General features: G+C 62.6%; 39 protein-coding genes and 1 tRNA gene. 11 read left to right on the plus strand and 29 right to left on the minus strand.

Annotation, left to right across the window (positions count from 1 at the left end):
- The coding region (locus QZ307_RS03335; protein WP_295995836.1) for a C45 family autoproteolytic acyltransferase/hydolase at window positions 1-749 on the minus strand (749 nt) is incomplete at its 3' end.
- Window positions 750-1,100: 351 nt separating this feature from the next.
- On the opposite strand from QZ307_RS03335, the gene QZ307_RS03340 reads away from it, so the two are divergent.
- Window positions 1,101-2,675, plus strand: coding sequence for a helix-turn-helix transcriptional regulator (locus QZ307_RS03340; protein ID WP_295995839.1), 1,575 nt, complete (start codon window positions 1,101-1,103; stop codon window positions 2,673-2,675).
- 247 nt (window positions 2,676-2,922) lie between these two features.
- Window positions 2,923-3,087, plus strand: a complete 165-nt coding sequence (gene rd, locus QZ307_RS03345) for a rubredoxin (RefSeq protein ID WP_016309958.1) — start codon at window positions 2,923-2,925, stop codon at window positions 3,085-3,087.
- Window positions 3,088-3,372: 285 nt separating this feature from the next.
- On the opposite strand, the gene QZ307_RS03350 is transcribed toward rd, so the two are convergent.
- Window positions 3,373-4,845 (minus strand): LuxR C-terminal-related transcriptional regulator, encoded by a 1,473-nt coding sequence (locus tag QZ307_RS03350; RefSeq protein WP_295995845.1) that lies wholly within the window; start codon window positions 4,843-4,845, stop codon window positions 3,373-3,375.
- A 307-nt stretch (window positions 4,846-5,152) separates the two neighbouring features.
- On the opposite strand from QZ307_RS03350, the gene QZ307_RS03355 reads away from it, so the two are divergent.
- Complete coding sequence (locus QZ307_RS03355; protein WP_295995848.1) at window positions 5,153-6,769, plus strand: FAD-binding protein; 1,617 nt, start codon at window positions 5,153-5,155, stop codon at window positions 6,767-6,769.
- A 179-nt stretch (window positions 6,770-6,948) separates the two neighbouring features.
- On the opposite strand, the gene nrdD is transcribed toward QZ307_RS03355, so the two are convergent.
- Entirely contained in the window at window positions 6,949-7,254 is a 306-nt protein-coding gene (nrdD, locus tag QZ307_RS03360) for an anaerobic ribonucleoside-triphosphate reductase (protein WP_275205961.1), read from the minus strand.
- A gap of 298 nt (window positions 7,255-7,552) precedes the next feature.
- Between nrdD and QZ307_RS03365 the strand changes: the two genes are divergently transcribed.
- Entirely contained in the window at window positions 7,553-8,230 is a 678-nt protein-coding gene (locus QZ307_RS03365) for a methyltransferase domain-containing protein (RefSeq protein WP_295995854.1), read from the plus strand.
- A 117-nt stretch (window positions 8,231-8,347) separates the two neighbouring features.
- Here the strand turns inward: QZ307_RS03365 and QZ307_RS03370 are convergent, their stop codons facing one another.
- The 3 genes from QZ307_RS03370 to QZ307_RS03380 form a co-directional block, all read right to left on the minus strand.
- Window positions 8,348-8,884 carry a hypothetical protein gene (locus QZ307_RS03370; protein WP_295995857.1) on the minus strand — a complete coding sequence of 179 codons (537 nt, stop codon included), beginning with the start codon at window positions 8,882-8,884 and terminating at the stop codon, window positions 8,348-8,350.
- Between the two features lie 164 nt (window positions 8,885-9,048).
- Complete coding sequence (locus QZ307_RS03375; protein WP_295995859.1) at window positions 9,049-9,774, minus strand: hypothetical protein; 726 nt, start codon at window positions 9,772-9,774, stop codon at window positions 9,049-9,051.
- Between the two features lie 49 nt (window positions 9,775-9,823).
- Window positions 9,824-10,681 carry a DUF364 domain-containing protein gene (locus QZ307_RS03380; RefSeq protein WP_295995863.1) on the minus strand — a complete coding sequence of 286 codons (858 nt, stop codon included), beginning with the start codon at window positions 10,679-10,681 and terminating at the stop codon, window positions 9,824-9,826.
- Window positions 10,682-10,823: 142 nt separating this feature from the next.
- Between QZ307_RS03380 and QZ307_RS03385 the strand changes: the two genes are divergently transcribed.
- The 3 genes from QZ307_RS03385 to QZ307_RS03395 are packed head-to-tail and all read left to right on the plus strand — an operon-like array spanning window position 10,824 to window position 13,857.
- Complete coding sequence (locus tag QZ307_RS03385; protein WP_295995866.1) at window positions 10,824-11,873, plus strand: iron ABC transporter permease; 1,050 nt, start codon at window positions 10,824-10,826, stop codon at window positions 11,871-11,873.
- Window positions 11,870-12,652, plus strand: a complete 783-nt coding sequence (locus tag QZ307_RS03390; protein ID WP_295995869.1) for an ABC transporter ATP-binding protein — start codon at window positions 11,870-11,872, stop codon at window positions 12,650-12,652. Before QZ307_RS03385 ends, QZ307_RS03390 begins: the two co-directional genes overlap by 4 nt.
- Before the next feature lie 29 nt (window positions 12,653-12,681).
- Window positions 12,682-13,857 carry an ABC transporter substrate-binding protein gene (locus QZ307_RS03395; RefSeq protein WP_295995871.1) on the plus strand — a complete coding sequence of 392 codons (1,176 nt, stop codon included), beginning with the start codon at window positions 12,682-12,684 and terminating at the stop codon, window positions 13,855-13,857.
- A 183-nt stretch (window positions 13,858-14,040) separates the two neighbouring features.
- Here the strand turns inward: QZ307_RS03395 and QZ307_RS03400 are convergent, their stop codons facing one another.
- Window positions 14,041-14,898, minus strand: a complete 858-nt coding sequence (locus tag QZ307_RS03400) for a pyridoxamine kinase (RefSeq protein ID WP_295995874.1) — start codon at window positions 14,896-14,898, stop codon at window positions 14,041-14,043.
- 487 nt (window positions 14,899-15,385) lie between these two features.
- Between QZ307_RS03400 and QZ307_RS03405 the strand changes: the two genes are divergently transcribed.
- Complete coding sequence (locus QZ307_RS03405) at window positions 15,386-16,345, plus strand: hypothetical protein (RefSeq protein WP_295995877.1); 960 nt, start codon at window positions 15,386-15,388, stop codon at window positions 16,343-16,345.
- Between the two features lie 256 nt (window positions 16,346-16,601).
- On the opposite strand, the gene QZ307_RS03410 is transcribed toward QZ307_RS03405, so the two are convergent.
- The 3 genes from QZ307_RS03410 to QZ307_RS03420 all read right to left on the minus strand — a co-directional run bounded on the left by QZ307_RS03410 (window position 16,602) and on the right by QZ307_RS03420 (window position 20,280).
- Window positions 16,602-17,663, minus strand: coding sequence for a nucleoid-associated protein (locus QZ307_RS03410; RefSeq protein WP_295995878.1), 1,062 nt, complete (start codon window positions 17,661-17,663; stop codon window positions 16,602-16,604).
- A 76-nt stretch (window positions 17,664-17,739) separates the two neighbouring features.
- Complete coding sequence (locus tag QZ307_RS03415; RefSeq protein ID WP_295995880.1) at window positions 17,740-18,579, minus strand: GH25 family lysozyme; 840 nt, start codon at window positions 18,577-18,579, stop codon at window positions 17,740-17,742.
- 159 nt (window positions 18,580-18,738) lie between these two features.
- The gene (locus tag QZ307_RS03420; RefSeq protein WP_295995883.1) at window positions 18,739-20,280 is read right to left on the minus strand and encodes a helix-turn-helix transcriptional regulator; all 1,542 of its coding nucleotides are present in this window, start codon (window positions 20,278-20,280) and stop codon (window positions 18,739-18,741) included.
- Between the two features lie 346 nt (window positions 20,281-20,626).
- On the opposite strand from QZ307_RS03420, the gene QZ307_RS03425 reads away from it, so the two are divergent.
- Window positions 20,627-22,369 carry an FAD-binding protein gene (locus tag QZ307_RS03425; RefSeq protein WP_295995886.1) on the plus strand — a complete coding sequence of 581 codons (1,743 nt, stop codon included), beginning with the start codon at window positions 20,627-20,629 and terminating at the stop codon, window positions 22,367-22,369.
- A gap of 217 nt (window positions 22,370-22,586) precedes the next feature.
- Here the strand turns inward: QZ307_RS03425 and QZ307_RS03430 are convergent, their stop codons facing one another.
- Window positions 22,587-24,158 (minus strand): helicase HerA-like domain-containing protein, encoded by a 1,572-nt coding sequence (locus QZ307_RS03430; protein WP_295995889.1) that lies wholly within the window; start codon window positions 24,156-24,158, stop codon window positions 22,587-22,589.
- 159 nt (window positions 24,159-24,317) lie between these two features.
- Here QZ307_RS03430 and QZ307_RS03435 point away from each other — a divergent pair, with 159 nt between their 5' ends.
- Window positions 24,318-24,842, plus strand: coding sequence for a DUF2148 domain-containing protein (locus QZ307_RS03435; RefSeq protein ID WP_295995893.1), 525 nt, complete (start codon window positions 24,318-24,320; stop codon window positions 24,840-24,842).
- A gap of 86 nt (window positions 24,843-24,928) precedes the next feature.
- Here QZ307_RS03435 and QZ307_RS03440 read toward each other — a convergent pair whose 3' ends face one another.
- From QZ307_RS03440 to QZ307_RS03455, 4 genes are all read right to left on the minus strand, one after another.
- A complete protein-coding gene (locus QZ307_RS03440; RefSeq protein ID WP_295995896.1) occupies window positions 24,929-25,141 on the minus strand; it encodes a DUF3791 domain-containing protein in 213 nt (70 codons plus the stop codon).
- Entirely contained in the window at window positions 25,138-25,377 is a 240-nt protein-coding gene (locus QZ307_RS03445) for a hypothetical protein (protein ID WP_295995899.1), read from the minus strand. Before QZ307_RS03445 ends, QZ307_RS03440 begins: the two co-directional genes overlap by 4 nt.
- A 4-nt stretch (window positions 25,378-25,381) precedes the next feature.
- Window positions 25,382-25,876 (minus strand): DUF3990 domain-containing protein, encoded by a 495-nt coding sequence (locus QZ307_RS03450; RefSeq protein ID WP_295995902.1) that lies wholly within the window; start codon window positions 25,874-25,876, stop codon window positions 25,382-25,384.
- Window positions 25,877-25,981: 105 nt separating this feature from the next.
- A tRNA-Met gene (locus tag QZ307_RS03455) sits at window positions 25,982-26,059 on the minus strand.
- Between the two features lie 154 nt (window positions 26,060-26,213).
- Here QZ307_RS03455 and QZ307_RS03460 point away from each other — a divergent pair.
- Window positions 26,214-27,188 carry a DMT family transporter gene (locus QZ307_RS03460; RefSeq protein ID WP_295995904.1) on the plus strand — a complete coding sequence of 325 codons (975 nt, stop codon included), beginning with the start codon at window positions 26,214-26,216 and terminating at the stop codon, window positions 27,186-27,188.
- A 67-nt stretch (window positions 27,189-27,255) separates the two neighbouring features.
- Here the strand turns inward: QZ307_RS03460 and QZ307_RS03465 are convergent, their stop codons facing one another.
- The 14 genes from QZ307_RS03465 to QZ307_RS03530 form a co-directional block, all read right to left on the minus strand.
- Window positions 27,256-28,680: an amidophosphoribosyltransferase gene (locus QZ307_RS03465; protein WP_295995907.1), complete on the minus strand. Its 1,425-nt coding sequence runs from the start codon at window positions 28,678-28,680 to the stop codon at window positions 27,256-27,258.
- 107 nt (window positions 28,681-28,787) lie between these two features.
- Window positions 28,788-31,538, minus strand: a complete 2,751-nt coding sequence (locus QZ307_RS03470) for an AMP-binding protein (protein ID WP_295995910.1) — start codon at window positions 31,536-31,538, stop codon at window positions 28,788-28,790.
- An 83-nt stretch (window positions 31,539-31,621) separates the two neighbouring features.
- A complete protein-coding gene (menB, locus tag QZ307_RS03475; RefSeq protein WP_295995913.1) occupies window positions 31,622-32,461 on the minus strand; it encodes a 1,4-dihydroxy-2-naphthoyl-CoA synthase in 840 nt (279 codons plus the stop codon).
- Window positions 32,462-32,528: 67 nt separating this feature from the next.
- Entirely contained in the window at window positions 32,529-33,602 is a 1,074-nt protein-coding gene (locus QZ307_RS03480) for a PilT/PilU family type 4a pilus ATPase (protein WP_295995916.1), read from the minus strand.
- A 19-nt stretch (window positions 33,603-33,621) separates the two neighbouring features.
- Window positions 33,622-34,191, minus strand: coding sequence for a S4A5 electrogenic sodium bicarbonate cotransporter 4 (locus QZ307_RS03485; RefSeq protein ID WP_295995919.1), 570 nt, complete (start codon window positions 34,189-34,191; stop codon window positions 33,622-33,624).
- Window positions 34,192-34,851 carry a hypothetical protein gene (locus QZ307_RS03490; protein WP_295995921.1) on the minus strand — a complete coding sequence of 220 codons (660 nt, stop codon included), beginning with the start codon at window positions 34,849-34,851 and terminating at the stop codon, window positions 34,192-34,194.
- Window positions 34,851-35,474, minus strand: coding sequence for a DUF4860 domain-containing protein (locus QZ307_RS03495; RefSeq protein WP_295995923.1), 624 nt, complete (start codon window positions 35,472-35,474; stop codon window positions 34,851-34,853). The genes QZ307_RS03490 and QZ307_RS03495 overlap by 1 nt, the downstream gene beginning before the upstream one ends.
- Window positions 35,471-35,794 (minus strand): hypothetical protein, encoded by a 324-nt coding sequence (locus QZ307_RS03500; protein ID WP_295995926.1) that lies wholly within the window; start codon window positions 35,792-35,794, stop codon window positions 35,471-35,473. The genes QZ307_RS03495 and QZ307_RS03500 overlap by 4 nt, the downstream gene beginning before the upstream one ends.
- 4 nt (window positions 35,795-35,798) lie before the next feature.
- A complete protein-coding gene (locus QZ307_RS03505; protein ID WP_295995929.1) occupies window positions 35,799-36,851 on the minus strand; it encodes a type II secretion system F family protein in 1,053 nt (350 codons plus the stop codon).
- A 14-nt stretch (window positions 36,852-36,865) separates the two neighbouring features.
- Complete coding sequence (locus QZ307_RS03510) at window positions 36,866-37,834, minus strand: transglutaminase-like domain-containing protein (RefSeq protein WP_295995932.1); 969 nt, start codon at window positions 37,832-37,834, stop codon at window positions 36,866-36,868.
- 4 nt (window positions 37,835-37,838) lie between these two features.
- Window positions 37,839-40,835 carry a hybrid sensor histidine kinase/response regulator gene (locus QZ307_RS03515; protein ID WP_295995936.1) on the minus strand — a complete coding sequence of 999 codons (2,997 nt, stop codon included), beginning with the start codon at window positions 40,833-40,835 and terminating at the stop codon, window positions 37,839-37,841.
- A gap of 62 nt (window positions 40,836-40,897) precedes the next feature.
- Window positions 40,898-41,260: an Hpt domain-containing protein gene (locus tag QZ307_RS03520; protein WP_295995939.1), complete on the minus strand. Its 363-nt coding sequence runs from the start codon at window positions 41,258-41,260 to the stop codon at window positions 40,898-40,900.
- Window positions 41,261-41,290: 30 nt separating this feature from the next.
- Complete coding sequence (locus tag QZ307_RS03525) at window positions 41,291-43,405, minus strand: diguanylate cyclase (protein ID WP_295995945.1); 2,115 nt, start codon at window positions 43,403-43,405, stop codon at window positions 41,291-41,293.
- A gap of 162 nt (window positions 43,406-43,567) precedes the next feature.
- Window positions 43,568-44,803 carry a phenylacetate--CoA ligase family protein gene (locus QZ307_RS03530; protein ID WP_295995948.1) on the minus strand — a complete coding sequence of 412 codons (1,236 nt, stop codon included), beginning with the start codon at window positions 44,801-44,803 and terminating at the stop codon, window positions 43,568-43,570.
- Window positions 44,804-45,742 lie beyond the last annotated feature (939 nt).

Raw genomic sequence — 45,742 nt, forward strand, 5'->3', positions numbered from 1 at the left:
AGGCGCTCGACGAACTCGTCGATGGTGCTGGCGAACTGCACGGCGTCGCGGATGCGCACCCACTCGGGCACGCCTTCCTCGCTGTACTTGTCAAAGCCGGCCAGCGTAGTCTCGGTGACGGACAGGCCCGAGGAGATAACGTAGAAGTCGGTCATGGAAGCCAGCATGCACGGGCCCGAGGCCTGCATCACGAAGTCGTAGCCCTCGTCAGGCTTCACGTGCTTGCATACGTTGAAGTACTGGCCGCTCCAGAACTCGTCGAAGCTCTGGTGGGCGATAACCGGCTTGCCGTCCGGGGTCGCGTCGCCCGTGGCGCAGATGGCGGAGCAGTGCTCCTTGCGGTGCGTCTTCATCTGGGGACGGTTCATGATCTTCGGGGCGTTCACCGGCCACCAGTAGCCGGTCATTTCCATGTAGTCGTTCCAAGCGATAACATCATCGACGGATGCCTCGACGCCCGCGGCGGTTAAGCCGTCGGCCATGCCCTGCAACTCCTGCAGGTAGCGCTCGGGAATAACATCCTTGTGCAAGCGGATGGACTGCTCGGCGAACCAGGAATATTCCTTACCGTAGGTCTCGTAGGTCATATAGGCGAACACGCGCTGGGCATCGGCCCATTGGTCGGCCAGCAGATAGCCTTCCTGGAAACCGCACTCGTAGGGCGAGCCCTTCACCTTGATGTGGTTCCAGCCGTTGATCTTCTGTAGCTGGGCATGATCGACCATCTTTTGCTGCGTTTCGGTGAGCATATGATGGCTCCTTTCCTTTCTTTTCAACCAGCGCGCCGCCACTGATTTAGGACGAATAGGATGGGAAGACGAAGCGGCAACTTCACCGAAGATTACAGCGCGTCAACGGCAAAACACGAGGTAGCAGGCTTGTTCTTCCTGGCTCGGATTGTGAACACCTGAGGGGTTGAGGCATCAACTCTTTCAGGTGATTAGGGGTTTTCGTTTCTCCTCCGTTACGGATCGGCGATCTGAAGGTCATCGCGGAACTCAACCTTTATGCTGAGAGTCACCAACCTGCGAAGCGAAGCCCATTCGGCCGCGTTCGCCCTACGGCAGCATCAACAATCTCTTGGTAGAAAGGCGGTCCCCATGAGCAACTCGCGCAGCCTTCGGGAGCTCTTCCCCTGCGTGCTCGGGCTCGCCTTCGGACGCCTCAGCTTCACGTTGGGAAGCTTCGGCAGCTACCAAAGCCTCCATGAGGGCTTCGGCAACCTCGAGGCCGTGGGGGTCTTTGCCCTCCTCATTGCCATCGCTGTCATTTTCTTCTTCATATATAAAGCCCGACTCACCGACGCCCAAGCTTTGCTGGGCGCCCGCATTGGCATTATCAGCGCGGCGCTGGTCATTGCCACGGGCGTGGTTATCCAAGGCAGCGAGGCGCTGCGCGGCAGCTTCACGTTTTTCCTCAGTCTGCTGCTCTCGGTTCTTGCCGCCGGCGTTCTGTTTTATTGGCTCCGCTTGGCTAAGGGCGCTCGCAGTTCGGTGGCCGTCGCCTATGTCTTCAGCGCCCTGGGGCTCAGCGAGCTTATCCTTTTCGTGCTGAATATGCTCCCCTCTTCGGCGGCTGCCATGCTCACCATAGTACTCACACTCGGACAGTTGCCGTGTCTGGCGGCAAGCCGCCAGAGCCCTCCGCTTCGCGATTTGGTCTTCGCCAAGGGAACCATCGGGTTCTACGATTTCGCCCCCCGCTTTACCATGAGCCCCCTCTTTCTTGCCTGCAGCGCCATAGCCGTGGGCCTGCTCTCTCTGGCTGTCGGCGCCTTGCGCGGCTTCCCCGACGGCTTTCCCATTACCTTGAGCCTGGCACCCCTGGCTGTTCAAACGATCACGCTCGTCAGCCTCAGCATCCTCATCGTCGCCTTGGCCTCTCGGGGTAACCGCGATATCATCAGCTGGGGTCTTTGGGCCTTGGTAGAGCTTGCCGCCGTACTCGCCCTCGTGCTGTACGCTCTTTTCCCTGAGCATCTGCTTGTCGGAGGCGCACTCACCGCCGTAGCCAACGCTCTGCTGGGGGCTATCGTTTGCTATGTCGCCATATCGTTCGAAACCATCGGCAAGCGCGATCCCTACTATTACGCCCTCGCTGCCTGGCTCACATGGACCGCAGGCAAAGTCGTCGGACGCGTGGCCCTGCTCCTTGCAGCGCAACCGAGTCCCTTGGTTATCTTCACGGTGCTCAGCGCGTGTCTCATGGTGTCGGCCCTAGCCATCTTCATGGGATACCAGAAGGGGGCCCTCCAGCAAACCGTGGTATTTCCCGCTCCTGCACCCTTCTCAACGAAGGTTGCGGCTCCGAAGCTGGCAGTCACCGCACCCCTTGGGTCAACCGATGCGGCAAGCCGAACCGCCCAGACCCCGTCACCGAGCGCAGTTGTTGTGGGGGGCGAAGCTTTTCCCGCAACGCCCGCGCCCGCAACGGCGCCCGATGCGGCAACGGCTTGGGAAGAGGGACTTGCCACCCTGAGCGAAACGTACATGCTGTCCGATCGCGAGCAGCAAGTGCTCGAGTTGTACGCCGGCGGCTATACGCAGAAGCGCGTGGCCCAAGAGTTGGGAACCTCACTGGACACCGTGCACACCCATGTCATGCATATCTATGCGAAAACGGGGCTCCATTCCCGTCAGGATATCATCGACTACCTGCGCGGACACGAGGCTTAAGCGGACGCAGGAGGGACCCACTCGCGCTTCTCGACCGCCTTTGGAAGACCATGTCCCCTCGCCCTCCCCTACCGAAGCCCTGCCGAACCCGGAGGACCCCGCACCCTTTGACGGGTCGTTACAGAACGGAGTCGGTTTCCCCGCTGCCGGGGCCACTGCTCGGCAGTCATGCCATCATAGGCCCATATCAGCCAGACCGAGCAATGGCGCAGAGGGCGCCTGCCGGTACGAGAACTGGGAGGATACCATGGACAAGTACATTTGCGACGTGTGCGGTTATATCTACGATCCCGCCGTGGGCGACCCGGACGGCGGCATCGAGCCCGGCACTGCTTTCGAGGACATCCCCGAGGATTGGGTTTGCCCCGTTTGCGGCGTCGGCAAGGACGACTTCTCGCTGTACGAGGAGTAGTTGCTCGCTTCACCAAAACGCACAAGAGAGCCCCTCGGGGCTCTCTTTTCATAAGCAGCCGAATTACACGCCGAATAGGAGTCAGGGCGTCACCAGCCATGAGCTCAGGGAGTCTCCGCTATCGGCCCTGACTTATAGAAAAGTCACTCCAAAAATCCAAGTATAGAAAACCTAGAAAATATAGTAAGTATCGTAAATCTAAACTGAATGAATGAGTCTAGCGAAGTTAAGCTGCTTGGCAACAGGACACCCGCCACAGGATCAAACCAGGTCGTTCTCGACGGCTCAACCAATCTCTTCCTGCTCGACGCCGATCAGGTCGAACAGCTCTTGGCGTGTATGAATGCCTAACTTGCGATAGATGTGACGTACATGGGCCTTGGCCGTACCGTTGGCGATGAACAGCTCGCGTTCGATGATGCCCACCGTCTTTCGCTGGGCCAAAAGCAGCAGCACCTCTTCCTCACGCGCCGAGAGCTTGTACTTGCGGGCCACCTCGGCACAGCGATCAGGCAAGGCCTGCTTCCGAATAGTGGCGGCTGCCCCCACCCCGCCTTCGATGAAGTCGGCGCCCCAGCGGCTCATCAAATCACGTTCGGAGAACAAAAGAAGCGCCGCCGCGAACACAGCCGCCACCGCCAGCAAAGACACGATTGTTTCCCCCGGCGCCCCCAGCACCTGAGCGCCTTCAGCCCAGGTCGCCAGCATACGCCCCAGCCACATAGCCACCTGACGCACCGCCCGTTCAAGACCGAAGAGCCAAACAGCTGACACCCCATAGCGATAGCAAATGCTCGACATAACCAGCATGATGAGAATCGATTGTCCCGTATAGGCCGCCGACATGCACCAATTCGCCACATTGCCCGGCACATGGCCAAAGGCTGGCACAAGGAAGAGGGCTACTACGATAAGGGGCAATGCCACCCGATAGATCAAGCTGAAATCGAATCGCTCACCACGCGCCAGCACGAGCGCGAAGACAAGAACGCCCATAAGCAACGTGCCCGGAGCCGAATGGGGGCCGAAAAAACTGTCGTACATGGCACCTTCCATGAGGCCATAGCCGAGAGCATAGGCGGCCATAAACATCATGGCTTTCCAGGGCACCTTGAAACGAGCCCAAGCCAACGACGGGCGCTCGTCGGCAGGAAGCTCGCGGAACCCCCGATGGGCGCACACCAGCGACAGCACCGGCAGAAGTGCCGTCATGACGAACAGCCAGGGCAGCAGGAACCCACGGTACACATAGAGAACAAGTGCGCCGACCACGATAGAGCCCGAATAATAAAGCGCAACGCGCACAGGGTTCAGGCATCCGTACAACTCGCTCCAAATCAAGATAACAAGAGCGATGCCTACCCCGCCAAGCACCGAAGCTGCCAGGCCCATAGCGGCTAAAGGAGGAGTCGGCAGCCAGCAGGTAAGAAACATGAGCGCCGTAGCCCCCACCAGACACGCTCCGGAGAGAATGAAAATCGAGCGCTTGTTGAAGAAGGGGCCGATGCGGCGTGCCATCATCATACTGAGCAGAGAGGTCGCCACCATCGCCCAGTCGAATACGTCCCTTACGGAAAACTCCACCGAGGGAAAGGGAGCGAACGAGCCGACGAAGACAATTTCTATCCAGGCCCGATACAGCCCAAGACCGAGAAAAGCCAGCGGAATGAAATGGCCGAAGGAAGAGGCATCAGTCGCAAGACCCTCCTCGGTATCGCGAATGGCACTCTGCTGCTCTGCACGAGCTTCTTCCGACATTGCTCCACCTCCCCACCCTCGTTTCCCGTCGGCGCAACCACATAAGCGCAGAGGGTCTGCGCTTTCTGGGTAAGTGAACTTTGAGGGATTCGCTTAGATTATGTGCGGCGCTCCACCCCTTGGCAAGACTCGAGGAAAAATTAGGGGGTTAAATTGGGGGGTTACACTATTTAGACCGTCAATCTTGTCATCGGACCATAGCAAAAACACCTCGTCAACAGTAGGGTGCACCTCAGCTTCCCCAAACAGCGCAAAGCGGACGATGCAGCTTTTTGGAACGGCTGCACCTATCTAAGGAGGGTATCTAATGACTTCTATTTCCCGACGCGACTTGTTCAAGTTCGGCGGCATGGCAGCCGTGGGCGCTGCTGGCGTTTCCATGATGGGAGGCTGCGCGCCGCAGGCCCCCAGCGCCAGCAAGAGCCTTTCCGCAACCGGTGCCGGCTCTGATGGCCTGCCGTCGTTCTTCGTCGCCCCGGAACCCATCACCGACATTGCCGAAACCCAGGACTTCGACGTCGTCGTCATCGGCGCGGGAGCGGCCGGCGTACCGGCGGCCATCTCGGCCTTTGAGGCCGGCGCCAAAGTGGCCCTGCTGCAGAAGGAAGAGGCAGCTGTGTCTCAGGGCAACACCTGCGATTCCATTATCGTGGAGGAGACGGCGCCTGGCGGCGTCGAAGCCGTCGTGTCCCTCATCAACGCCGATTGCTGCCACCTGTCCGACCGCGAGCAGGTGCGCCTGTGGGCCTACAATTCTGGCGAGGCCCTGAAGTGGCTGTGGAACATCGGCGAGCAGGCCGGCGCCCAGATGGTGGACTCCACCGCTAAATGGACGGGCGCCATCCAAAACGTGAACGGCTACGATGTTTCCTACTTCGCCTTCGATTTCGGCCCCAAGCCCTACAACACCGGCAGCGGCATGCGCGACATCGCTGACTGGGCCGAGGCTCAGGGCGTCAACATCTTCTACTCCACGCCGGCCGTCCAGCTTGTGCAGGACGAGTCCGGCGCCGTCACCGGCGTTATTGCCGAGGGCTCGAACGGCTACATTCAGTTCAACGCCGCCAAGGGCGTTATCGTGGCCACCGGCGACTACGAGAACGACGACGAGATGATGGCCTACTACGAGCCGGGCATGGCCAACATCTACCGCAAGGAAACCAACAAGACCGGCGACGGCCAGAAGATGATGGTATGGGCCGGCGCCCGTATGGAAGACGCCTGCGGCTCCAAGGTGCAGCACGACTTCGATGCCGGCCCGGGTTCCATGGCCGACATGCCCTTCCTGGCCGTGAAGAACGACGGCACCCGCTTCTGCAACGAGGCCGCCTGCGAGATGGCCGTCATGGGCAACTTCCTGCGCAGCGAGGCCGACCAGGGCTGGTACAGCCAAATCTTCGACAGCAACTACATGGCCGACACCGAGGGTTGGCCCGGCGTGGCCCTGCCGCCCGAGGCCATGGCCAGCTACATGCCCGAGGTGGAGGGCGAGAAGACCGGCGTGTACGAAAGCCTCATTAACACCTATTCCGCCGACACGCTGGAAGAGCTGGGCGAGAAGCTGGGCCTGACCGACGTGCCTACCTTTGTCGCCACGGTCGAGCGTTACAACGAGTTGGCCGAAAACGGCATCGATGAGGACATGGGCAAGCCCACTCAGTTCCTGAAGGCCATCAAGCAGCCGCCCTTCTACGGCATCCACCGTCACATTGGCCTGTCCACCATCGTTCACGGCGTGAATGTGAACAGCGAGATGCAGGTGCTCGACAAGGATGGGGCGCCCATCGAGGGTCTGTATGCCATCGGCAACTGCGCCGGCAACTTCTTCGGCAGCCCTGACTACCCCATGACCGTGCCCGGCCTCTCCCTGGGCCGCTGCCATACGCAGGGCTACGTGGTGGGTCGCGCCGTGGCGAGCAAGTAGGCACTGCCTATTTCTTCCGCGCCGGCCTCCCTCCCCGCCAGCGCGGAATTAGCAAGAGGCCCCGATGCATTTGCGTCGGGGCCTCTTTTCATGCTGAGCGATGCGCTAACACAAAAGAGGGGGCTGGCTTGGGATGAACCCACACGCCAGCCCCCTCTTGCTTTAAGCCTGTGGTGCGCTTAGGCAACCTCGTGCTTGACGCGGTCATGCTCCTCGGCGCGCTTGGCGTCGTTGAAGCGATCCATGGTGCCCACCAGGTAACCGGTGATGCGGCGGATGCGATCGAACTTCACGGGAGCCAGGCCGTAGTGAATGCCCACGTCCTCGCCATCGACATCGAGCGTCAGAGACTCCAGCTTGCCATGGGGATACTTCTCGGCAGCGCGATGCAGGTAAGCCTTGATCTCGTTGTCGGACACGGGCTCGTCGTTGCCGTTGGCGTAGTTCACATTGATCTTCACGCCGTCGATCATCTTGGTGCTCATGAGTCTCTCCTGTTCTTACGAGGCGAAAGTCGCTGTCATGAAAAAGGGGCGTCTTACGGGAACCCTTTGCCACTAACACCCTGATATCGCCTAGGGGATAGTTACCATATCTAGTTAGCGATTGCGAATATTACCACAATATGTTGTCCATATACCCAACGTTTTCAAGAAGTTACGCGAACCGCGCAAAGAGCCCGTAAGGGGCGGTGAGGCCATGCATCAAACCAGTAGTATTTGGCACTGGGGCTTGGAATGAATCGCTCATGGTACGATAGCGCCCCAAGGAAAGAGAGGGCCTATGAACCGCGCATCGTACTACCAGCAACTTCCTGCCGAAGGCGGGCTCGTCAGCGCCTGCCACATGGCCCTTACCAACACGGACCTTGCCGGTAAACACATCCTCGATATCGGCTGCCGCCGCGGTAAGGGTGCCTACAAGCTCAGCGAACTCGCTGGTCCCCAGGGGTTCGTGCTCGGTATCGACTGGCGGGAAGCTTTCGTGGCCCAAGCCCAGGAGGGTATGGCAGCCGCGCTTGATCGCAGCGGACTGAGCGAGAGCAACCTGGCCTTCCGCACCGCCTACCCCGAAAACCTACGCGACGCCGCCATCGAAGACGGCTCCTTCGACGTGGTCTACCTCAACAACGGCATCACGCTGCTCTACGATCCCCTCGAAGCACTACGGGAATGCGCTCGAGCGCTGACGTCGGAAGGCCTGCTTATCCTGGAAGTCGTTGTTGCCGAGGAGCCGCACACCGCAGCAGCCATCGAAGCCGCCCGCGCTGCCGGAAGCAGCATCGGCGCCGCGTGCGCCGAACCCGAGCTCCTTGCATGGCTTGCCGCCGCCGGCTTTGGCAAGCCCGCCGTGGTCGAGCGCACGCAGGTAGATCCCTCCGTCGACAACCTCGACCCCGCAGCCTACCCCGGCCGCTTCTTCGCCCTTACCCTCCAAGCAAGGAAGTCCCTTTTCAAATAAAAAGCCCTCGGATAACCGAGGGCCCGTTACTTGCGCGATTAACTCTTGCGAAGCACACACGCGACCGGCTCGTGCGCAGCGCTTACGCAACTAGCTCTTGCATGATGCTATCCGCTTCTATCGATCCTTGTTGGAGCACAGCAGCAAAATGCCTGCTACCAGCGAACAGAAAATGAGCGTGCACACGTCGAAAGCCACGGTGTTGGGCTTTGTGCCCTTGTAGATGCCCCAGGAAATGACGCACATGGGAATCATCCACGCCAGCGGCAGAATAAGCCAGCACGATCCCACCAACGACAGAATGCAGAAGATGAACGCCACCAGGCGCAAGTTGCGATCGGTGTCGGTCATGGGATAAAGCGCCGCCGTTTGCACCGGGGCCACGGGCTGCTGATAGGCCTGCTGGTAGCCCGGCTGCTGGTAGCCGTAGGACTGCTGAGCCTGAGCGGGATCTTGATACCCATAAGCCTGCTGCGCCTGATAGGGATCCTGATAGCCGTAGGGTTGCTGTTGGTAGCCCGAGGGCTGCCCATAGCCAGGGGCATACCGGCCGTCAGCCGTTTGGGTATAGCCAGAATCGTAGTTTCCCCCGAAGCCTTCTCCATTTGCCGCAGCGTCGGGAGATTGCGAGGGATCGTATTGTTGGTCGGACATGGAGGCGCCTCCTTGGTTCGTTATCTTTGCCACCAGTATAGCGGCCCCAAGAGCCCTGCGCGACCGATTTCACTTACCCGAAGGTTTCACTTTTGTAAGGAGGGGCACCGGACGCCTCTATGAAAGGACGCCTTTAACGCCCTACTTTACGCAGGCGCTGACACTCAAACGCCCACCGCTTCCAACACCGCGGCTCGCCCCTCGGCGTCGGGCGCAATGCGACACCGATCGGGCCACGCGGCACCCAGCTGCCGCTCCGCCTCGCCCACAAGCTCTTCGCGCACGACCACCAGCGCATGGGGAAACGCCGAGGTGGGCCCTTGTCGCAGCAGGGCCACAGCTTCGGTAAGCCCCTCGCCCCGCTGAAGTTCAAGACGACCAAGCTCGTCGACAATCAGAAGGCCAGAAGCCGCAGAAGCGAGTCCCGCGTCCGACCGCCCTCGCACGCACGCGTCCGACAACCCTCGCCCGTCCGCGCCCCTCGCCTCCGATCGGGCGCCCCCTCGCGCCTCCCCGCGCTCAGACCCGCCGCCACGCCCCTCTCCCGCCAGCTGGCGAAAGTGCTCGTTCACCCGGGCGATGGCAGCGTCGTCTATCTCCCAGGCCAATTTAGCCCGTGCGCTCTGACTGGCAGCGTCAAAGCTTCCCTCCTGCTGCGCTAAATCGCGGCGGCGCGCAAAGGGAAGGCGCTCCCCGCTGGGGAGGAGCACGTTGTCGATGCCGCGCTTCTCGAAGCCGTTGCCATCGGCCCGGCCCCCGACGGCCGGTACCCAGTCTCCAGGCGCCAGCACCCCCGCCACCGGCACGCCAGCCGCAACGATGTCGTCAGCCAGCTGTTGGAGCCAGCGGGTCTTCCCTATCTGCACATCGCCTGTCAGAAAAAACAGCATGCCGCCCTCCCGCTTTCCATCGCCCTGAAGCAGAAGCCGATAGCGCCCGCTAGGCCTCTGGATTCTTCAAAGCCGCCATGGTCAGCGCCTCGCCAAACAACTGCCCAGCGCCGTTCTTGACGGCAAACGCGGCCTTCTCCGGGTCCGCCACCACGCTGCCGGCCAGCATGTCCACGCCCCAACGGAACAGGAACGGCGCCATGACCACGCTGGGGCCCACGAACACCGTCTTCGTATTTGCGGCCAAGTCCAGCAGGCGGGGCGCCGTCTTGTTGATCAGGGTCACGCCCGTCATGAACAGATAATCAGCGCCAGGAATCACATACTCGCAGGCCGGATCGGGCACGTCGTTGGCCTGGGTGCACTTGCGCTCGAGCACGGTCAAGCGAGCGTACTCCTCGATGCGCTCCACATGGGGGAAGTGGCCCACCACCACAACCGAGGCGTCCCCCGCTGCCGTAATTTCCGGTCGGTACATCTCGAAAGCATCCATCTTGCGCACCGTGCCATCGGGCACCTCGACGGCTGCATCGTACACGCAGCCTAACTCATCGAGCAGCCCGTGCTGGGAATACCACGCGTTCAGCGCTGCCACGCCCAAGCTGGCCTCCTCAAAGCACCACGACTTCGCCAGCTCGGCCACCGTGCGCAGGGGCAGACCACGCAGGTCGTCGGCATAACGGCGCTTGGCACCGCCCGTAGTGGTGAAGCTCACGCCCATGCCACTGTCAGCGGCCACGTAGGACGAGTGGGTGCCCAGGCAGTAGTCGCGCACCACCACGTCTTCGGGAATGCCAGCAATAAGATGGTTGTACAGCTTCCACGGGGTGTTCGGCTCGTTGGTGCCCGGGAACTGAATGGGTCCTCCCGCGCTCGCCGTGCAGCAATCCTTTTCGGCGCAACCCATCTGCTTCCTTCCTCTCGTCCGCGGTTCGAAGTCTTTCCGGCAAACGCCCCTCAATCCGCTCTCTCATTTCTTTCACCATTGTTATGGTAACGAATTATCCTTCTCTGTAAATTATCTATAATGAAGGATATAATTATCTGCTATGAAGAACAATGAGCACACCCTCCTTCGCCCTACGGTCTCCGCAGCCGCTCGTCGCGGGCGTCTGGTCGTCCTGGGTCTCGCCATCGCCCTTGTGGTGGCAGCGGTGGCCTCTCTCATGCTCGGCCGCTATCCCATCGATCCCGGCCAAGCGCTGGGCATGCTCGTCAACCAGATCATCCCCCTCGATCCCACCTGGACCGACCAGCAGGCAACGCTCTTCTTCAACGTGCGCCTGCCCCGTATCCTGCTGGCTCTCCTAGTCGGCTGCTGCCTGTCCCTCGCCGGCGCTGCCTATCAGGGAACCTTCCAAAACCCCCTCGTGTCGCCGGACATCCTGGGCGCCAGCCAGGGCGCCGCCTTCGGCGCGGCCGTGGCCATTTTGCTGGGCCTCAGTTCGGTTATGACCTCAGCTTTCGCCTTCGCGTTCGCTCTGATCACCGTCTTTTTAGTGCTGCTTATCAGCTCGCGCGCCCGCGGCAACCACATGATGGTGGTCGTGTTGGCCGGCATCATGGTCAGCTCGCTGTTCCAAGCGGGCGTATCCTACGCAAAACTGGTAGCCGACCCCACCGACGAGCTGGCCGACATCACCTACTGGCTCATGGGCTCCCTCACCGGTGCGAACATGAGCGAGATTGCCATGGTCTTCCCAGTCATGTTCGTTGGCTGTGCGGTGCTGTTCGCCCTACGCTGGCGCATCAACATTCTCACCATGGGCGACGACGAAGCGGCCACCATGGGTGTGAATGCACGCCGTACCCGCATCGTGGTCATTGTGGCTGCCACCCTTATCACAGCGGCCAGCGTGTGCGTCACCGGCATGATCGGCTGGGTGGGCCTGGTTATTCCGCACCTGTGCCGCATGATGGTGGGTGCCGATTACCGCAAGCTCATTCCCGCCTCCATGCTCATGGGAGCCACGTTCCTGCTGGTCGTTGACGATATTGCGCGCCTGGCCACCACCGCGGAAATTCCCATTGGCATCCTCACGGCCTTCGTGGGCGCACCGTTCTTCCTGTACCTCATCACGCGGAAGAAGAAGATATGAGCATCGAAGTCAAAAACCTCTGCTTCTCCTACGGCCCGCGTGAAATCCTGCACGATTTGTCCTTCACCATCCCTGATGGCACGCTGGTCAACGTGCTGGGGCCCAACGGCGTGGGCAAGTCCACGCTCTTCCGCTGCATTTTGGGCCTCAATCCCAACTTCCTCGGTACCATCTTAGTGAACGGGAAGGATCTCAAGCACCTGAGCATCCGCGAACGCGCTCGGGAAATTTCCTACATTCCCCAGAGCCACGCCTCGGTCTACGACTACGAGGTGGTGGACGTGGTGCTCATGGCCACGGGCAACGACTTGAAGATGCTCAGTTCGCCGGGTCCCGCGCAGCTCAAGCGAGCCCACGAGGCCCTCGACCGCATCGGCATCGGGCACTTGGCCCATCGCGCCTACACGCAAATTTCCGGCGGCGAGCAGCAACTGGTGCTCATTGCCCGCGCCATTGCCCAAAACGCCCAGACCATCATCATGGACGAGCCCACCAGCGCCTTGGATTACGGCAACACCGTGCGCGTGCTCTCCTGCGTGCGCCAGCTAGCCCGCGAGGGGCTTTCCATTGTGCAGTCGACCCACAACCCCGACCATGCGTTTCTGTATTCTGATAAAACCATGGTCATCAACCAAGGTCATATCCAGGCCTTCGGCAATCCCCATGACGTCATCACCTCCGAGCTCATCAGCGAGCTTTACGGCATCGAAGTGGACGTCAATTCCCTTTACGGCGACAAGGTGCGCGTCTGCGTGCCCGTCAGCGAAATAGAGTCCTAATTGGGAGGAACAGAAAAGGAGTTACCCGTATGTTGAAAACCCTGCAAGCTCGCAGCCGCACGTGGGCTGCCTTCGCGGGCGCGTTGGCCCTCAGCGCCTGCCTGGCCTTCGGCCTGAGCGCATGCTCGTCAAGCGACGAAGCCGCAAGCACCGAAGCCACCCCGAGCACCGAGCAGAGCGCCCCTTCCACGGACGCCAATGCCGATGCTTCCGCCGACACCATTACCTTCACCGATGACCTGGGCCGCACCGTTGAGCTGCCCGCCACCATCGACCGTATCTGCCCCTCGGGCTTTACGGCCCAGCAGGTGCTGCTGACCATCGCCCCCGACAAGATGGTGGGCCTGGCCCAGGAGCTGACCGACGACCAGCTGAAGATCTTCGGTGAGAAGTTCGCCGACTACCCGGTGTTCGGCGCTGTTCTCGGTGCCACCGACAACCTGAACCGCGAGGCCGTGGCCGCCGAGAACCCGCAGGTTATTATCGACACTGGTGAGGCCAAGGAGGGCGCTGAGGACGACCTGAACGCCCTGCAGGAGCAACTGGGCATTCCCGTGGTGTTCATCGAGGCGAAGCTGTCCGACTACGGCGCGGCTTACGCGCGCCTTGGCGAGCTGCTGGGCATGGAGGACCGCGGCAACGAGCTGTCCCAGTACTGCACCGACGTGTACCAGAAGGTTGAGACGACCATGGCGGGCATCCCCGAGGATGAGCGCGTGCATATGGCCTACCTGCTGGGCGAGAACGGCCTGAACGCCATCGCCAAGACCTCGTTCCAGGGCGCCGTCGTGGACATGGTGGCCGACAACGTGGTTGTGGTGGAAGAAGCCTCGGGCAAGGGCACGGGCAACGAGGTGAGCCTCGAGCAGATCGCCCTGTGGAACCCCGATCTCATCATCTTCCAAGAGGGCAGCATCTACGACACCGTGGGCGACAACCCGGCCTGGGCTGGCATCGCCGCCATCGACAACGACAACTACTACCAGGTGCCCAACGATCCGTGGTGCTGGATGAACAACCCGCCGACGGTGAACCAGCTCATGGGCCTGCAGTGGCTGCCGCGCCTGCTGTACCCCGACAAGTTCGACGACTCCATCGCCGACGTCACCCGTGGCTACTACAAGACCATGTACAACTACGACCTGACCGACGATGAGCTGAACGACCTTATCAAGGACGCCGTGCCTCGTGCCGCTGATAACTAGGCTCGAGCGAACGGCCCCAAACGCAAGCGACCCGCCCTTGTAAGGGCGGGTCGCTTTTTTGTGTCTGCAACGCGCTGCGGCTTCGATCGCTCCTTCAACTGCTCCCGACAGGCATCGCAGCAAAAGAAGAAGCGCGACGAAGCGGCTCAGCCGATTTTGACAGAGGAAACGCCGCGCAGGCGCTTAGTCCAGCAGCGCCGTCACCTTGCCCAGCAGGGGCTCGAAGGAAACGCCGCGGGCCTCGAAGTCGGGCTGCTTGGCAGATACCAGCATGGCGTCGGCCGTGAAGTCGGCAGCGAAGGCCGTGGCCTCGGCCAGGCTCGAGCCGGTCATGACGGCGCCCAGCAGCGTGCTGGCGAACACGTCACCGGTGCCGTGGAGCATGTAGGGCAGCTTGGCGTTCGTGGTCTCGGTGAACTCTACCGAGTCGCCCCACACGTAGTTGTGAATGAGGCCGTCGCCGTGCTCGATGCCCTTGAGCACCACGTTCTTCGCGCCGCGCTCGCGCAGCTCCAGAATCATGGCGCGCACCGTTTCCTCGTCCACGTCGCAGCCCTGCCACTCGCGACCGAGGATAATGGCTGCCTCGGTAAGGTTCGGCGTCAGAATGTCGGCGCCGTTGGCCAGGGTGCCCATGGCCTCCACCAGCTCCGGCGTGTAGGTGGGGTACACCTTGCCGTGATCGGCCATCACCGGATCCACCACGCGCAGGGCCTTGGGGTAGCGCTCCCACACCTGTTTGATGATGTCCACCTGCTTGGGCGCACCCAAAAAGCCCGAGTACACCGCATCCAAGTCGACGCCAATGCCCTGCCAGGCCGCCAGGTAATCCTCCAGGATGTCCGTGGTGTCGTGCATGTACCAGCCCGGAAAGGCCGTGTGGCTGGAGAACAGCCCCGTGGGCACGGGGCACACGTCGCACCCGGCCGCCGAGAGCACCGGAATGGCCACGCCGAGCGAGCACTTGCCGTAGCCGCACAGGTCGTGAATGGCCGCCACGCGGGGAATGTAGGCATCTTCGCGTTCGTAAAGATTCGCCATGAAGGCTCCTTCCATGAGGGGCGGGAGTGCCTGCCGACCAGCGCTTAAGCTCGCCCAAGGGCGAGCGCGGGGCAACGTGCTCCGAAGTCCGCGTCGAGGTTCAAATGGCGCAACTCCCACCACTTTCGTCCGCGCTCGATTCTACTCGTCTTGCCGCCGCACGGCCCTACATTTTTCCGATAGCCCCTAAGAGCTGCTCGATTGGCTGAGAAAGCACGGTTTTGGAACGAGACTACCGCGAAAACAAGCTTCTCGTCTCTCAATTGGCTTCAGAAGCACGGTTTTGGAACGTCTCTTGACGCTCAGCGTTCCAAAACCGATCATTCGCAGCCAATCCAAGCCTTTACTACGCGAAAAGCAACCGCTGCCGTTCCAAAACCGTGCTTCTGAAGCCACAAATCCGCCCACAATCCGGTGACGCTTTCGGTCATGAAAAGGCCGCGCCCGTCAGAAAACCCTAGGATGAAAGCGAAAGGAGGCAGAAGCCGTGAGCCTATTCCTCGAACCCTTGGACGATCCCTATGGCTACGACGCCTATCGCCTGCTGCGCTCGAAAGTGGTGCCCGCAGGTTTGGCCACCATTGTGCTGGGCATGGCCCTGGGCTCGTTTTCCCTGTGGCTGCCGCCCCTGCGCAACGAGGACGCCCACGCCATCGCCACCGAGCTTACTGACTTTCTGGGCATGGTGTCGGGCGGCGCGCTCAATATCGGCTTCGCCGACAACAACGCCACCATCTCTCTGGTGGTCATGATCTTCATCATCATCGGCTTCGCCCTGCTGGGCTATGCGCGCAACAACCGGAAGAACTACATGACCGCCTATCCGCGCATCACCAACTTCTACACTCCCTCGCAAAAGGCCGAGGCCCTAAAGGTGCGCCGCCGCTGGCTCTTAGCGGGAGTCACCGGTCTGGCACTGTCGGCCGGCCTGGGAGGCGCCGTAGCCGCAGCCGAGGCACCCTTGGGGCTCGACCTTACCACCCATCGCGGCTCAGCCATCCCCGTGGGCCTGTTCCTGCTCGGCGCCGCCCCCAGCCTGTGGATGATTGCCCACGGCATCATCGTCGGCGACCGTGTGGACATCTTCGAGTACAACTACCAGGCCTTAAGCCTAACGAACCGCTACGATATCCGCGTAAACCAGACTGGCGCCCGCCAACGCGTCATGCTGGGCGAGCAGCGCATTGCCTCCCGCTTCCGCGTGGTCAACCGCTGCATTCTGGGCGTGGGCATCTTCCTTACCATCATGCTCTGGGCCGTGCCGTCGCTGCACACGAACTTCGCCCCCGTACCTCTTCTGGCGGCTTGCGTCCTCTGGTACGTCGTCTACAAAGTAGGCGAGCAGCTGGCAAAGCACCGCTACGAAGCCCCCGACCCCGACACCGACGAAGTAGAAGAAAGCGCCGCCCTAGCCAAGCAGCAGAAGCCGCCGAAGTTCAGGGCCTGATGGAGAGAGGCTACGAGACAGAGCGCTGGAGCCGTCCGAGGCTACCTCCTAACGCCAACTTCGAGACCGACCAGAGAAACGCAGCGCGGAAGGGCGGCGGACTCGTCGGCCAGGCTCTCTGAACGCCAAAAAATAAGGCGACCAAAGGTCGCCAAGTAAAAGCATGAAGGAGCGCAGCGCACGAGCGAAGCGAGCAGCGGAGCGGGTGGGCAGACGACGAGTCCGCCGCCCTTCCGCGCGGACGACCCAACCCGGCTTACCGATTCTCAATAGACCCGATATTCTTAAGCGCGATCTCAATGCGCCCGTCAGGCGTGCTAAAGAACTCAATGAACTCGGCGTTTTCGCCATACTCAGCCGGGAAGGTCAGCTCAATGCCCGTGTCGGTGCGAATCTTGTGGGTGCGCGTAACGCGCTTGGCCACCGCCTTCTCCACCACCACGCGCTCCGGCAGCACCCCCTCATCCACCGCACGGTCGAAGCGCTCCGCCACCTGGGGCGCGTCGGCGAACACCTCGCGGCCCAGCTCGTGGGCGTCCACCTCATCGGATTCCTCGGCACGCTCGGCCACGTAGGCCTTGGCCCGCGACAGCGCCACCGCCGTGTTGGCGCCGTACTCTTCCGCCATTTCCTCCACCACCGTGGTCACGGCCTCCAGCACCTCTTTAGAGGACGCTTCCATGGAGCACTGCAGCAAGCCATCGGGGATGATCCAGCGCTTCTCGCCGGCAATCTCGCGCTCCTTGTCTACGAACCACACCTCCATGCCATCAGCGGCAATAAGGGCAAAAGACGCCACCTTCTGCGAAGGGTTCGGCAGGATGGCGTGATGGCGCGCAATGGTGGTGGCCGTGTCGCCGAAGTCGTTGGAGCCCACCTCGTGCATATAGGCCTGACGCGCCTCCAGCAAAATAATGGCGAAGTAGCGCGGTCCAGCGGCTTTGTAGGCGGCCTCGGCCTCCTCGTCGGTCATCTCGCGCACCGTCTCATCAAGATCGCCCTCGAAGTCCACCACCAGCACGTCGGTGGAAGGCGTCTTCTCCATGCGACCCAGCTCGCCGGCCACGAACTCGGCGATCTGCTGGGAAAGCCCCACGAAATCGCGCTCACCGCGGAAGTAGCTGCGCAGCTCTTCGGCAAACAGGCTATCGGCGGCAAACTGCCCGCGTTTGCTGTCCAGGTTGTTGAGCGTGCGTCGCGCCTGGGACGTCACGTAGCGTTTCGCCACCTTGTTGGAAAAGTCCATTGGCACCTGGGCGTATACGTTCACGCAGGACACAAAATCGAGCACATGCAGAATAGCCTGATTGATTTTCACGGGAAGCCTTTCGCTACGAGCAAGCATTTTTCGGAAGCGTATTATACCGAAAGCCCGCGCGAAAACCCCAAGCCTCCTACTTCGCTTCGAGCCAGAGATTGAGGTCCACGGGGGTGTCGATGCCGGCGACGGTGCCGGCGTTGGTGTACTGCCACAGCACGTAATCCATCTGGGCCGTGGGATTGGGCACGTCGTACTCCGCCAGCCACACGGGATAGGCAACGCGGGCCTCGGGGGTAAGGAGCAGCAGATCTTTTTGATTGCCGTAGAGCAAGGGCTGGTAACCCGCCTTGGCCACCTCTTCGCAAAACGCCAGCGCGTTGGCGGTGAACTGATCGCGTGAAAGATCGTTGGCGCGGGCGCCCTCGATTTCCACCGGCTCGTGGTCGTAGGCCAAGGCGGTGAAATGGGCGCCGTTGACCTCGGCGGCACGCAGCTGTTCGATGGCGAAGGCGGCCTCTTCGCGCGCTTCGTCCTCATTGATGGACTGGGAGAAGAAGTAGGCGCTAGCCTCGATGCCGGCCGCGGTCACGTTGGCGGCGTTGTACTCGAAATACTCGTCGATACCCAGCACGCCCTCGGTGGCGCCGCGGTTGCCCACGCGCACGAAGGCGAACTGCACCCCGGCCTGGGCCACGGCAGCCCAGTCGATGAAGCCCTGGTGCTCGGACACGTCGATGCCCCAGCGCGAGCGCAGCTGGTCGCCCTCGTAGTACGCCAGCTTGTCGCCATCGCGCACCAGGCCCTCCCAGTTATAGGGGCACACATAGGGCTCGGGCTCCGGCGCGGATTCCTGTTGGGTTTCTGAAGCGCAACCAACCAGCGAAGATGCAGAACCGCAAGCCAGAGCTGCCGCGGCGCACGCCCCCGCGGCCACAAACGAGCGACGGGTCAGAAGAGGCGAATGAGCAGTCACGAAGTTCCTCCTGGGCAAGCTGAGCATCCTGGCATTCTCGCCAAGACTCAGCGGGGCCTTGGCGTTCCTTATTGTATAGGAGCGTGTTTTTCTGCATCGAATCTGCCGCAAACTGGCAGAAAACCGAGAAGTAGGCGGCGCGCGGTCCTCGACGAAACGCTAGACCTCGTCGGAGTTCACCATGTCGATGACCTCCTGCTTGGAGTTGACCCCCAGCTTTTGGTACACCTTGCGCACGTGGGACTTCACCGTATTCTCGGAAATGCACAGGTGGTCGGCCATGTACTGCGTGTTGCGCCCCTGGGCCAAGCAACGCAGCACGTCGGTCTCGCGCGGGGTGAGCCGCGCCTCGGCGGCCAGACGGTCGCAGGCCCGCTGCGCGCGATCCTCCACCACCGGGGCCTGACCGGTGCCGGCGCCCCCGCCCACACTCGCGCCCGAAGGCGTGCCAACAGCCGCGCCCAGCGCTGCGCCCGCACCCGCTCGTGCGCTGCCAGCATCTTCGCCCACACCCTCCTGACCGGCCCCCTCGCCCACCGACAGCGTGCCCATGCGGCGATCCTTCATCACCAGCAGCACCACCATGCTGCACAGGTACACCACAATAAGCGCCAGCACCAGCAGCGTCACAATTTCAGTGCCGATGTGGGTGGCGAAGAAGAACCCCGCGCCCACGCCCGCCAGCGAAGCAAGCCCGATCAGGGCTTCGCACAGGCCGAACAGTAGAAACGCCGACATGTCGGTTTTGCGCACGGCGTCGGCAATCATGCACCACGAAATGATGTCGGCAATGAGCCAGCCCATGGCCACCATCGAGTTGGCCACCCCGCCGCCTCCGTTCCACAAAAACGCCAGCAGCAGAAAACCGCCCGTGGAAACGGGCAGCGCAATGCGGTAGGCCGCGCCCACATCCATGGCCCGCGACGAGAACAGCGCGGGCACCAGCAGAAGCAGCACCATCAGCAACGTGACGGCGGTGGAAGTGAACTGGGCCGATTCCGCCCCCGTCGATTGTTGGCCCGACACCAGCAAGGTGAAACTGCTGAGGAACGCGAACAGCGCCGTCAGCACCACGGGGCGCCACAGGGCTCCCGCCGCCCGCGCCGCCAGCCCGCGGACCGGGCGCTGATAGTCGGCCTTGGTCTGCGCCAGACTGCGCTGCAAGCATAACGGCATCACCCCGAAGCCTAGCCACGCCAGCACCATCAGCGCCACTGCCGGCAATGCCATCATGGCACCATAGGCCACCAGGGCCGCCACGTAGGAAAGCAGCACGAACAAGTAAGTAGTGCGCACCGAAAGCGTGCTGCAGAAACGCCCCCACAGCAACAGCAGCAGGCTGTCCCCCATGCCCAGCAGCACGGCGGCCAGCCCCAGCAGCGCCGCGCTTTCCGCCGAGCCGAATGCGAAGAACGGCAGGCGCAGCACGGCCGTGGACAAGGTGACGCCCAAAATAAGCAGCAACGCGGCTACCACGGCCAGAAAAACCGGCGGCACCGAGCGCGTGCGTCGCAGTGAGGCTACGGCCCCGCCCAAGAATCCCACCGATTTCGCCAGCAGAAACGCGGCAAGGAACAGCGCCCCTACCTCGGTGGGCAGCCCGGCCTCTCCGATAAGGGGCAGTGCATCGTGGAAGTAAACGAAGCTGAAGGCAACGTACAGCGCGTACCCGCCGTGATACCAGCGGGCCTTCGCGCGCATCCCCTCCAATGATGCGCGAGCATTTTCGATGAAGCTTTTTCCCATAGCCCCAGTATAAGGCCTTGATGACATTTCGCACCACCCGTCACGGGTGAGAGGTGACAGGCCTCCCTATCGGTCAATTTCATTACTGGCGGGTGTCGTGCGAGCGGCGCGCTCTCCGTACCATAGCAAACGCATTGCAGCGAAGCCGCTTCAGGACAGCCCTGAAGCCTTCGTAACACCCGAGGGGCTTGCCACCTTTTCGTCGGCGAGCAGCCCCTCAATTCGCCAGCAATGCCGATGTGCACGACCCGCGCATCGTTCGGGAGTGAGCGCTCAAGCGCTCGAAGAAAGGGGAGAACCTATGACACGCGAATCTATGAGCCGCCGTTCGTTCCTGGGCCTGGGTGCCCTGGCCGCCGCCGGCGTCGGCGCTGCCGGCCTGGCTGGCTGCGCGCCGGCCGCCTCGGGCAACAGCGAGGCCGCCCTCAGCGAGACGGGCACGGAAGGCACCGCGGCCGCCAGCGGCCAGCCCGCCTTCATGACCGCGCCGGCCGTGCCCACCGACGTGGCCGACACGAAGGACTGCGACGTGCTGGTGCTGGGCCTGGGCCTGTCGGGCATCTGCGCCGCCCGTGCCGCCTCTGAGGCCGGCGTGAAGGTGATCGGTGTCGAGAAGCAGGAGCAGCTGGGCGTCATCGGCATGGCCGGCGACTTCGGCATCTACGGCTCGAAGATCCAGAAAGACTTGGGCATGGAGCTGGCCAGTAAGGGCGAGGTGGTCAACCAGCTGATGAAGGACATGACCTTCCGTCCCAACGCGCGCCTGCTGGGCTACTGGTACGACCATTCCGGCGAGGACTTCGACTGGCTGGTGGAGGGCGCCGACTACGAGGTAGTGCCCACTTCCGCCACGCCGGCCAGCGGCGAGAAGGAATATGTGGTGCGCCCGAAGTGCTTCCCCGTGCTGGAGGGCTACGACCGCTCCACCGAGCTGTTCCCCTTCTTCAACGGCACCGTGACCACCGAGCCCAGCGTGGGCTGGTGCATGGAATCGAGCCAGGCCCTGGCCGAGGGCAACGGCGCCGAGTTCCTGTTCGGCACCTTCGCCGAGCAGCTGATCAAGGACGACTCCGGCCGCGTGACCGGCGCCTACGTGCGCGACAAGAGCGGCACGTACACGCAGATCAACGCAAAGAACGGCGTTATCCTGTGCTGCGGCGACATCTCTGGCAACCCCGAGATGCTGAACTACTACGTGCCGTGGGTGGAAAACATCGCGCCGTTCTACCCCAACATCGACGTTGAGGGCAACGTGGCCAACACCGGCGACGGCCACCGCATGGGCATGTGGGCCGGCGGCCACATGGAGCTGGGCCCGCTGGCGCCCATGACGCACCACATGGGCGCTGCCCTGGGCGTGGACGCGTTCCTGCAGCTGAACGTGAACGGCGAGCGCTTCATGAACGAGGACATCCCGGGCCAGAACATCCAGGACCAGCTGTCTCGCCAGCCCGAGGCGCGCTCGTGGCAGATCATCGACGCGAAGTGGCCCGAGCAGCTAGCCTGCCAGGGTACCGGCCACGGCTACGTGAACTACTACATCCCCGACGCCGAGGCCGATAAGTGGGCCGCCGTGGTGGGCGACGACTTCAGCGCCAGCTTCAGCGGCTACACCACCGACAAGATGTTCCTGGACGCCATCACCCACCAGGCCGACACCATCGAGGAACTGGCCGAAAAGATGGGCGTGCCGGTGGAGACCATGGTGGCTTCGGTGGAGCGCTACAACGAGCTGGCGAAGAAGGGCGTGGACGAGGATTTCGGTAAGCGCGCCGACCGCATGTTCCCGCTGGAGAACCCGCCGTACTACGCCTGCGAGTTCGGCGACGCTGGCATGCTGGTGTGCATGGGCGGCCTCGATTGCGACCTCGACCTGCACGTGTTGAACGACGAGATGCAGCCCATCCCCGGCCTGTACGTAGCCGGCAACAACATGGGCGGCCGCTACCTGGTGGAGTACCCCGTCACCGAGGCCGGCATCAGCCTGGCCACGGCCCTGGTGTTCGGCCGTTTGGCTGGCATGAACGCCGCTGCGGCGAAATAGCCGCTGAGCGAGGAAGCCGGCCGCCCAGCACTACCTCTTGGGCGTGCAGCGATCATTGCGCGCCGGGCGGCTCCCTCGCTCTTTACGAAACCCTTCCCGAAAAAGCAGAAGTGCTCTTCCCTCCCTGGCGCTTCTGCTTTTGCTTTATGACCTGCGAAGGAGCGATGGCAGAGAGCAGCTCGCCGTTCCTTCTGCGAATCGCCAAAGCCAGCTCGTGCTACTTCCGCAGACCTCCGAAGATGCCGCGCAGCAGCTGACGGCTGGTTTCCCGGCCGATTTGCCCGATGACCGAGCTGACCGTCTTCATGGCCTGCTCGCGCTGCTTTTCGGCGGCACGGGCCGCACGCTCGGCCTCCTTCTCGGCGGCTTTCTGGGCGCGCTCGGCCTCTTTCTCGGCCGCCTTCGCGGCGCGGGCCTCTTCGGCCGCCTTCTGTTTCTCGAACTCGGCGCGCTCCTTTTCCAGCTGGGCCTTTTGCGCGGCCAGCTCGTCGGCCTCGGCGGCGGCGTTCTTCTCGGCCGCGATCTTCTCGTAGGCGCTTTCGCGGTCGATAGCCTGGCCGTACTTCTCCATGAGCGCGGCCTGGGCCTGGCGCACCTTCTCAAGGGTTTCTGGCGAGGCGGCGCCCATCTTGCACTCGGGCGGCAGCACCTTGGCGCGCTCCACCACGCAGGGTTGCCCGTCCTCGTTGAGCAGCGACACCAGCGCCTCGCCCGTGCCCACTTCCTGCAGCGCGTCCACGGAATCGAAGGCCGGGTTCTCGCGGAACGAAGCCGCCGCGGCCTTCACGGCCTTTTGCTCAGCCGGCGTGTAAGCGCGCAGCCCGTGCTGGATGCGGTTGGACAGCTGGGCAAGCACCTCATCGGGAATGTCGGAAGGCGACTGGCTGATGAAGTAGACGCCCACGCCTTTGGAGCGGATGAGCTTCACCGTTTGGACGATTTTGTCCGTGAGCTCCTTGGGCATGTCGCTGAACAGCAGGTGCGCCTCGTCGAAGAAGAAGACGAACTTCGGCTTGGGCAAATCGCCCGCTTCGGGGAGCATCTCGTAGATTTCGCCGAGCATCCACAGCAGGAACATGGCGTACACCTGGGGGCTAGCCATGAGCTTCGCCGCGTTCAGGATGTTCACCACGCCCTGGCCGGCGTCGTCGGTGACCAGCCAGTCGGTAATGTCCAGGTTCGGCTCGCCGAAGAAGATGTTGCCTCCCTGATCCTCCAGGGTGAGCAGAGCGCGCTGGATGGCGCCGATGGACTGCGAGGACACGCGGCCGTACAGCGTTTCCACTTCGCTGGAGTGTTCGGCCAGGTAGGCGAGCATGGCGCGCAGGTCTTTCAGGTCGATGAGCAGCATGCCGTTGTCGTCGGCCAGGCGGAAGGCGATAGCCAGCACACCGCGCTGCACCTCGGTGAGGTTCAGCAAGCGCGCGAGCAGATCGGGACCCATGTCGGAGATGGTGATGCGCACGGGAACGCCGTCGGCGGTGAGCATGTCCCACAGGCGCACGTCGCAGCCACGAGGCGTCCACCCCTGGGCGCCCAGAGAAGCGGCGCGTTCGGCCATGGCCTCGGCATTGTCGGCCGGCTCGGCCATGCCCGTGACGTCGCCCTTCACGTCGGCAAGAAACACCGGCACGCCAGCCTGGGCAAAGCCCTCGGCCAGCACCTTCAGCGTGACGGTTTTGCCCGTGCCCGAAGCGCCGGCAATAAGACCGTGGCGGTTGGCCTGATCGAGCAGAAGATAGCAAGGGTTCTCGCCGCGCGCGACGAGGATTTTATCGCCTTCAAGCATGGAAGCCTCCTGACCGGGGGTGTGAGTCGTTGGGGTCATCTTACGGGGAGGGTCACCGTTGCACGCCCCACGCGTCCCGCACTGTTGGAAGACCGTTGCGTGCCATCGTGGGGTGTGAAGCGGTGCTAGAATGCGAGAAACCGACGAAAAGGAGCCGCCATGATCTACGACGAACGCACGCTACGCCACAAGCAGGCCTTGGACATTGCCCAGAAGATGCTGGTAGCCGCTCGGACCGCGCCGAAGGGCAAGGGCGTCGACGTCGTAGAGTGCGCCGTGGTGAATGGTGACGAGCAAGAGGCGCTGGCATGCGCCATGGAGGCTCTCGGCGAAGAGCGCGGCCATAAGTTCTTTCGACGCGATGCCGGCTGCGTGCGCAAGAGCCAGTGCGTGGTGCTGGTGGGCACGCGCACCAAGCTGCAGGGCCTGAACTGCGGCTACTGCGGCTTTGCCACCTGCGGCGAAAAGCCAGCCGAAGCCCCCTGCGAGATCAACGCCGTGGACGTGGGCATCGCCCTGGGAGCCGCCGTGTCGCGCGCCCAGGCCTACGGCGTGGACACCCGCATCATGTTCAGCGCCGGCCAAGCCGCCTGGAAGCTGGGCTTCCTGGGCGAAGGCGTGGGCCAGGTATACGCCATCCCCGTGAGTATCAGCAGCAAGAGCCCGTTCTTCGATCGAGGGTAGGGGGAGGCGCCAAGCATCCTACGCGGCCCCAGACGAATTGCGCCTAAATCGCGCCATCGAGAGATATGGGGCAGCAAGACGGCTCGCTACAGAACCGGTGGCTCCCCTGTCACTAGGTAGCGATCGAGGTCGGCCACCATATTGTCCGGGGACTCGATATGGTACAGGTAATAGTTATCGAGCACCATCTGGGAAAGACCGCGGTCGCGGAAGAGGGCGGCTACCTCTGAGCCCGTTAGGTTCTTGGCCTGTCGGTAGTATTCAATGGCGAAGACGAGAAAGCGCAGCTCTTTGCTCATGACTGCTCCTCGGGATCGGGAAGCGTGCCGTCGGTCTGCTCCTGCTGATACAGATCTGCAAGAGCTTCGGTGCTCATATGCCACAAACCACTTTCTGGGTTGCGAAGCATCTCGTAGAAAGATGTCTCGTAGAAGGCTTCGATTTGCTGTGGATCAACCATCCCCAGTCGCTCAAAGAGCACGGGAAGAATGGCCGTGCCCAGAAGAAGAGAAACTTGTTCTGCCGACTTCGCCATTGGTTTACCTTTCAACGGTTCGCGCAGATACGAACTGAAGAAATTCGAGGGCATGCTCGCTGCAAAACAATATTTGCATGAAGAGCTTCTTTATCTTCAGCATCTCCAATGCCGCCGTAGCGGTTATCTGCCCGCCCTCGTAAAGAGTCACGGTGGTAAACACGTCATCGTTTGCCACTGGGCCCACAATAAGATCAAGCTCAAGAGCAGCGTCGCGACCTTGTTTTCTATTATGCACGACGAAATCGAGCCATGCCTGATCAGGCGCCGAGAACTCCAGCACATTGAGTTGATCCTGCGCCTCTTCAAGATTGAACTCGTATTCGTTAAGAGTGGGCTGCCCCTGCATACCGCGGCGGACAAAAGCCTTGCGCGCAAAGTCTTCCGCTTGCTCAAGATTGGTGGTCGTATAGAAGCCCGTTCCGAAATCAAGGTAGGGGGTACGATTGACGATGCGGGGATGATCGACTATCTGAGTAGAGGCGTGATAGAGGCGCACCAGACACCTGCCTTATGCAGAAGGAAAAAAATAAAACCAACCTTTTGCAGGCTACCCTCCCATATGCAAAAAAGCCGCTCGAAAACGAGCGGCTTTGAAAGTTCTTGGTCGCGGGGGCCGGATTTGAACCGACGACCTTCGGGTTATGAGCCCGACGAGCTGACCAGACTGCTCCACCCCGCAATGGGTTGCCGCAAAGGGCAAGGAAATATATTACGCTGATCTCAAAACATTGCAAGAACTATCTTGCAGGAAAAGAGGGACGGCACAATTCCTGCACATTCTTCTACCCCCTCTCCCCGTCTCCTACCGTTTCTCATGCTATGATGCTGCGACTATGGTTTCCCACTTCAGACAGAACGGTTTGCCCCTGTGGGTCTTCAAAGCGGCGCTGCTTTTGGCGGCGGCCATTTGGGGCATGGGCACCGTGGTCATCAAGTCCACCGTGGACGAGTTCCCTCCCTCGTGGTTGGTGGGCGTGCGCTTCCTGGGTGCGGGCATCATTTTGGGCATTGCCACCGCCCCGCGCATCGCTGCGCGGTGGCGCGCTAACCCTCGGGGGCATTTGCGCGATGGCGCAGTGCTCGGCGTGATGCTGTTCCTCTCCTACTGGGCGAACTCCACGGGTCTCACCGACACCACTGCCTCCAACAGCGCGTTCCTTACCACGCTGTACGTGGTGATCATTCCCTTCCTGGGCTGGATTATCATCCGCAAAAAGCCCACTCGCTTCAACCTTGCTGCCGCTTTCCTCTGCGTGGCGGGCGTCGGCTGCGTGGCCTACGGCGGCGCCGATGGGTTCTCGCTGCGGTTCGGCGACCTCATCACGCTGCTCTCGGCGCTGTTCCTCAGCTTCCACGTGCTGTACACGGCGAAGTACGCGCCTGGGCGCTCCATGACCCTACTGACGGTTATCCAGTTCATCGTTGCGGGCATCTTGGGATTCATCGTGGGCGGCATCACCGAGCCTACGCCCGATTTCGCCCACCTCTCCCCTGAGACCTGGGTAAGCCTGATCTACCTAACCGTCTTCGCCTCGTGCGTGGCCCTGGGTCTGCAGAATGCGGCCGTGGCGCGGGTCGACCCGGCCCAGGCGGCCCTGTTCCTGGCCACCGAGTCGGTCTTCGGCGTAACATTCTCGATTCTGCTGCTGGGCGAGGCCCTCACCGTCTCGTCTTTCGCAGGCTTCGCCCTTATCTTTGCTGGTATCGTCATCAGCGAGTACCTGCCTCTTCGGGCCGAGAAAAAGCAAATCGCCGCTGCCGAAGCAGCGGCGACCGAACTCGAAGAAGCCGACGCGTTTCTACGGTAAGTTACTGTCAAATTCGACTCGCAGCATCGGCGTAGTCCGCTTGTCCCGTCAGGGCAAGCGGAACTGCTTACTCCCTACCATCCCAGCAGTAGGTGCACACCTTTTCCGGGTCGATGCCGATGGCCTCCAGCATGCCCTGCAGACTCTGATAGCTCAGGGAGTCGAAGCCCATGTCCTCACAGATGGTACGCAGCAGGCACTGACCGCGCTCGGTGGTGGCGTCGGCGTACTCGTCCAAATGCTCCACGCCCTCTTCGCCTTCCAGCTGATCCACCACACGACGGGCAATCAGGTCCATATCGGACTTGCCGGACGAGAAGCTCAGGTACTTGCAGCTGTACATGATAGGCGGGCAGGCACTGCGCATGTGCACCTCGGCAGCGCCGGAGTCGTACAGGAAGTTCACCGTCTCGCGCAGCTGGGTACCGCGCACGATGGAGTCGTCCACGAACAGCAGCTTCTTATCGCGAATGAGCTCGGGCACCGGCACCTGCTTCATGTTGGCAATCTTGTTGCGCAGATCCTGGTTGGCCGGCATGAACGAGCGCGGCCACGTGGGCGTGTACTTGATGAAGGGACGCCCGAAGGGCATCTTGCTTTCCGTGGAATAGCCAATGGCATGGGGAATGCCGGAATCGGGCACGCCAGCCACGTAGTCCACCTCGGGGCAGGCGCCGCGGGCGGCCTCATCGCGGGCCATGATGGCACCATTGCGATAGCGCATCACTTCCACGTTCATGCCCTCGTAGTTGGAGTTCGGATAGCCGTAGTACACCCACATGAAGGCGCACATCTTCATTTCGCTGCGCGCCGGGGCCAGCACTTCGACGGTGTCGGGGGTAAGGCGCACAATTTCCGCAGGACCCAACTCGTACTCGTCATGATAGCCCAGCTTCTGATAGGCGAAACTCTCGAAGGCCACGCAATGGCCGTTCTCGTCGCGTCCCACCAGCACGGGCAAACGTCCCAGGAAATCGCGGGCTGCGATAAGGTCGCCGTCGGCCGTCATGATCAGCAACGTCAAAGAACCGTCGATCTTTGACTGCGCGTACTGGATACCGGAAACCAGGTCGTCCTTCTGGTTGATCAGCGCCGCCACCAGCTCGGTAGCGTTCACCGCCCCGGAGCTCAAGGCCATGAACTGGGTATTGCGATCCGAGAAGTATTCCTCCACCAGCTCTTCGGCATTGTTGATGGCCCCGATGGTGGTGATGGCGAAGGTGCCCAGGTGCGAGCGCACCAACAGCGGCTGCGGATCGGCGTCGCTGATGCACCCCACGGCGCTGCTGCCGTGGAAGGTGACGATGTCGTTCTCGAACTTGGTGCGGAACGGCGTGTTCTCAATCGAGTGAATTTGACGCTGGAAGCCGTCCTCCTTGTCGAGCACAATCATGCCTGCTCGGCGTGTACCCAGATGAGAGTGGTAATCTACCCCGAAAAATACGTCATGTACGACGTCGCGCTTGGAAACCGCTCCGAAAAAGCCGCCCACGTGGTCCTCCGTCTCAGAAAGGAAGTTCACTTTACGATGAAAGTATAAAGCGTGCGTCTGAGTGAATGTTGCCTGGGTGTTAAAAAGGGCGAAAGTTTCTGCCAGTGCTATTCGATGACGTAGCGCCCCATGCGCGCCTCGGTAAGCGCCGGCAGCGCAAGGGCACAGCCGATGCCGTACTCGTGCCCCGCGCCGTTCAGGGTAATGATGCCCTGGGGCGCCTCATAGGGCGGCACCGTTAAATCTTGATCGAAGTAGCGGGACGTAGCGCCCAGGTCGCCGGGAATCACCACGCCGGGCAGCGTCTGGAACGCCGCGTGCACAAACCGCGATACGCCCGTGTCGTACATGCCGCTCATACACACTTCGCGCCCCTCGGACAGGGCCTTGTGCACAAACTCGAGCGAGGGCTGGATGCCACCGAACTTCCCAATTTTCACCATGGCGCAGCGCAGCTCGGGATAGTCGAACAGGCGATCCGCCTCGGCAGCGTTCACGAAGGACTCATCCACGCAGATGGGCATGGCCAAAGTGTGCTGGAACGAGGCCAAGCGCCCGAAGGCGTCCTCGCGCGAGCGCACGCCCGCCGTGCCCAAGTCGAGGGGCTCCTCGATCCAGCCGATGTCCAGCTCATCGTAGGCCCGCAGTTCGGCCATGTGGTGCAGGCTGAAGCTCTGGTTTGCATCCAGGGTGATCAGCAGCCGCGGGAAGGCCCGCCGCACTGCGCGCACCGCCGCCAGGCCCTTGCCCGGGGCCACCTTCAGCTTGATGCGCTGGTAGCCCTGCTTCACGCAGGCGCGCACCTCCTCCACCGTCTGCGCCGGCGTCCCCAGGCCCACCACGGCCCCGGAATACACGCGTCGCTTGGCACCGCGCGGCGCCTGGGCCAGCGCCGATCCCACGGCACGGCGCGCACCTGGGCGCGTTGCCTGGTCGAGGGCGGTCAAGCGATCGAACTCTTCGCCGAGCATCTGCCACAGGGGACGCCCCGTAATCTTGCCGTACAGGTCCCAGCAGGCCATCTCGATGGCGCTGCACGCCATGGGGGCCGCGGCGGCTCGCTCAAGATGGGCGAAATCCGCCGACATCTCACGCGGGTGCAGATAGGTGGTGGCCAGCACCCGGGGCGCCAGCACCTCGCGCAGCACGGCGATGTCCTGGCCCAAGGTCTCGGGAAGGTACCAGTCGGTGTCGAAGGCGGTGCACTCGCCCAGTCCCACGCGACCCTGGTGGTCCACAATTTCCACGATGACCGACTCACGGTAGGTCAGTGTCTCCTTCGGCGTGTGGAAGGGTGTCGAGAACGGCAGGCGCACCCGATGGAGCACGACGCGCTTCACCTCGATGCGCTGGTCGTACCACCGCTCGCAGGCCGCACGATCGATCTTGCCAATGCCCGAGCGTGGCAGCTCGTCCACCAGGCAAATGCGCTCGGGCACGTACAGGCGCGACAGGCGCTCGCCCACCATCGCGCGAATCTCATCGCCCGTCGGACGCGGCTCGCCCTCCCCCGCGGCGCGCTCGACCAAGGCTACGGGACGGCGCCCCCAGCGCGCATCGGCCACGCCGAACGCGTAGGCATCGGCCACGCCGGGCACCCGCACCAGGGCGTCGACGATCTCGGCCGGGTACACGTTCTCGCCGCCGGACACGAACATGTCGGCAGTGCGCTCACGAATGTACAGCTTGCCCTCATGGAGCGCCGCCGTGTCGCCCGTCAGGAAGAACCCGTCGACGGTAAATGCCGCCCGGGCATTGGCATAACCCGAGAACACGCCGGGGCCGCGCAGGGCGAGACGCCCGAACCCGGCCTCATCGGGCTCGGTGATGCGGGCCGTATAGCCCGGCAGCAGCGCCATACCGCCCGTGAAATTAGGCGTGACCAGGGCGTTGGCCACCTGGCTTGACGTCTCGGTCATGCCGTAGCTGGCATACACCCGGGCCCGCGCCTCCAAGGAGCGGCCGATGGTCTTCGCATTGAGCGGCCCGCCGCCCAGCAGAATGCACTGGTAATGGCTGATCACGCGCTGCCCGGGCTCGACCTTCGCCTCGACATCGAGCATATCCTGCAGCATTTTGTCCACCACGGAAATATGAGTGACGTGGAACGACGCCGCCTCGGTCAGCACGCGCCGCGCATCGAAGCGCTCGTAAATGCGAACGGGCCAGTGGCTGCAAATGCTGCGCACCAGCACCTGGAAACCGCCGATATGGAAAAACGGCAGCACGGCCTGCCACAGGCCGCGGCCGCGGTTGCGCCCGTCCAGCACCCGGTTGGACGCTTGAGACGCCTCGATGAGGTTGCGCCAGGTCAGCTCAGCCGCCTTCGGCTTGCCCGTGGTGCCCGAGGTGAACATGATCAGCGCCCGATGGCCCGCATCGAAGGTATGGGCCGCACGCTCGGCAAAGTGAACGGCGTCCTCTACTAAACCTCCCAGGCTGTCGTCCACCCGGCGCAGCGGCGACTCGCCCCGCGTCAGCGACACGCGCACCTGGTCGAACAGGCGCTGCGCCGCGACTTCGTCGATACGCTGGGCCACGCGTACGCCGCACCGCTCCAGCTCCATAAGGCGCATCATCTTTTCCGAGGCCGTCAGCCGGTGATTGAGTGCCACAAGCCCAAAGGAGCCATAGGCCGCAGCCAGGGCCAGAAACACGTACATGGGACAGTTGGGCAAATCCACCGCCACCACATCGCCCGGAAACACGCCCTTGTCGCGCAGACGGCGCGCCAGCTGGGCGGCCATAAGGCGCGTCTGACGATAGGTGCACGTCGTCTCTTCCCCCTGCTTATCAACAAAGGAGAGGAACACCTGGTCAGGCCGCATCTGGGCCGTGCTTTCAAAAATATCGATCATGCAGGGGCACGGTTTCTATCGGTTTCGGAAGTACGCCTTGGGAAGTGAACGGGCCTGCGCCGAAGCGGCCAGGCCCGTGAGGATCAGGGAAACTTCGGGAACTGGGTGAAGTCGGGGGCGCGGTGCTCCTTGAAAGCGTCGCGGCCCTCCTTCGCCTCGTCGGTGGTGTAGTACAGCAGTGTGGCGTCGCCGGCCAGCTGCTGAATGCCCGCCAGGCCGTCGGTGGCCGCGTTGAAGGAAGCCTTCATGAAACGCAGGGCCGTGGGGCTGAACTGCATCATCTCGGCCGCCCAGGCCATGCACTCGTCTTCCAGCTCGTCGAAGGGCACCACCTTGTTCACCAGGCCCATCTCCAGGGCCTCGGCGGCGGTGTACTGGCGGCACAGGTACCAAATTTCGCGGGCCTTCTTCTGGCCCACAATGGCGGCCAAATAGCCCGCGCCGTAGCCTGCGTCGAAGGAACCCACCTTCGGGCCCGTCTGGCCGAACTTCGCCGTGTCGGCGGCGATAGTGAGGTCGCACAGAATGGAAAGCACGTGGCCGCCGCCAATGGCGTAGCCGTTCACCATGGCGATAACCGGCTTGGGCACCACGCGAATGAGGCGCTGCAAATCGAGCACGTTCAGGCGCGGGATGTTGTCCTCGCCCACGTAGCCGCCGTTGCCGCGCTTCTTCTGGTCGCCGCCCGAGCAGAAGGCCTCGTCCTCGTGGCGGCCGCCGTGGTTCACGCCCGTAAGGATGATGACGCCCACGGAGACATCGTCGCGCGCCTCGTTGAAGGCGTCGTACATTTCCATAACCGTGCGCGGGGTAAACGCGTTGCGGCGCTCGGGGCGGTTGATGGAGATCTTCGCCACGCCGTTGCACAGCTCATAGCGAATCTCTTGGTACTCCTTGCCCGTCTTCCATTCGTACTTCGTCAAAACTACTCCTAATCCTACTTTTGTCTTACTGGTCGTTCGCAACGTCAGCGAGGTTGCGACCGTGCCCTTAGATACCTTCGGTCTCGAAGCGCTTCTTCAGGGCTTCCTGGTGGATGGCGTGCTGCAGCGCCGTCTCCTTGGTAATCGTGCCTTCCCTCACCAGCTTGTACAGGCTCTGGTCCATGGTGCGCATGCCCTCGGCACCGCTGGCGGCGATAACGCTGTCGATCTGGTGGCTCTTCTCCTCGCGAATGAGGTTGCGGATGGCCGGCGTGGCCGTCATGATCTCGAAGACCGGCACAATGCCGCCGTCCTTCGTAGGTACCAGCTGCTGGGACACCACTGCCTGCAGCACCAGCGAAAGCTGCATGCGAATTTGGCGCTGCTGGTTGGCCGGGAAGGCGTCGATGATGCGGTCGATGGTGCTGGCCGCGCCCGTGGTGTGCAGGGTGGAGAACAGCAGCTGCGCCATCTCGGCGGCGGTCATGGCCGTGCCGATGGTCTCGGAGTCGCGCATCTCGCCGAGCAGAATAACGTCGGGGCTCTCGCGCATGGCACTGCGCAGGGCCTCGGCGTAGGTGGCCACGTCGGAGGGAATCTCGCGCTGGGTGACGATGCAGCCCTCGTGACGGTGCACGTACTCGATGGGGTCCTCCATGGTGATGATGTGCCCCGTGCGGTTCTTGTTCAGCTTGTCGATAATGCAAGCCAGCGTGGTGGACTTGCCGGCGCCGGCCGGACCCGTCACCAGCACGAGGCCCTTCTGGAAGTCGGCGCAGCGCATAACGTCGTCGGGGATGTGGTAGTCGGCAGGATCGGGCAGCGGGAAGCGGATGACGCGAATGACCGCGCCCAGCGATCCGCGCTGACGGAACACATTCACGCGGAAACGCCCCGGGCCGGCCACGGCAAAGGAGAAGTCGTCGTCATGGTTGTGGCCCTCAACGAAGACGGCCTCGTCGCGCCCGGACAGCTCGTAGATGGCCGCCACCAGAGCCGCTGTGTCCGCGGGCATGAGCGGCGCCATATCCATGCGCACCTGGCGGCCGTCGGCGGTGTACGTCAGCGGCAAGCCAGCGACAATGAAGACGTCCGAGGCCTTCTTGTCGATCATTTCCTGCAGCAGTGCCTTCAGTTCCATGAAATGCTCTCCTTATCTGCTAGCCGAGCCACAGGTTCTCGCCTGTGCCGTCGTCGATCCACTGGGTAGTAACTTTCCATTCCTCAAGGGTATAGGTGTCGTTTTGAATGCTCAGAACGCAGGCCAGTTGGCGGCCGCTTTCCATGGCGAACGTGGCGGCAAGGCGCGTGCCATCGTACGTGCCCGAGCAGGTGACCAGCGAATCGCGCACCACGCTCGTGCCGTCCGCCGCCTCACCGCTTAGGCTCTCGTCAGCGATGGCCTCGCCGGCAGCACCGTCGTCGGCAATCGCCTCGCCCTCCGCCGCGGCAGCGTTTGCGGGCGCCGCGCCTTCTGCGATGCCCCACTCGGGCAGCACCGCCGCCAGATCGCCCTGCTTCAGGGCGCCGTCCACTTCAGAGAGGAAGGTCTGGCCCACGCGTTCCAGCTGATAGGTTTCCGTAGTGGTAGCCGCCTGGCGCTCGGTAATGGACAGCTCGGCGCGGGCCGTAGTCAGCGACAGCACCGCCAACACCGCCAGGCACAAGATGATAATGAGGGTGAACAGGCTGATGGGGCCGATGCGTACCGATCCATGGGGCTTGGCCATTTACGCCACCTCCTCGGCGGCACCGGGGGCGCCCTTCACGTTGGCCAGCGGCAGCCGGTCATCGCGGATATCGAAAACACCCGACACATAGGCCGAGGTCTCCAGCGTATACACCGGCTGCACGGTGCGATCGGTCAGCGTCAGCTCGTAGACCGCCTCGTCGGCATTGGGGGTTTCCACACTCACCACGTCGGCCTGATCCCATATGGTAATAGTGGCGTGGAACAGGCTGCCCGCCTCGGTCGGCTCGACGGCCACCTCGCGAATGAGCAGCAGATCGTCTTGGTACGCCACGTTGGTGTCAACCTCGTCGGCCGCCAGGGACTGGGCCCCCACCACTGCCTGCGGATCGGCGGCGAACTGCTCGGCGGAATTCGACGCCATCACCAACGCGTCCATAAGCTGGGCGCTTTCGCGACCGCTGCGGTCGGCATCGGCGTTCAGCGACATGAGCACGGCCAGCGACCCCGTCAAGAAGACAAGCAGGAGCAGCGCCTCGACAATGAAGGCCGCCCCGGGCCACACCGCCCGATCGGCCCGGGCGCGGCCCACGTACCCGTGGTAGCGCTCGAGGCGACGATCGCCCTCGCGGGCACCTTCGGCGTGGGCGGCCACGGAATAGGCCGTCATGGAGCGCCGCTTCGTAGAACCTCCGGCCATTAGCGCTCACCTCCCCCGCAGCGCAGCGCCACCGTCACCTGGCCCGCGTCCGTGGTGATGGTGAGCAGCCCCTTCTCGTAGGAGAAATCGAACACCGAGGCTTGCACCAGCGGCGTGGCCTTGCCGGGGTTGTACGGGGCATCGGCCAGGGCGTATTCCTCCATGATGACATCGTCGTAGCGATAGATGCGCGTCTCGTAGACGCCGGTGTCCATGGTCTCGCGCAGCACGAGCGCCGGCCCTTGCAGCAGGCTCTCCTCGGCAAGCTCCGCGCTTTCCGCCATGGTCGACTGGCCGAGCTCCTGATCGCCCTCGGCTATCTCCAGAGATATCTTCTCCTCGGTCACCCAGGCGCGGGCCACGGCGTCGATTTGATCGTTGGCACGCACGTCGTTGGCCAGCAGCGTCAGGGAAAGGCGCTGATTGTCAGCTACTTCGCCCTCTTGGTGCAGGGCCTTGTAGACGCTCGTACCCACCAGAATGGCCATGAGCAGCGTCACCACGAACAGGGCGAACAGGATGCCCGTGAACACGCGGCCGAAGTCGCGCTCGCGGCGGCGCGGGTTGCCGCCATAGGCTTTGTCCGTCGCTTGGGCGCTCATGGCTGTGGCCGTCTTGCTCATCGGGGCACCACCACCACACTGGGCGGCACATTAGCCGCAAAGGCCTCGTAGGTAACGGCGTAGTCCGCGTGGTTCACAATAAGGCCGTAGTGTTCCTCCAAGTAGGTAAGCGACGAGGGGTAGGCCCCCTCCACCGCCGCGCACTGGAGCGCCGCGTCCATCACGGCGTTGCGCACCGACAGGGCGCTTTGCGCCTCGGCCTCCACGTTTGCCGAGTCCCAGGTGAACCACAGCACGACGGCCAGCACCACGGCCACAATGACCGCGATGACCCGGCGCGTCTCGCGCTTTTTGGTCTCGGCTGTCCGTCCGTGAATCATGGGGCTATCCGATCGATCCCATGATGCCGATGAGGGGCATCATGACCGAGATGAGCGTGGCCCCCACGGCGATGGTCAGAAACGCCGCCAGAGCGGGCTCGATATTGTCGATGGCGCCGTCGATTTGCAGAATTGCGTCATCGAAGAAGTTGGCCGACAGGCGGTCGAGCGCCGCATCGAGCGAGCCCGAGCGCGTGCCGATGGTGAGCATGCGCGCGTGAATCTGCTCGAACACCTGGGCCTCGGTAATGGCCTGGGCCAGCGAGCGCGGCTCGGTGGCGTCGATCATCAGCGCGTAGGCCGCTTGGCCCTTGGCCTTGAGCCCCGCGTGCTCCACCACTTCCAGCGCCTCTTTCATGGCCGTGTCGGTGTTCACGCCCGAGGCCGTGTAGGCCGCCAGGGCCGAGGCAAAGCGCGACACCGCCAGCTGCTCCATGGCGCCACGGGTGGCGGGGAATTTCTCGAAGATGCTCATCACCGCCATGCGGCCGCTTTCCGAGCGGCAGGCAACGACGAGCCCCAGGGCAATGACCGTGCACACCAGGGTGATGCCCAGGGCCACCCAGCCAATGCCGATGGACAGGCCCACGGCGTTGAAGGAGCCGTTGGTCAGCGAACCGGCAATGGACACGTAGACGTCCTCGAACACGGGCAGGATAATGACGACGGTAAACGCCAGAATAAGGCTCATGATGCACAGGAGCGCCGCCGGGTAGCCCACGGCCGAGCGAATCTTGGCGAACAGGCGATCCTCTTCGTCGTAGTACACGCCCAGGGCCCGCAGCACCTCTTCCAGGCGCCCGGCCCCCTCGCCCACGCTGACCATGTCCACGGCATAGCGCGGGAAGGCGCCCGACTCCTTCATGGCCTGGGCCAGGTTACGGCCGCTGTTCAGGCTGCGGTACACCGACTCGCACGTTGCCTGCAGCGCCGCGTCGCCGATGTCCTCGGACAACATGCCCACGGCTTCGTCGGTTTGGATGCCGGCCGCCAGCATCATGGCGACGCTCTCGCAGAAAAGGCTGATGCCCGCGCTGTCGAGTTTTGGTTTGGCCATGGTCTCCCCTGTTCCTAATAGGTGTATCGATCGGTGTAGCTGGTTCCGTCGCCGATAGTGCTGGCCGCCCCGCTGGCGGCGAAGGTCAAATCGACGCGAGTCCAGTCGTTTGGCTTAATGCTGATTTCTACGCTCACCCATTCACCATCAATATATACCATGTTCCACGCATGGTATACGTCATCAGGTGAAACGTACCCGGTAACAACCTTACAGGGAATCCCGAGGCTGCGCAGCATGGCCGCGCCCAGGGAAGCGTAGTCGAAGCAGATGCCCGTGCCCGAGGCCAGGGTTGCGTCGGGGTCGGGCACATAACCCGTCGACGAGGCCAGCTGCGCGGCCTTGTCGTGGTCGTAGGTGATGTTGTTCACCACCCATTCGTATACATTGCGCACGATGTCGGCCTGGTTGGAGCAGCCTTCGGCCAGCTCGCGCGCCTTGGCCGTCACCGCCGAGGACTCGTCGTAGTCCACGAACATGTTGGGCACCAAGAACGGCGCCGCCTCGCTGTTCAGTTTCACGTTCTCGATGACGCTGAACAGCTCGACGTAGTTGTTGCCCGAGGTATTTTGCATGACGCGGAAATTGTAGGGGCCGTCCCCCATGTTAAGCGGCACCACAATGGGCGTGTTGTCGCCGGGAAGGTCGTAGTTGTAGCTCATTTCCCCTTTGCTGACCTGGAACTTCAGCCGCGCCGAGCTGGTGGCCGCGGCCCCCACGTAGCCCTCAGCCAAGCAGGAGGTGTCGATGGCGCAGTCGTTGCCCGTCTGGGCGGCATCGGCATGGAACGCCGACAGCGCCAGCGAGGAGGGGGGCGTGTAGTCGGGGCCCGAAGTGGAGCCGCCGTCGTCGGCCGCCCCTTCGCCAGCCCCGGCCCCGCCGCCGGCATTCGCGCCGCCTCCGCCGCAGCCGACCAGGGCAACCAGCGCCAGAAGCGCCATAAGCGCCAGGGCCAGGCAGCGATATGTGCGACGGGCGATCATGCAGTTACAGCCATTCGTTCAAGGTTTTCACGAGCAGTTCGATTTCCATGGGCTTCGACATATGAGCGTTCATGCCCGCAACCCGCGAGCGCGCCACATCGTCGGCGAAAGCATCGGCCGTCAGGGCGACAATGGGCAGGTCGGCCAAGTCGGGACGGGCGTCGATGACAATGTCGTCCAGGCCCTTCCCCTCGGCCGCCGCACGAATGGCGCTGGCGGCCTGGTAGCCGTTCATGACGGGCATCTGGATGTCCATGAACACCAGGTCATAGTGGCCGGGCTCGGCATCGAGCAGCATCTCCACCGCTCGGCGCCCGTTTTCCGCATGATCCACTTCAAGGCCGGTCATGCCCAAAATGTCCAGGGCAATGGCCGCCGCGATGGAATTGTCCTCGGTCAGCAGCACGCGATGGCCGCTGAAGTCGCTTTGCTGCAGCACCTCGTATTCGCTGACCGGCTCGTCGACCTCTGCCTCGAGGAGCCCCTTCATCACATGGATAAGACGGCTGCGGAACAGCGGCTTGGCGATGAAGGCGTCGACGCCCACAGCGCGGGCCTCCTGCTCCACCGCCGTCCAGTCGTAGGCGGAAAGAATAATGATGGGCAGATCGTCGGCAACGATCTCGCGAATTTCCTGGGCCGCCTCGATGCCGCTTTTGCCGGGCATCTTCCAGTCGAGAATGATGGCCACGTAGTCGCGCGCCTCGTCGACGGCGCGGCGCACCGCCTCCACGGCATCCTCGCCCGAGAGCACGTAGTCGGGCTCCATGCCCACGCTGCGCAGCAGCTCGCACGCGCTTTCGCAGGCCGATTCCTCGTCGTCGGCCACCAGCACCCGCAAACCCTCGAAGGTAGACAGATCGTGGGAGTCGCCCTCACGCAGCTTCATGTACACGGTGACGGTGAAGGTGGTGCCCTCGCCCAGCTTGCTCTGCACGTCGATGGTGCCGTTCATGAGGTTCACTACCGAGCGCACAATGGACATGCCCAGGCCCGTGCCCTCTACCTTGGTGACGCGGGAGTCGTTGGCGCGGGTGAAGGGCTCGAACACCTTCTTTACGAAGTCCTCGGACATGCCGCAGCCGGTGTCCGAGAAGGTGAACTCGTAGCAGCCGGAGCCCTTGATGCGGCTCGGCAGCTCTTTGATGCGCAGGCTGACAATGCCGCCTTCGGGGGTGAACTTCACCGAGTTGCCCATGATGTTCACAAACACCTGCTGCAGGCGCATGGGATCGCCCACCACGTGCTCGTGCTGAATGTCGGCAATTTCCACCTTCAGCTCGAGCTTCTTGTCGTTGATCTGCGGCGTCATGATGGACAGCAGGCTCTCCACCGTCTCGGGCAGGTCGAAGTCCTCCTCCGACAGGCCCAAGTTGCCGCTCTCGATCTTCGCCATGTCGAGCACCTCGTTGATGAGGCCCAGCAAGTGGCGACTGGAGGTGGTGATTTTGGTGAGGCAGTCCTTCACGCGCTCCGGGTCGTCCAAATACATGGTGGCAATAGCCGTCAGCCCCATGATGGAGTTCATGGGCGTGCGGATATCGTGGGACATGGAGTTCAAAAAGTCGCTCTTGGCCTTCGAGGCACGCTCGGCCTCGCGGAAGGCGTCCTCGAGCGCATTATGGTTGGCAATCTCGCGTTCCTTCACGTCGGTGACGTCCTGCACCGACATGAGCACACTCTGCACCACGCCGTTATTGTCGCGCACCAGAGGGATCATGGAGGCCTGGTTCCAGGACACGTCGCCCGTGGCCGGGTCGGTGAGGCGGTACTCAAGGTGCAGGTAGGGCATGTCCGCCGTCAAATGTTCCTGGATGTACTCGGGCGTGAGCATGGCCTTCATGCGCTCGGCTTCTTCCTCGTCGGAGAAGCGCGTCTGCCAGTAATAGCGGAACATGTTGTACTCGCCATGGCGGGGCAGATCGTCGTTGATGCCGTCGTCCTTCAGATACTCGTAGGTGTTGCGCGTCAAATCGATAACGGCAAAGCGGCGGAACAGCGCCAGCGAGGAATTGACGATGCCCGTCACGTGCTCGCTTTCCGAGATCAGCTTCGAGCGCTGGCGAATGGACTGCACCAGGAAGTAGGCCGCCACGGCCGCCAGGGCCAGGGCCACCAGCGAGACAAACACCATGCCGGCCAAGTTGGCGCTGGCCGTCATGTCGTCAGTGATCGAACTGGGGAAAGTGCGCATGAGCATCCAGTCGTAATCGGGCAGCTGCATGACATAGGCCATGCCGCTTCCCGACTCGCCCTTGTAGTCGAAGGTGACCGAGGAGCCGTTGTGGAACGCCTCTTCAAGATCGGCCCGCGAGATGTCGCTGGTAGAGCCGTTCTCGAAGTACAGATCCTGGGCGTTGCCCACTTCGTTCGCGTAGGCCAACGAGGACGAGTGGGCCACCACCGTGCCGTCGCGCGTGCACAGGTAGGTGCTCGTCTGCTCGCCGAAAAAGTAGGTGGCCAGGAACTCCTCCATGGAGTCCTCGCGATAGGCGCCCGCTATGACGCCGATCACTTCGCCGTCATAGCGCAAGGGGGTGTAGAAGATAACGGAAAGGTCGCCGTAGAACAGGGAGTCATCGGTGGCGCACACGCCCGAGTCGCCCTCGATGCCGCGCACATAATATTCGCGGTCCGCGGCATTGCCCGTCTGGCCCCGATCGTCGATGGTCAGGCCGTCCATGGCCGAAAAGGTGACATAGTCGAACTTCGTGGTTTCGGCCAGCACCTTGATGCCCTCGATGCTGGCATCTTCAGCGCGCGTCAAACCTCGCTCGTACATAGAGGACAGCAGCTTCACCTCGGTTTGGGAATCGGTCATCCACTCACTGATGCGGCGCGCCGACTGCTGGGTGGACCCCTGCAGGTACTGGGCGTTCTGCGCGTTGATGCGCTCAGTGTTCATGGTAAGAAACACCGCGAAGGCCCCCATGATAACTGCCAGGGCCAGCACGATGACAATGACGCGTCCACTCTTTGTTTTGCTGTCTGTTCCGGTCATGAACCTTTCCTTCCAGGGATGTCGGCGCTTGCGCAGGGCGCGAGCGCCGGCGGCCCTGTGAGCTAGATGATAGCGATGGAGTCGACCACCAAGGAGTAGGCGTCACGCACCGCCGGCAGCAGCTCGGGCACCTTGTCCAGCGCCGCCGGCATGCCGGCATCGTCCAGGCGCAGAGCATCGGACAGCGCCGCCGATGCCTCGAACAGCGGCGTGAAGCCCAGGTCGCGGCTGACGCCCTTCAGGGTGTGGGCACCGCGGTAGGCCTCGGGGAAATCTCCCGCCTCGAGGGCGTTCTCCAGGGTTTGCAGGGAGGTGTCCTGCAAGAAGATCTTCGCGAACTTCTCGATGCGCTCGTCGGTGAGCAAGCGGCCGCGCACCGTTTCCAGGTCGCCGCCCATGGCAGCGTAGGCAATCTCCAGTGACATATCTCTCTCCTTTATATAGGGGCGGCCTTGCTACTGGCCTTCTTCTCCTTTATCGATGCCTGACAGCGCCGTGTGGCTGCCATCGGTCAGCGAATGCTGCTCTTCCTCGTTCAGTTCGTCGTAGAAGACGAAGCCGCCGCGTCCGCTGCGCTTCATGTGGTACAGGGCCACGTCGGCGCGGCGGAACAGCTCGTCGTAGTCGCGCACGCCGCCCTCGGTGGTGGCCACGCCCATGGACACCGACAGCGGGAAGCCCTCGAACTCGCCTTCCAGCGAGCCGTGGATGCGCTCGATGAGCGGCTGCGGGTTCACCGGGCACTCCATGCACAGCAGAAATTCGTCGCCGCCCACGCGAGCCACAATGTCATCACCGCGGACGCTGTCCTGCAGACGGCTGGCGAAGTGCTGCAGCACCTTGTCGCCGAACTGATGGCCGTGGTTGTCGTTGGCCTGCTTGAACAGGTCCAGGTCGCACACGGCCAGCACGAAGCGATCGGTGTCGCGATCGTGATCATGCCCCTCGCCCAGGCGGTCGGCGATGACCTTGCGGGCAAAGGCGCCGTTCACCACTTCCGTCAGCGGATCGTGGTAGGCCTTGAACTGCAGGTCGCGCAGCTGAGCCTGCTGGTCGTCGATGTCGATGAACTTGCCGATGGAGCCCATGTAGGACGGCGGGTTCTCCTCGCTCCACAGGGCGCGGGCCAGCACATGGAGCCAGCGCGTCTCGCCTTCCACGGTCACCTGCATCTCCATGTCCACCACCGGGTCGTCCGGCGTGGTGGAGCGCAGCAGGCTGCTCATGGCCGCCAAGTTCTCCGAGCCGAACACCTGGCAGAACGCCTCGTCGTTGTAGGGGTCCATGACAATTTCCGGCAGCCCCAGCTTGCGCTCGGACCAGTCGGACAACACGATCATGGCCGGTTCCTCGGTGAACTCGAACTGCACCTCGTTGCTCATGGAAGCAAAGAAGTGGTACTTCATGCGCTCGTAGTCCAGCAGCTCCAGGGTGCGGCTGGACGCCTGGGCGTCGCCAGCCGCCGCATCGAGGGCCGTTTCCACCAGGCGCTGGGTGTCGTTCGTGACCTCGCGGCCCGTGACACCGCGGTTCAGGCGGCTTTCCAGCTCGCCAGCCACCTCGGTGAGGCACTGGAGAATGAGCGGGTTGAAGGTGCCGCATTCTCCGTCGCGAATCATGCGCAGGGCCTCTTCGTGGCTGAAGGGCGGCTTGTACACGCGGGGGCTCGTCAGAGCATCGTACACGTCGGCCAGCGCTACTACCTGAGCCGAGATGGGAATTTCCTCGCCCACCAAGCCGTCGGGATAGCCGCGGCCGTCGTAACGCTCGTGGTGCCAGCGGCAAATTTCCCACGCCACCTTCACCAGCTTCTCATCCTTGTACAGCTCCAAATCGTCCAGCATCTGGGCGCCCACGGCCGAGTGCGTCTTCATGATGGCGAACTCTTCGTCAGTGAAGCGACCCGGCTTGTTGAGAATTTCCTCCGGGATGGCAATCTTGCCGATGTCATGCAGGCTGGATGCCATGGAAATGAGCGAGATATCCTCGGCGGTAAGGTTGTACTGGTCGGTGAGGCGCACCAGGTGGGTGAGGATCATCTCGGTCATGGCCTGCACATTCAGCACGTGCATGCCACTCTCGCCGTTGCGGAACTCCACGATGTGCGACAGGATGTACACCATGAGGTTGTTCGACTTCTCGCGCTCGTACACCTGGTCGGCCACCATGCCCATAAGGTTGCGCTGCTTCTGATACAGCATGAGCGTGTTCATCACGCGGCGGCGCACGATGTTCACGTCGTAGGGGCGATTGATGAAGTCGGTCACGCCCAACTCGTAGGCGCGCTCGATGTAGGCCGCGTCCGATTCGGCGGACACCATGATAACGGGGATGTCCTTGATCCAGCCGTTGTGGTTCATCACCTCAAGCACGCCGAAGCCGTCCATCTGCGGCATGACGTAGTCGAGCAGCACCAGCGAGATGCCCGAGCCCTCCTTCTGCATAACTGCCACGGCCTGCTTGCCGTCCTCGGCCTCCAGGATGCGGAAGCTGTCGCCGATCATGTCGGCGAGCAGCGCTCGATTCAGCATCGAGTCATCGACGATGAGGATCGTCTGCTTATTGTTCAAGCTCGTGTTGATGGCTCTCTCCTTCCATCGGCGGCTCTCGTTCTTTCTCGGCGCCCCACAGCGCCTGCTCTCTGCCAAGCGCCCCACGCGCCTGGGTGCGCACCCCCTTTTGGGCGGGGTGCGCACCGGACGCCCCTCGTCCGGTGCTTCCCAAACAGCCCCTTAGTAGCGGCTGTCGAAGATGCGCTTCGTCTTCTTCTCGGAGCGGGGCAGCTCGCCCAGTGGCACGCCCTTGGCCTCCGGCGTGCAGCCGCACTTCGCCTTGAAGATGAGGGCCAGCTCTTCCTCGCAGCGGGCCAGGGCCTCGCCCTCCAGCGGCGTTTCGAACAGCACGGTGAGCACGTCGTGCCCGTCTACGGCCTCGATCATGACCTGGTACTCCGAGCTGGTGCCGTCGGTGGCCTTGATAACCTCTTCCACCTGGGCCGGGAACATGTTGCAGCCCTTCACCTTGAACATGTCGTCGGTGCGGCCGGTGAGCGTGGCAATGCGCGGGTGGCGGCTGCCGCAGGCGCAGGTGCCCGGCACAATGCGCGTAAGGTCGTGAGTGCGATAGCGAATGAGCGGCGCGCCCTGCTTGCGCAGCGTGGTGAGCACCAGCTCACCCTCTTCGCCGTCGGGCAGCACCTGGCCGGTTTCGGGGTCGACAATCTCGATGTAGACGAAGTCGTCCCAGATGTGCATGCCGTCGTGGGCGTCGCAGGAGATGCCGATGCCCGGGCCGTAGACCTCGGTGAGGCCGTAGATGTCGTAGATCTCGATGCCCAGCTCGTCCTGGATGCGGCTGCGCATCTTCTCGCCCCAGCGCTCGGAACCGATGACGCCCTTCTTCAGGTGCAGCTTGTCGCTCAGGCCGCGCTTGGTGATTTCCTCGGCCAGCAGCAGAGCGTAGGAGCTGGTGGCGCAGAGCACCGTGGACTTCAGGTCCTGCATCATTTTCAGCTGCTTCTCGGTGTTGCCGGGACCCATGGGAATGGCCATGGCGCCCAGACGCTCGGCGCCCAGCTGGAAGCCGATGCCCGCCGTCCACAGACCGTAGCCAGGGGTAATTTGGATGCGGTCGAAGGGCGTGATGCCCGCCATTTCGTAGCAGCGGGCGAACTGCGTGGCCCAGTCGATGACGTCCTGCTGGGTGTAGGGGATGATGACGGGCGTGCCCGTGGTGCCCGAAGAGCTGTGGATGCGCACGATCTCGTCGTCGGGAACGGCCTGCAAGCCCAGCGGATACACCGCGCGCAGGTCGTCTTTCTCCGAGAACGGGAGCTGTTCGAAGTCGGCCTGGGTGCGCACCGTGGCCACGTCGATCCCCTCGAATTTCTTCGCATAGAACGGCGAGCGCTCCTTGATAGTGGCCAGCTGGCCCGTGATCATTGTTAGCTGCTCTTCGGTCATTTCCATGGGGGTCGAGTCTCCTTCAAAATCCACACTTCTCTCAAGTGTGCTTCATTCTAGCAAACTCCAGCCCTGTACGGGGGCTCACTCCACGGTAATCCCGCAGGGGGAAACACGACGTGAGCCATGATTTTATGACTAGGAAGGTCGGCTTATTGTCAGAGCGTCGAAGAAGGAGGGGGCGGGCGGGGCGTGACGGGCGGCCCAAGCCCGAAAAGGTGGCCAATCAGAGGCCGTTTTCCATCGACGTAGTGTCAATAGTAGTTTTTTGGCCAATCAGGCTGCGATTTCCATCGATTTAGCCACGCTGCGAATCACGCTCAAATTCCCGCGCTCGTCTGACCTGGGAATACGCTAAAGCCCTAAAACGCCGATGGAAAACACAGGCTGATTGACCACCGAATCGACGGAAAACTCCCGCTATTTGGCCAAAAAAAGCTTGTTGACTATCTGTCGATGGAAAACGGCCTCTGATTGGCCACCTCCTCCCTGAGAGAATTCGCCCCCGACCACCCTGCAAAAAAGAAAGCCCCCGTCGGGAGGTAGACGGGGGCGTAAAGCGGAACCGCAAGATGCGGCGGAAGCAAAACTCGGACCGAGCCGCTTTCCGGCCAGCTGAAGCGAGACTTGAATCGAGCCGCTTTCTAGCTAGGCGAAGCTCAGGCTGCACAGCGCTCCGGCTGGGCGAAGCTCAGGCTGCACAGCGCTCCGGCTGGGCGAAGCTCCAGCTGAGGCGCTTTCCAGCCAGCTGGAACCCGGACCACACCGCGCTCCAGCGTGGAGAAGCTCGGGCCCAAGCGCTTTCTCGCTAGGCGAAGTTCGCGAGGAAGGGCTTCTCCTGGGCCATGTACGGGGTGCACAGGTTCACGTTGGCCACCCACTCGGCACAGGCCGGCTCGAAGAACTTGTCCACGTACAGGAAGTGGAACGGCGTGGTCATGTACT

The sequence above is a fragment of the uncultured Adlercreutzia sp. genome (assembly GCA_910585575.1).
GTDB lineage: Bacteria > Actinomycetota > Coriobacteriia > Coriobacteriales > Eggerthellaceae > Adlercreutzia.

Excerpts from the sequence above, each read along its gene's own strand:
- QZ307_RS03385 (WP_295995866.1), top strand. The coding sequence starts at position 10,824 with ATGAAGAACAATGAGCACACCCTCCTTCGCCCTACGGTCTCCGCAGCC.
- nrdD (WP_275205961.1), bottom strand. The coding sequence starts at position 7,254 with ATGAGCACCAAGATGATCGACGGCGTGAAGATCAATGTGAACTACGCC.
- QZ307_RS03380 (WP_295995863.1), bottom strand. The coding sequence starts at position 10,681 with ATGGGTTGCGCCGAAAAGGATTGCTGCACGGCGAGCGCGGGAGGACCC.
- QZ307_RS03420 (WP_295995883.1), bottom strand. The coding sequence starts at position 20,280 with ATGCGCGCGAAGGCCCGCTGGTATCACGGCGGGTACGCGCTGTACGTT.
- QZ307_RS03495 (WP_295995923.1), bottom strand. The coding sequence starts at position 35,474 with ATGAGCAAGACGGCCACAGCCATGAGCGCCCAAGCGACGGACAAAGCC.
- QZ307_RS03530 (WP_295995948.1), bottom strand. The coding sequence starts at position 44,803 with ATGGAAATGACCGAAGAGCAGCTAACAATGATCACGGGCCAGCTGGCC.
- QZ307_RS03505 (WP_295995929.1), bottom strand. The coding sequence starts at position 36,851 with ATGGCCAAACCAAAACTCGACAGCGCGGGCATCAGCCTTTTCTGCGAG.
- QZ307_RS03375 (WP_295995859.1), bottom strand. The coding sequence starts at position 9,774 with ATGCTGTTTTTTCTGACAGGCGATGTGCAGATAGGGAAGACCCGCTGG.
- QZ307_RS03350 (WP_295995845.1), bottom strand. The coding sequence starts at position 4,845 with ATGTCGGAAGAAGCTCGTGCAGAGCAGCAGAGTGCCATTCGCGATACC.
- QZ307_RS03460 (WP_295995904.1), top strand. The coding sequence starts at position 26,214 with ATGGTTTCCCACTTCAGACAGAACGGTTTGCCCCTGTGGGTCTTCAAA.
- QZ307_RS03395 (WP_295995871.1), top strand. The coding sequence starts at position 12,682 with ATGTTGAAAACCCTGCAAGCTCGCAGCCGCACGTGGGCTGCCTTCGCG.
- QZ307_RS03470 (WP_295995910.1), bottom strand. The coding sequence starts at position 31,538 with ATGATCGATATTTTTGAAAGCACGGCCCAGATGCGGCCTGACCAGGTG.
- QZ307_RS03445 (WP_295995899.1), bottom strand. The coding sequence starts at position 25,377 with ATGGCGAAGTCGGCAGAACAAGTTTCTCTTCTTCTGGGCACGGCCATT.
- QZ307_RS03485 (WP_295995919.1), bottom strand. The coding sequence starts at position 34,191 with ATGGCCAAGCCCCATGGATCGGTACGCATCGGCCCCATCAGCCTGTTC.
- QZ307_RS03520 (WP_295995939.1), bottom strand. The coding sequence starts at position 41,260 with ATGTCACTGGAGATTGCCTACGCTGCCATGGGCGGCGACCTGGAAACG.
- QZ307_RS03430 (WP_295995889.1), bottom strand. The coding sequence starts at position 24,158 with ATGCTTGAAGGCGATAAAATCCTCGTCGCGCGCGGCGAGAACCCTTGC.
- rd (WP_016309958.1), top strand. The coding sequence starts at position 2,923 with ATGGACAAGTACATTTGCGACGTGTGCGGTTATATCTACGATCCCGCC.
- QZ307_RS03490 (WP_295995921.1), bottom strand. The coding sequence starts at position 34,851 with ATGGCCGGAGGTTCTACGAAGCGGCGCTCCATGACGGCCTATTCCGTG.
- QZ307_RS03340 (WP_295995839.1), top strand. The coding sequence starts at position 1,101 with ATGAGCAACTCGCGCAGCCTTCGGGAGCTCTTCCCCTGCGTGCTCGGG.
- QZ307_RS03355 (WP_295995848.1), top strand. The coding sequence starts at position 5,153 with ATGACTTCTATTTCCCGACGCGACTTGTTCAAGTTCGGCGGCATGGCA.
- QZ307_RS03400 (WP_295995874.1), bottom strand. The coding sequence starts at position 14,898 with ATGGCGAATCTTTACGAACGCGAAGATGCCTACATTCCCCGCGTGGCG.
- QZ307_RS03435 (WP_295995893.1), top strand. The coding sequence starts at position 24,318 with ATGATCTACGACGAACGCACGCTACGCCACAAGCAGGCCTTGGACATT.
- QZ307_RS03515 (WP_295995936.1), bottom strand. The coding sequence starts at position 40,835 with ATGACCGGAACAGACAGCAAAACAAAGAGTGGACGCGTCATTGTCATC.
- QZ307_RS03390 (WP_295995869.1), top strand. The coding sequence starts at position 11,870 with ATGAGCATCGAAGTCAAAAACCTCTGCTTCTCCTACGGCCCGCGTGAA.
- QZ307_RS03370 (WP_295995857.1), bottom strand. The coding sequence starts at position 8,884 with ATGTCCGACCAACAATACGATCCCTCGCAATCTCCCGACGCTGCGGCA.
- QZ307_RS03500 (WP_295995926.1), bottom strand. The coding sequence starts at position 35,794 with ATGATTCACGGACGGACAGCCGAGACCAAAAAGCGCGAGACGCGCCGG.
- QZ307_RS03440 (WP_295995896.1), bottom strand. The coding sequence starts at position 25,141 with ATGAGCAAAGAGCTGCGCTTTCTCGTCTTCGCCATTGAATACTACCGA.
- QZ307_RS03365 (WP_295995854.1), top strand. The coding sequence starts at position 7,553 with ATGAACCGCGCATCGTACTACCAGCAACTTCCTGCCGAAGGCGGGCTC.
- QZ307_RS03425 (WP_295995886.1), top strand. The coding sequence starts at position 20,627 with ATGACACGCGAATCTATGAGCCGCCGTTCGTTCCTGGGCCTGGGTGCC.
- QZ307_RS03510 (WP_295995932.1), bottom strand. The coding sequence starts at position 37,834 with ATGATCGCCCGTCGCACATATCGCTGCCTGGCCCTGGCGCTTATGGCG.
- QZ307_RS03480 (WP_295995916.1), bottom strand. The coding sequence starts at position 33,602 with ATGGAACTGAAGGCACTGCTGCAGGAAATGATCGACAAGAAGGCCTCG.